At 66.3% G+C, this 57,268-nt stretch carries 49 protein-coding genes and 7 pseudogenes (2 of these 56 only partly in view); 45 read left to right on the forward strand and 11 right to left on the reverse strand.

Annotated elements, in window-relative coordinates; translation table 11 throughout:
- Nucleotides 1–245: the 5' end (the start) of a bifunctional diguanylate cyclase/phosphodiesterase gene (locus LRS12_RS15315; RefSeq protein ID WP_257845278.1), read on the reverse strand. The gene continues 1,393 nt to the left of window position 1, outside the view; the window shows 245 of its 1,638 coding nt (coding positions 1–245); it begins with the start codon at nt 243–245; its stop codon lies off the left edge, out of view.
- A 242-nt stretch (nt 246–487) separates the two neighbouring features.
- Between LRS12_RS15315 and ffh the strand changes: the two genes are divergently transcribed.
- From ffh to LRS12_RS15345, 6 genes and pseudogenes are all read left to right on the forward strand, one after another.
- The gene (ffh, locus tag LRS12_RS15320; protein ID WP_257845279.1) at nt 488–1,972 is read left to right on the forward strand and encodes a signal recognition particle protein; all 1,485 of its coding nucleotides are present in this window, start codon (nt 488–490) and stop codon (nt 1,970–1,972) included.
- Nucleotides 1,973–2,011: 39 nt separating this feature from the next.
- A complete protein-coding gene (gene rpsP / locus LRS12_RS15325) occupies nt 2,012–2,533 on the forward strand; it encodes a 30S ribosomal protein S16 (protein ID WP_257845280.1) in 522 nt (173 codons plus the stop codon).
- Between the two features lie 59 nt (nt 2,534–2,592).
- Nucleotides 2,593–3,110: pseudogene (rimM, locus tag LRS12_RS15330) on the forward strand (ribosome maturation factor RimM).
- 10 nt (nt 3,111–3,120) lie between these two features.
- On the forward strand, nt 3,121–3,843 hold the full coding sequence (locus LRS12_RS15335) for a metallophosphoesterase (RefSeq protein WP_257845281.1): 723 nt from the start codon (nt 3,121–3,123) through the stop codon (nt 3,841–3,843).
- 38 nt (nt 3,844–3,881) lie between these two features.
- Complete coding sequence (locus tag LRS12_RS15340; RefSeq protein ID WP_257845282.1) at nt 3,882–5,378, forward strand: serine hydrolase; 1,497 nt, start codon at nt 3,882–3,884, stop codon at nt 5,376–5,378.
- A 73-nt stretch (nt 5,379–5,451) separates the two neighbouring features.
- Nucleotides 5,452–5,979 (forward strand): DUF2059 domain-containing protein, encoded by a 528-nt coding sequence (locus LRS12_RS15345; RefSeq protein ID WP_257845283.1) that lies wholly within the window; start codon nt 5,452–5,454, stop codon nt 5,977–5,979.
- A gap of 210 nt (nt 5,980–6,189) precedes the next feature.
- On the opposite strand, the gene LRS12_RS15350 is transcribed toward LRS12_RS15345, so the two are convergent.
- On the reverse strand, nt 6,190–7,098 hold the full coding sequence (locus tag LRS12_RS15350) for an NAD(P)/FAD-dependent oxidoreductase (protein ID WP_257845284.1): 909 nt from the start codon (nt 7,096–7,098) through the stop codon (nt 6,190–6,192).
- 44 nt (nt 7,099–7,142) lie between these two features.
- On the opposite strand from LRS12_RS15350, the gene trmD reads away from it, so the two are divergent.
- The 4 genes from trmD to ybaL all read left to right on the forward strand — a co-directional run bounded on the left by trmD (nt 7,143) and on the right by ybaL (nt 10,600).
- On the forward strand, nt 7,143–7,871 hold the full coding sequence (gene trmD / locus LRS12_RS15355) for a tRNA (guanosine(37)-N1)-methyltransferase TrmD (RefSeq protein ID WP_257845285.1): 729 nt from the start codon (nt 7,143–7,145) through the stop codon (nt 7,869–7,871).
- Nucleotides 7,872–7,873: 2 nt separating this feature from the next.
- Nucleotides 7,874–8,266, forward strand: coding sequence for a 50S ribosomal protein L19 (gene rplS, locus LRS12_RS15360; protein ID WP_257845286.1), 393 nt, complete (start codon nt 7,874–7,876; stop codon nt 8,264–8,266).
- A 144-nt stretch (nt 8,267–8,410) separates the two neighbouring features.
- Entirely contained in the window at nt 8,411–8,746 is a 336-nt protein-coding gene (locus tag LRS12_RS15365; RefSeq protein WP_257845287.1) for a hypothetical protein, read from the forward strand.
- 213 nt (nt 8,747–8,959) lie between these two features.
- Nucleotides 8,960–10,600, forward strand: coding sequence for a YbaL family putative K(+) efflux transporter (gene ybaL, locus LRS12_RS15370; protein WP_257845288.1), 1,641 nt, complete (start codon nt 8,960–8,962; stop codon nt 10,598–10,600).
- A 36-nt stretch (nt 10,601–10,636) separates the two neighbouring features.
- On the opposite strand, the gene LRS12_RS15375 is transcribed toward ybaL, so the two are convergent.
- Nucleotides 10,637–11,011, reverse strand: a complete 375-nt coding sequence (locus LRS12_RS15375) for a VOC family protein (protein ID WP_257845289.1) — start codon at nt 11,009–11,011, stop codon at nt 10,637–10,639.
- Nucleotides 11,012–11,084: 73 nt separating this feature from the next.
- Between LRS12_RS15375 and soxR the strand changes: the two are divergent.
- The 9 genes and pseudogenes from soxR (at nt 11,085) to rplQ (ending at nt 19,284) form a co-directional block, all read left to right on the forward strand.
- Nucleotides 11,085–11,541 (forward strand): annotated as a pseudogene (gene soxR / locus LRS12_RS20420) (redox-sensitive transcriptional activator SoxR).
- Between the two features lie 134 nt (nt 11,542–11,675).
- Nucleotides 11,676–12,269: pseudogene (locus tag LRS12_RS20425) on the forward strand (polysaccharide deacetylase family protein); the annotation flags it as partial.
- An 87-nt stretch (nt 12,270–12,356) separates the two neighbouring features.
- A complete protein-coding gene (locus LRS12_RS15385; protein WP_257845530.1) occupies nt 12,357–14,543 on the forward strand; it encodes a S9 family peptidase in 2,187 nt (728 codons plus the stop codon).
- A 59-nt stretch (nt 14,544–14,602) separates the two neighbouring features.
- On the forward strand, nt 14,603–15,934 hold the full coding sequence (locus tag LRS12_RS15390; protein WP_257845291.1) for a DUF418 domain-containing protein: 1,332 nt from the start codon (nt 14,603–14,605) through the stop codon (nt 15,932–15,934).
- Nucleotides 15,931–16,443 (forward strand): SRPBCC domain-containing protein, encoded by a 513-nt coding sequence (locus LRS12_RS15395; RefSeq protein ID WP_257845292.1) that lies wholly within the window; start codon nt 15,931–15,933, stop codon nt 16,441–16,443. The genes LRS12_RS15390 and LRS12_RS15395 overlap by 4 nt, the downstream gene beginning before the upstream one ends.
- Before the next feature lie 255 nt (nt 16,444–16,698).
- Entirely contained in the window at nt 16,699–17,067 is a 369-nt protein-coding gene (gene rpsM / locus LRS12_RS15400) for a 30S ribosomal protein S13 (RefSeq protein ID WP_224920749.1), read from the forward strand.
- 58 nt (nt 17,068–17,125) lie between these two features.
- Nucleotides 17,126–17,515 (forward strand): 30S ribosomal protein S11, encoded by a 390-nt coding sequence (rpsK, locus tag LRS12_RS15405; protein ID WP_257845293.1) that lies wholly within the window; start codon nt 17,126–17,128, stop codon nt 17,513–17,515.
- Between the two features lie 107 nt (nt 17,516–17,622).
- Nucleotides 17,623–18,684, forward strand: a complete 1,062-nt coding sequence (locus LRS12_RS15410; protein ID WP_257845294.1) for a DNA-directed RNA polymerase subunit alpha — start codon at nt 17,623–17,625, stop codon at nt 18,682–18,684.
- A 177-nt stretch (nt 18,685–18,861) separates the two neighbouring features.
- Nucleotides 18,862–19,284 carry a 50S ribosomal protein L17 gene (gene rplQ, locus LRS12_RS15415; protein ID WP_257845295.1) on the forward strand — a complete coding sequence of 141 codons (423 nt, stop codon included), beginning with the start codon at nt 18,862–18,864 and terminating at the stop codon, nt 19,282–19,284.
- A gap of 152 nt (nt 19,285–19,436) precedes the next feature.
- On the opposite strand, the gene LRS12_RS15420 is transcribed toward rplQ, so the two are convergent.
- Nucleotides 19,437–19,796, reverse strand: a complete 360-nt coding sequence (locus LRS12_RS15420) for a hypothetical protein (RefSeq protein WP_257845296.1) — start codon at nt 19,794–19,796, stop codon at nt 19,437–19,439.
- A 582-nt stretch (nt 19,797–20,378) separates the two neighbouring features.
- Here LRS12_RS15420 and LRS12_RS15425 point away from each other — a divergent pair.
- Both LRS12_RS15425 and LRS12_RS15430 read left to right on the forward strand, forming a co-directional pair.
- Nucleotides 20,379–22,529, forward strand: coding sequence for a prolyl oligopeptidase family protein (locus tag LRS12_RS15425; RefSeq protein ID WP_257845297.1), 2,151 nt, complete (start codon nt 20,379–20,381; stop codon nt 22,527–22,529).
- A 135-nt stretch (nt 22,530–22,664) separates the two neighbouring features.
- Nucleotides 22,665–22,823: a hypothetical protein gene (locus tag LRS12_RS15430; protein ID WP_257845298.1), complete on the forward strand. Its 159-nt coding sequence runs from the start codon at nt 22,665–22,667 to the stop codon at nt 22,821–22,823.
- Here LRS12_RS15430 and LRS12_RS15435 read toward each other — a convergent pair.
- A complete protein-coding gene (locus tag LRS12_RS15435) occupies nt 22,820–23,455 on the reverse strand; it encodes a peptidylprolyl isomerase (protein WP_257845299.1) in 636 nt (211 codons plus the stop codon). The two genes, LRS12_RS15430 and LRS12_RS15435, sit on opposite strands and share 4 nt — an antisense overlap.
- Nucleotides 23,456–23,619: 164 nt before the next feature.
- Between LRS12_RS15435 and trxB the strand changes: the two genes are divergently transcribed.
- On the forward strand, nt 23,620–24,591 hold the full coding sequence (gene trxB, locus LRS12_RS15440; protein ID WP_257845300.1) for a thioredoxin-disulfide reductase: 972 nt from the start codon (nt 23,620–23,622) through the stop codon (nt 24,589–24,591).
- Nucleotides 24,592–24,895: 304 nt separating this feature from the next.
- Here the strand turns inward: trxB and LRS12_RS15445 are convergent, their stop codons facing one another.
- The 4 genes from LRS12_RS15445 to LRS12_RS15460 form a co-directional block, all read right to left on the reverse strand.
- Entirely contained in the window at nt 24,896–25,924 is a 1,029-nt protein-coding gene (locus tag LRS12_RS15445; RefSeq protein WP_257845301.1) for a sensor histidine kinase, read from the reverse strand.
- A 164-nt stretch (nt 25,925–26,088) separates the two neighbouring features.
- Entirely contained in the window at nt 26,089–26,862 is a 774-nt protein-coding gene (locus LRS12_RS15450) for a hypothetical protein (RefSeq protein WP_308223027.1), read from the reverse strand.
- Entirely contained in the window at nt 26,850–27,506 is a 657-nt protein-coding gene (locus tag LRS12_RS15455; protein ID WP_257845302.1) for a hypothetical protein, read from the reverse strand. The genes LRS12_RS15450 and LRS12_RS15455 overlap by 13 nt, the downstream gene beginning before the upstream one ends.
- Nucleotides 27,507–27,547: 41 nt before the next feature.
- Nucleotides 27,548–27,820, reverse strand: coding sequence for an acyl carrier protein (locus tag LRS12_RS15460; RefSeq protein WP_257845303.1), 273 nt, complete (start codon nt 27,818–27,820; stop codon nt 27,548–27,550).
- A 110-nt stretch (nt 27,821–27,930) separates the two neighbouring features.
- Between LRS12_RS15460 and LRS12_RS15465 the strand changes: the two genes are divergently transcribed.
- The 12 genes and pseudogenes from LRS12_RS15465 to LRS12_RS15520 all read left to right on the forward strand — a co-directional run bounded on the left by LRS12_RS15465 (nt 27,931) and on the right by LRS12_RS15520 (nt 43,357).
- Complete coding sequence (locus LRS12_RS15465; protein WP_257845304.1) at nt 27,931–29,442, forward strand: acyl-CoA ligase (AMP-forming), exosortase A system-associated; 1,512 nt, start codon at nt 27,931–27,933, stop codon at nt 29,440–29,442.
- Nucleotides 29,439–30,641: a pyridoxal-dependent decarboxylase, exosortase A system-associated gene (locus LRS12_RS15470; RefSeq protein WP_257845305.1), complete on the forward strand. Its 1,203-nt coding sequence runs from the start codon at nt 29,439–29,441 to the stop codon at nt 30,639–30,641. Before LRS12_RS15465 ends, LRS12_RS15470 begins: the two co-directional genes overlap by 4 nt.
- Nucleotides 30,642–30,814: 173 nt before the next feature.
- Complete coding sequence (locus tag LRS12_RS15475; RefSeq protein ID WP_374581310.1) at nt 30,815–31,417, forward strand: XrtA/PEP-CTERM system exopolysaccharide export protein; 603 nt, start codon at nt 30,815–30,817, stop codon at nt 31,415–31,417.
- A gap of 26 nt (nt 31,418–31,443) precedes the next feature.
- A pseudogene (locus LRS12_RS15480) lies at nt 31,444–32,957 on the forward strand (XrtA system polysaccharide chain length determinant).
- A 10-nt stretch (nt 32,958–32,967) separates the two neighbouring features.
- Nucleotides 32,968–33,951, forward strand: coding sequence for an AAA family ATPase (locus LRS12_RS15485; protein ID WP_257845307.1), 984 nt, complete (start codon nt 32,968–32,970; stop codon nt 33,949–33,951).
- A 35-nt stretch (nt 33,952–33,986) separates the two neighbouring features.
- Entirely contained in the window at nt 33,987–35,543 is a 1,557-nt protein-coding gene (locus tag LRS12_RS15490) for a hypothetical protein (RefSeq protein WP_257845308.1), read from the forward strand.
- Nucleotides 35,544–35,568: 25 nt separating this feature from the next.
- Nucleotides 35,569–36,686: pseudogene (locus tag LRS12_RS15495) on the forward strand (AAA family ATPase).
- Between the two features lie 2 nt (nt 36,687–36,688).
- Nucleotides 36,689–37,559: pseudogene (locus tag LRS12_RS15500) on the forward strand (XrtA system polysaccharide deacetylase).
- Nucleotides 37,556–38,629, forward strand: a complete 1,074-nt coding sequence (locus LRS12_RS15505) for a FemAB family XrtA/PEP-CTERM system-associated protein (RefSeq protein ID WP_257845309.1) — start codon at nt 37,556–37,558, stop codon at nt 38,627–38,629. The pseudogene LRS12_RS15500 and the gene LRS12_RS15505 overlap by 4 nt, the downstream one beginning before the upstream one ends.
- Nucleotides 38,629–39,849: a TIGR03087 family PEP-CTERM/XrtA system glycosyltransferase gene (locus tag LRS12_RS15510; protein WP_257845310.1), complete on the forward strand. Its 1,221-nt coding sequence runs from the start codon at nt 38,629–38,631 to the stop codon at nt 39,847–39,849. The genes LRS12_RS15505 and LRS12_RS15510 overlap by 1 nt, the downstream gene beginning before the upstream one ends.
- A gap of 17 nt (nt 39,850–39,866) precedes the next feature.
- On the forward strand, nt 39,867–41,381 hold the full coding sequence (gene xrtA / locus LRS12_RS15515; protein WP_257845531.1) for an exosortase A: 1,515 nt from the start codon (nt 39,867–39,869) through the stop codon (nt 41,379–41,381).
- 85 nt (nt 41,382–41,466) lie between these two features.
- Nucleotides 41,467–43,357: pseudogene (locus LRS12_RS15520) on the forward strand (XrtA/PEP-CTERM system amidotransferase).
- Between the two features lie 93 nt (nt 43,358–43,450).
- Here the strand turns inward: LRS12_RS15520 and LRS12_RS15525 are convergent.
- Both LRS12_RS15525 and LRS12_RS15530 read right to left on the reverse strand, forming a co-directional pair.
- Nucleotides 43,451–43,891, reverse strand: a complete 441-nt coding sequence (locus LRS12_RS15525; RefSeq protein WP_257845311.1) for an MAPEG family protein — start codon at nt 43,889–43,891, stop codon at nt 43,451–43,453.
- Nucleotides 43,892–43,973: 82 nt separating this feature from the next.
- On the reverse strand, nt 43,974–44,966 hold the full coding sequence (locus LRS12_RS15530) for an alpha/beta hydrolase (protein ID WP_257845312.1): 993 nt from the start codon (nt 44,964–44,966) through the stop codon (nt 43,974–43,976).
- Between the two features lie 120 nt (nt 44,967–45,086).
- Here LRS12_RS15530 and LRS12_RS15535 point away from each other — a divergent pair, with 120 nt between their 5' ends.
- From LRS12_RS15535 to LRS12_RS15585, 11 genes are all read left to right on the forward strand, one after another.
- Complete coding sequence (locus tag LRS12_RS15535; RefSeq protein WP_257845313.1) at nt 45,087–46,292, forward strand: saccharopine dehydrogenase family protein; 1,206 nt, start codon at nt 45,087–45,089, stop codon at nt 46,290–46,292.
- A gap of 194 nt (nt 46,293–46,486) precedes the next feature.
- A complete protein-coding gene (locus LRS12_RS15540) occupies nt 46,487–47,656 on the forward strand; it encodes a carboxynorspermidine decarboxylase (RefSeq protein ID WP_257845532.1) in 1,170 nt (389 codons plus the stop codon).
- 28 nt (nt 47,657–47,684) lie between these two features.
- On the forward strand, nt 47,685–49,553 hold the full coding sequence (locus tag LRS12_RS15545) for an ABC-F family ATP-binding cassette domain-containing protein (protein ID WP_257845314.1): 1,869 nt from the start codon (nt 47,685–47,687) through the stop codon (nt 49,551–49,553).
- Complete coding sequence (locus LRS12_RS15550; RefSeq protein ID WP_257845315.1) at nt 49,550–50,467, forward strand: histone deacetylase; 918 nt, start codon at nt 49,550–49,552, stop codon at nt 50,465–50,467. Before LRS12_RS15545 ends, LRS12_RS15550 begins: the two co-directional genes overlap by 4 nt.
- Before the next feature lie 92 nt (nt 50,468–50,559).
- The gene (locus LRS12_RS15555; protein WP_257845316.1) at nt 50,560–52,437 is read left to right on the forward strand and encodes a 2-oxoacid:acceptor oxidoreductase subunit alpha; all 1,878 of its coding nucleotides are present in this window, start codon (nt 50,560–50,562) and stop codon (nt 52,435–52,437) included.
- Nucleotides 52,438–52,519: 82 nt separating this feature from the next.
- On the forward strand, nt 52,520–52,894 hold the full coding sequence (locus LRS12_RS15560; RefSeq protein WP_257845317.1) for a hypothetical protein: 375 nt from the start codon (nt 52,520–52,522) through the stop codon (nt 52,892–52,894).
- On the forward strand, nt 52,891–53,916 hold the full coding sequence (locus LRS12_RS15565; RefSeq protein WP_257845318.1) for a 2-oxoacid:ferredoxin oxidoreductase subunit beta: 1,026 nt from the start codon (nt 52,891–52,893) through the stop codon (nt 53,914–53,916). The genes LRS12_RS15560 and LRS12_RS15565 overlap by 4 nt, the downstream gene beginning before the upstream one ends.
- Nucleotides 53,917–53,934: 18 nt before the next feature.
- Complete coding sequence (locus LRS12_RS15570) at nt 53,935–54,426, forward strand: metal-dependent hydrolase (RefSeq protein ID WP_257845319.1); 492 nt, start codon at nt 53,935–53,937, stop codon at nt 54,424–54,426.
- Between the two features lie 28 nt (nt 54,427–54,454).
- Nucleotides 54,455–54,901, forward strand: a complete 447-nt coding sequence (locus LRS12_RS15575) for a hypothetical protein (RefSeq protein WP_257845320.1) — start codon at nt 54,455–54,457, stop codon at nt 54,899–54,901.
- Nucleotides 54,898–56,265, forward strand: a complete 1,368-nt coding sequence (locus tag LRS12_RS15580) for a deoxyribodipyrimidine photo-lyase (RefSeq protein ID WP_257845321.1) — start codon at nt 54,898–54,900, stop codon at nt 56,263–56,265. The genes LRS12_RS15575 and LRS12_RS15580 overlap by 4 nt, the downstream gene beginning before the upstream one ends.
- Before the next feature lie 51 nt (nt 56,266–56,316).
- Nucleotides 56,317–57,268: the 5' portion of a class I SAM-dependent methyltransferase gene (locus LRS12_RS15585; RefSeq protein WP_374581177.1), read on the forward strand. 305 nt of this gene lie beyond the right edge of the window; only the first 952 of its 1,257 coding nucleotides appear in the window; its start codon is at nt 56,317–56,319; the stop codon falls past the right edge of the window.

Here is a 57,268-nt window from a genome sequence, read left to right on the forward strand (position 1 = left end):
TCGTTGCTAAGCCCCTGATGGCGGCGCCAGCCGAACAGGATCAATGCGACGTTCAGCAGCAGCGCGATCACCAGCGTGCGATCGGCCGGGGCCGCGCCCTCCAGATAATGGCGCAGCGTCTTGGACAGCACCGAGCTGCCGGTGCCCACGAACATCAGGATCGCGGCGACGCTGATCGCGCCGGTGATCAGGTCGGACCCGTTGCTGCTGCGCGCAGGCTGATCGTCTTCAAGATCCAGCGACATGCCGGAGTGGCTCCCCATAATGCTTGGGGCAAATATCCCATGCGGACTGTGTAGAAGGGGTTAAAGCCGCGGCACGCCGGGATGAAACCCGGGACAGTTGCACTTATCTGCGAATGCAGCTAAGCGCCCGTCCGACCGTTCCCAGGAACGCGACGACATATGCCTCCGGGCAACGCTGGCTGACGAGGTTTCGTCCGCCGGCGTTTTATGCGTTTCGGACCTGAGAACTAGAGGAGAATGGCGTGTTTGACAGTCTGAGCGAACGGCTTGGCGGCGTATTCGACCGTCTCAAGGGCCGTGGCGCGCTGACCGAAGCGGATGTGCGGACCGCGATGCGCGAAGTGCGGATCGCGCTGCTCGAGGCCGACGTCGCGCTGCCCGTCGCGCGCCAGTTCGTCGAGTCGGTCACCGAACAGGCGGTCGGCCATCAGGTGCTGCGCTCGGTCACCCCGGGGCAGCAGGTCGTCAAGATCGTCAACGACGCGCTCGTCGCGATGCTCGGCCCGGACACCGCTGAACTCCATCTCGACGTTACCCCGCCCGCCGTGGTGATGATGGTCGGCCTTCAGGGCTCGGGTAAGACCACCACCACTGCCAAGCTGTCCAAGCTGCTGAAAAAGCAGGGCAAGAAGGTGATGATGGCGTCGCTCGACGTCAATCGCCCGGCCGCGCAGGAACAGCTTGCGGTGCTCGGCACCCAGATCGAGGTCGCGACCCTGCCGATCGTGGCGGGGCAGCAGCCGGTCGACATCGCCCGGCGCGCGATGCAGGCCGCGAAGCTGCAGGGCTTCGACGTGCTGATGCTCGACACGGCGGGCCGCCTGCACGTCGACCAGCAGCTGATGGACGAGATGAAGGCGGTTGCCGACATCTCGAAGCCTCAGGAAATTCTGCTCGTCGTCGACTCGCTGACCGGTCAGGACGCGGTCAACGTCGCGCAGAATTTCAGCGACCAGGTGCCGCTCACCGGTGTCGTGCTGACCCGCATGGACGGCGATGCGCGCGGCGGCGCGGCGCTGTCGATGCGCGCGGTCACCGGCAAGCCGATCAAGTTCGCGGGCGTCGGTGAAAAGCTCGACGCGATCGAGCCGTTCCACCCGTCGCGCGTCGCGGGCCGCATCCTCGGCATGGGCGACGTCGTCTCGCTGGTCGAAAAGGCCGCGCAGGCGATCGAGCAGGAAGACGCCGAGAAGATGGCGGCGCGGCTCGCCAAGGGTCAGTTCGACATGAACGACCTGCGCGGCCAGCTCGCCCAGATGCGCCGCATGGGCGGTCTCGGCGCGCTCGCCGGCATGATCCCGGGCATGAAGAAGGCGCAGGGCGCGGTCGAACAGGCCGGCGGCGACAAGATCCTGCTGCGCATGGACGCGATCATCACCTCGATGACGCCGAAGGAGCGCGCCAAGCCCGAGCTGATCAACGCCAAGCGCAAGATCCGCATCGCCAAGGGTAGCGGCACGACCGTTCAGGACGTGAACAAGCTGCTCAAGATGCACCAGGAAATGTCCACCGCGATGAAGCGGCTCAAGAAGATGGGCGGCCTCAAGGGGATGCTGGGCATGCTCGGCAAGGGCGGCATGGGCGGCCTCGGCAACGCGCTGGGCGGCCCGGCGATGGGCGACATGATGGGCAAGCTCGGCGGTCCCGGTGGCGGGCTTCCCGGCCTGCCCGGCGGGGGCGGCGACATCCCGCCCGAGCTCGCGAAGTTTTTGAACAAGAAGAAGTAATCGTTTCAACCGTTTGAATTTTAAGAAGGAAGTACGAAAATGGCACTCAGCATGCGTCTGTCGCGTGGCGGTTCGAAGAAGCGCCCTTATTACCGCATCGTCGTTGCCGATGCGCGCAGCCCGCGTGACGGCAAGTTCATCGAGAAGATCGGCACCTACAACCCGCTGCTCGCCAAGGACGACGAGAAGCGCATCGTGCTCGACACCGATCGCGCGAAGCACTGGCTGAGCGTCGGCGCGCAGCCGACCGACCGCGTCGCCCGTTTCCTCGACGTCACCGGCGTCAAGGAGCGCACCGCGAAGAACAACCCGAACAAGGGCAAGCCGGGCGAAAAGGCCGTCGAGCGCGCCGAGGAGAAGGCCGAGAAGCTGAAGGCCGCCGAGGAAGCCGCCGCCGAAGCCAAGGCCGCTGCCGAAGCCGCCGCCGCTGCCCCGGCCGAAGAGCCCGCCGCTGAAGAAGCTGCTGCCGAGGAAGCCCCGGCCGCCGAGGAAGCTGCTGCCGAAGCACCCGCCGAGGAAGCTCCGGCTGCCGACGCTGGCGAAGAAAAGGCCGAGGGCTGATCCATCAAGTCCCCCTCCCGCTTGCGGGAGGGGGCTAGGGGAGGGCATGTCCACTAGCGATGCCGCCTGAGACAAGCCCTTCGCCGACCCCTCCCGCAAGCGGGAGGGGAGACCTGCCCGTCACGCTCGCCGTCATTATCGGCGCGCACGGCGTGACGGGGGAGGTCCGCCTCAAGGTCTTTGCCGAAGACCTGTCGGTACACCGCCGCTTCAATGGCGGCGCGCTGACGCTCAAATCGGTACGCCCCGGCAATAACGGCGCGATCGCCCGCTTTGCCGAGGTGACCGACCGCAACGCCGCCGAAGCGCTGCGCGGCACCGAACTCACCGTCGCGCGCGACGAACTCCCCCGCTGGGCGAGGGCGAATATTACCACGCCGACCTGCTCGGGCTGTCCGCCGTGTCCGAGAGCGGCGCACCGATCGGCACCGTTGCGACAGTCGAGAATTTCGGCGCGGGCGATCTCATCGAAATCGAAAAGCCCGACGGCAAGCGCTTCATGGTCCCGATGCGCGCGCAAGCCGTGCCCGCCTGGGACGCGACCACGCTGACCATCGCCGACGGCTGGGCGGAGTGAGCGCGGCGACATGATCGCCGTCCTGTCCGACATCCATGGCAATCTCCCCGCGCTCGAAGCGGTCATCGCCGATGCGCAGGCCGCCGGCGCGACCCGCTTCGTCAATCTCGGCGACAGCTTGTCCGGCCCGCTCTGGCCCGCCGAGACCGCTGCGCTGCTGATGCGGCTCGACTGGCCGACGATCGCGGGCAATCATGAGCGCCAACTGCTGGCCGATCCGCCAGAGCGGATGAACGGGTCCGACCGCTTCGCCCGCGCCGCGCTCGACGATGCGCAACTGGCGTGGCTCGCCGCCCAGCCCGCGACGCTGAGCATCGACGGCATTCATCTGGTCCACGGCACCGCGCGCAGCGATGTCGAGCAACTGCTCGAAACCGTCGAGCCAGCCGGCCTGCGTCCTGCCACCGATGCCGAGATCGCGGAGCGGCTGGGCAACCACCCGGCGTCGCTCACGCTGTGCGGCCACTCGCATCTCCCGGGTATCCGGACCCTGGCCGACGGCCGCACCGCCGCCAATCCGGGCAGCGTGGGGCTCCAGGCCTATCGCGATGACCTACCCTTTCCCCATGCCGCGCAAACCGGCGATCCGCACGCGCGCTACGCCCTGGTCAGCGGCGCTACGGTTGACCTCCGCTCGGTCGCCTATGATCACGCAAGTGCCGCGGCCAAGGCCGAGCGGGAAGGGCGGGGCGATTGGGCGCTGGCACTGCGCACCGGGCTTGCGCCAGATTAGGCTTTCCATTGCCGCGCATCTCTGATTGCTTGGCGCGCATGAAACTCAGCCTTGCCGCCGCCCTCGCGCTCGCCCCGCTGCCCGCACTCGCCCAGACCCCTGCCGGGCAGATCCCGCCCGCTCAGGTGACGGAGATCGGTGACCATTTCGCCAAGTATCGCGACCAGAATCCGACCCCCGGCATGGTCTATATGGTCATCAAGGACGGCAAGCCTGCGCTCTCCTCCATGGTCGGCACCCAGACTCCCGGCGGCGCGCCGGTCACGCTGGACACCCGCTTCCGCATCGCGTCGATGAGCAAGGCGTTCACCGCGCTCGCCATCCTGAAATTGCGCGATGAGGGCAGGCTGGTCCTCGACGACCTCGCCGAAAAGCACATCCCCGAAATGCGCGGCTGGAAATACCCCACGACCGACAGCCCGCGCATCCGCATCCGCGACCTGCTCGCCCATGTCGGCGGCATGGTCACCGACGATCCCTGGGGCGACCGGCAGCAGGTGCTGAGCGAGGCGCAGTTCAGCGCGATGATCGCGCAGGGCGTGCCGTGGAGCCGCACCGGCGGCATGGCGCACGAATATTCCAACTATGGCTATGCGCTGCTCGGCCGCATCATCACCAACGCCTCGGGCGAGCCCTATCAGGCCTATATCGGCCGCACGATCCTCAAGCCGCTCGGCATGACCGCGACCACCTACGACATCGCACAGGTACCGCGCGACAAGTTCGCGCTCGGCTATCGCTGGGAGGACGAAAAGTGGGTCGCCGAGCCGGAAATGCGCGACGGTGCGTTCGGGGCGATGGGCGGAATGATCACCACCGCCAACGACTATGCGAAGTGGGTCGGCTTCCTCCTCGCCGCCTGGCCCCCGCGCGACGGTGCCGAGGCCGGCCCGGTCAAGCGCGCGACGGTGCGGGAAATGGTGCAGGGCCTCAACTTCGTCCGCGTCGGCCCGCGTCGCGGCGCTCCCGAGGGCGACAGCTGCCGCCACGCCACCGCCTACGGCATGGGGCTGCGCATCACCAGCGACTGCGATCTCGGTGTCGCGCTGGAGCATGGCGGCGGCTATCCCGGCTATGGCAGTTATGTCGTGCTGGCGCCTGAGCGCGGCATCGCCGCCTTCGCCTTCACCAACCGCACCTATACCGCGCCCGCCGTGGCCGTGTGGCAGTCGCTATGGTCGCTGGCACGGGCAGGGGCCGCCAGCCCGCGCGCGACTGCCCTCAATCCATTGCTCGCCCAGATGCAGGACGCCGCCCGCGCGGCCTATGCGGCGGGCGATCTCAAGCCGCTCGACGGCAAGCTGGCGATGAACTTCCTGCTAGACCGCGACGCCGCGCACTGGCGGACCGAATTCGCGCGGATCAAGGGCGTGGTCGGCGACTGCCCCACCGCCGAACCGCTGGCCCCGACCGGAAACCTCTCCACCGCCTTCCGCTGGAACTGCACCAAGGGCAAACTCGACGGCCAGATCCTGCTCGCCCCGACCAACCCGCCGACCATTCAGGCGCTACGGTTCGCGCCGCGACCGGATTGAGTGCCGGCGACAAGAGGACTGTCGGCTAACGACCCCATTGCGGACGTTTCCGGTTCCAGTCCACAGTCCCGGAATGAGCGCACTTCTTTTCGGCTTGGCATCCCTATTGAGCATAGCAGCGACTGACGAACCGGGGCGGCAGTCGGCTCCTTCGCAAACGGCTCCTGCCGTACAAATCGAAACTCCCCCAAGCGCGACCAAGCTCGCCCTGATCAAGCGGTTTCTGAAGGCCATAGGTCGCCAACACCAACTCGATAGCGGGAGCTTTCTTGAGCGTTACGCCATACCGGGCGGAGTGATGTGGCCCGTGAAGGCAGGTGCCCTGCCAGCAGAAGACTTACTGGGTGGCTTTGAGCGCCGAATGTCAGCGCTCAAGAAAGCCTATGAAAGGCATCGTTCGACCTATCAAAAGGCCTACGAGGACCATGTGAACTGGGAGTTTACAGAGGACGAGTTAGTCAAGATCGTTGACTTCTTGGAAAGCCCGGTCGGGCAACATTACCTTGACGGTCGTTGGCGGATGGAAGCGTATACGGACACAAATACCGAGGACCTTGAGCAAGAGATTGTAGCAGAAGCCCAAGCCAGCTTGGCAAATTAGCGATGGCAGCTTCCCACCCATTTCTCGCCCTAACACCGGCTCGGTCGGTTTCCACAATAGCGCTTTCCTACAAGTCCCGATCCGGCATATCTAAACGGTCCGATGCCGAATCTGGACACTTCTCCCAGCTTTCAGTCCCGCCGCGCCACCCCGCCCAAAGCTGACAGAATCGCGCGCGTTGCCCGTAACTTTGTCAGCTTTCGCCGCGCGCTACCGCCAAATCGCCCGCTGTTCACTCAGCATATTCCGGATCGTCGTCGACGCGACCCCGGCCTGACCCATCGCGTTGCTGATCTGGTCCAGCCCCTTCACCACATCGCCCGCCGCGAACAGGCCGGGGATGCTGGTGCGCTGGTGGTCGTCCACCTCGAGGCATCCGTCCTCGGTCGCTGCCGCGCCCGCCGCGACGGCAAGGTCGGAGCGGATGCGCGATCCCAGCGCAGGGTAAATGCTGTCGAACGTCATACGCCCCGCCGCCGTATCGAGTGCGATCCGCTCACCCTCGATCGCATAGCCGCCGCACGGACCGTCGATCCGGCCGATCCCTGCCTCCTCCAGCGCCGCGACACACGGATCGTCCAGCCGATGCTCCACATCCGGCGCGATCAGCGTGACGTCGCGGGTAAAGCCGCGCAGGAACAGCGCCTCGCGCATCCCATGGTCCCCGGTACCGATCACGCCCACGCGCTTGTCGGTCACCTCGTAACCGTCGCACACCGGGCAATAGCGCAGCAGCCCGCGCGCCAGCGCCGGATCATGCACCGCATCCGCCATCCCCTCTGGCCGGTGATTGACCACCCCGGTCGCCAGCAGCACCGACCGCGCCTCGAACCGCCGTTGGCCCGCATGAACGACAAAGCCGTCCGCGACGGGCTCGACCCGCGTCACCTTGGCCGGCTCGCGCACCGCGCCGAACCGCTCGGCCTGCGCCAGCATCGCCCGCAACAGCTCGACCCCCTCGATCCCCTCGGGGTAGCCGGCATGGTTGTGCGTGCGCGGGATCAGCGCTGCGCGGCTCGACCCGCAATCGAACAGCCGGATCGACAGGTGATAGCGCGCCAGATAGATCGCGGCCGTCAGTCCGGCCGGCCCCGCGCCGACGATGATGCAATCTTCCATGCCCGCTCCCTTGCCAATTGGCGTTCAAGCGGCGAACAGGCGCGATGACCTTTGCCGCTACCGTCCTAACGCTTTACCCGGATATGTTTCCCGGCCCGCTCGGTGCGTCGATCGCCGGACGCGCGCTGAACGAGGGGAAGTGGAGCCTCGACACTGTCCAGATCCGCGACTTCGCGACCGACAAGCACCGCACGGTGGACGATACGCCGGCCGGGGGCGGGGCGGGGATGGTGCTCAAGCCCGATATCCTCGCCGCAGCATGTGACAGCGTCGGTTACGACCGCCCGATGCTGGCGATGACCCCGCGCGGCGCGCCGCTGACGCAGGACCGCGTGCGCGCGCTCGCTGCTGGTCCCGGCGTGTCGATCCTGTGCGGACGGTTCGAGGGGTTCGACGAGCGGCTGTTCGACGCGCGCCCGATCGAGCAGGTGTCGATCGGCGACTATGTGCTGTCGGGCGGAGAGATGGGCGCGCTGGTCCTTCTCGATGCTTGCATTCGGCTGCTTCCCGGCGTAATGGGCGCGCCTTCCAGCGGAGTCGAGGAAAGCTTCGAAAGCGGCCTCCTCGAATATCCGCAATTTACCCGACCCGTCGAATGGGAAGGGCGCACGATCCCGCAAGTGCTGCGATCGGGGGATCATGCGCGGATCAACGCCTGGCGAAAGCAACAGGCCGAGACCGATACACGGCTAAGGAGGCCGGATCTTTGGGAGCGCCATGAGGGCGCTCGGGTCCATCCTCCCTCTGGCGCGCGGCAACAGAAGGACGAATGAGCATGAACCTCATCCAGCAGATCGAGGCCGAGAACGTCGCGAAGTTCCTGGCCGACAAGAAGATCCCCGAATTCCGTCCCGGCGACACGCTGAAGGTCGGCGTGAAGGTCGTCGAAGGCGAGCGCACCCGCGTTCAGAACTATGAAGGCGTCTGCATCGCCCGCGCCAACAAGGGCATGGGCAGCAACTTCACCGTTCGCAAGATTTCGTTCGGTGAGGGCGTCGAGCGCGTTTTCCCGCTCTATTCGCCGAATATCGACAGCATCGAAGTCGTCCGTCGCGGCGTGGTGCGTCGTGCGAAGCTCTATTATCTGCGCGGCCGCACCGGCAAGTCGGCGCGTATCGCCGAGCGCCGCGACCCGCGTCCGTCGAAGGACGTTGCCGCCGCCGAGTAATCGGCTTCCGGCAGGAACAAGCGCGGGGCGCGGAGGCAAAAGCTTCCGCGCCCCGTTTGATTCTGCGGCACGCCACACTAAGTTGAAGCTGTGACAGCCCGCATGATCCCCCTCGGCTCCCATGACGCCCGACCGGTTCGGGCCATGGCGCTGTGGATCGCGCTGCTCGTCGCGCTGGCCTCCTCGCTGCTCAGCAGCGGTCTGCCCCGCACCATTGCTTACGGCTCGGCCTTCAACCCCGCGACGACCTCGGTCGCGCTCAAACCGATCCGCCCCGCGTCGCGTATCATGGCGGAGACGCCGCGCCGCGACGATGGACCCGCCGCCGGGGCGAGCGATCTTGCAACCCCCGCGCTGGCGACCGCACCGATCCCGCCGATCAAGACCGATCGCGCGCCGATCGTCACCGTGCTTGCCACGCTTTCGCTTCACCCGCACCCCGTCCTCGACGGTAGCCCGCGCGGCCCCCCACAGGTCTGACACGCCACCCTTTCGCCGGCCACGGCGTCATCGGGAGTTTTGTCATGGACCAGAAGAAGAAGCGGCCACCCTGGTGGTTCGCGCCGGTCGTCTGGGGTGGAGTCGCGGCGAGTGCCGCCGCCGCCGCCCTGGTGATCGGCGGGACACAGGGATAGCCGCACCGCCCGGACCGCTCGCTGCGGTCCGGGTAATAACAGGGACGACCGCCAGCCTATGCACCACACCCCCCTCATCGCCACGATCGTCGCGGGCCTCGTCATTGCCTTCATCATGGGGTCGATCGCCCACAAGCTGAAGGTTTCGCCGATCGCGGGCTATCTGCTCGCCGGGATCATGGTCGGGCCTTTTACGCCCGGCTTCGTCGCCGATGGAAACCTCGCCGCCGAACTCGCCGAGATCGGCGTCATCCTGCTGATGTTCGGCGTCGGGTTGCACTTCTCGCTGCGTGACTTGCTCGCTGTGCGCAAGATCGCGGTTCCGGGAGCGATCGTGCAGATCGCTTCGGCGGTGCTGATGGGGATGGGCCTTGCCTGGGCATTGGGCTGGGACCCGCTGGCGGGTTTCGTGTTCGGCCTGGCGCTGTCCGTCGCCAGCACCGTGGTGCTGCTGCGCGGGCTTCAGGGGTTCGGCATCGTCGACACCGAACGCGGGCGGATCGCCGTCGGCTGGCTGATCGTGGAGGATCTGGTGATGGTCCTCGCGCTCGTCCTGCTCCCTGTGCTGGCGGAGATCATGAAGAGCGACGGTCCGATGACGTGGAGTTCGGTGCTCGTCCCGCTCGCGCAGATCTCGTTCAAGGTGACCGGCTTCCTCGTCGTCATGCTGCTCGTCGCGCGCCGCCTCATCCCGATGGCGCTGCACTGGGTGGTGCATACCGGGTCGCGGGAGCTGTTCCGCCTTGCCGTGCTGGCGATCGCGCTGGGTGTCGCGTTCGGCGCGGCGGTAGTGTTCGACGTGTCGTTTGCGCTGGGCGCCTTTTTCGCGGGCATGATCCTGGGCGAAACTCCGCTCAGCCGACAGGCGACCGAAGAGACGCTGCCGCTGCGCGATGCGTTCGCGGTGCTGTTCTTCGTCTCTGTCGGCATGTTGTTCAACCCGGCGGTGATCGTCGAGCAGCCGCTGCCGCTGATCGCCACCGTGCTGATCATCGTGATCGGCAAGTCGCTCGCCGCATATGGCATCGTCCGTATGCTCGGCCGATCGCACCGCATCGCGATCACTGCGGCGGCCAGCCTGGCGCAGATCGGCGAATTCTCGTTCATCCTCGCCAGTCTCGGCACCAATCTTGAAATCCTGCCGCCCGCTGGCCGCGACCTGATCCTGGCCGGGGCGCTGCTCTCGATCCTCGCCAATCCGTTCATCTTCAACTGGTTCGTGCCGCGTCGGCAGGAAAAGACCGACCCGATCGAGCCGCCCGCAGACACCGGCGACCGCACCGACCATGTCGTGCTGGTCGGCTATGGCCGGGTGGGCAAGCTGATCGCGCGCGACCTGCTGGCGAAGCGGCGCCCGTTCATCCTGATCGAGGATCAGGCCGACATGGCCAATGCGGCGAAGGAGGCTGGACTGGACGTGGTGCGCGGCAACGCGGTCGATCCGGAAGCGCTGAAGGCCGCAGGCGTCGATCGCGCGAACGCGCTGCTGATCGCGATTCCCGAGGGGTTCGAGGGGGGCGCCGTGGTCGAAGCGGTGCTCGCCCTCAATCCGACCATCGCCATCGTCGCCCGCGCCCATTCGGATGCGGAACTCGCGCATCTCGAAGCCAAGGGCGCGGGTGACGTGGTGGTCGGCGAGCGCGAGATCGCCACCCGCATGCTGAGCCTGTGCGCGCGGCCGCTGAAGCGCCCGGCATAGGCAACCGATCCTCCTCCTTCCGGGTGGGAGAATCGGTCAGCCATAGGAGACGATCTCGAACTCGATTCCGTCGAAATCGAGGAAGTAGAAGCGCCGCCCCGGATCATAGTCGTCGTGCCCGAACGGCTTGAGTCCGGCGGCGGCGACCTTGGTCTCTACCGCGTCCAGGTCGTCGACTACGAAGCCGACATGGTTGAGCGGTTGGCCCTTGGGGTAGCGGCGCTCGGCATCGACCGGCGGTGCGTAGAGCGCAAGGTAGAAGCGGTCGTCGCCGACATGGATCGACGTGCCGCCGTCGCGTGCGGCGCCCTGCCAGCGGATGTGCCAGCCGAACAGATGCTGGATCAGCTTCGCAGTGCGCTGCGGGCTGGTGACGGTGAGGTTGGCGTGTTCGATAAAGGTCGTGGGCATCGCGATTCCTTTGCGGTTTGCGTGAGTGCCCGACCCCGCTACAACCTCAACTTAAGTTGAGGTCAAACGGAAAATGCGCGGCAACGAACTGCTCACCATCGGCGAACTGGCAACCCGCACCGGGCTCAGTGTCTCCGCCATCCGCTTCTATGAGGCAAAGGGGCTGGTCGCGCCGATCCGCACCAGCGGCAATCAGCGCCGCTTCCTCCGCTCCGACATCCGCCGCCTGTCCTTCGCGTTGATCGCCCAGAGACTGGGGCTGACGATTGAGGAGATCGGCGCGGAACTCAGCCGCCTTCCGCATGGCCGCACCCCGACGCTCGCCGACTGGAACCGCATCAGCCGTCATTTCCGCGCCGAGATCGACCGCCGCATCGCGCTGCTCGAACGGACGCGCGACAAGCTCGATACGTGCATCGGCTGCGGCTGCCTGTCGCTGCGCAAATGCGGGCTGTACAACCCCGCCGACAAGGCGGGGGGCGGAGGGGGCGGGGCCGCGCTATGTACTGAGCGGGGAGGCCGTGGAATGAAGCGTCGAAGGCTGATCATCGCAGGCGCGACCGTCGCGCTGCTGCTCGTCGCCGCCTGGGGGCTCAGGGCGGCGATGCAGGCGCGGTGCTGGGCGTTCGGCGCACCGGTCACCTGTCGCGTCGCCACGCAGGACAAGATCGTCGCGCTCAGCTTTGACGACGGGCCGACCCGCGCTGGGCTCGATGCGGTCCTCCCGGTGCTCGCCGCGCACGGCGCACGCGCGACCTTCTTCGTCATCGGTGCGGAAGCGGAAGCCTATCCCGAGGGGCTGCGGCGGATCGCGGCGGCGGGGCATGAGATCGGCAACCACAGCCTGCATCACCGCCGCATGATCTCGCCTTTTTCCGCCACCTATCGCGACGAGATCGCCCGCACCGACCGCGTGGTGGAGTCCGCCGGGGCGCCGCGCCCGAAGCTGTTCCGCCCGCCCTATGGCGTCAAGTTCACCGGTCTGGCCGGAGCGCTCGACGGCAAGACGATCGCGATGTGGGATTTCGAGGAGCCGGTCGCGCGTCCCGGTGGCGCGCGCGCCTATGCCGATGCGGTGATCGCGGCGGCGCGGCCGGGGTCGATCATCCTGATCCACCCGATGTATGCCAGCCGCAGCGTCGAGCGCGAAGCGCTCCCGCTGGTGCTGGCCGGGCTCAAGGCACGCGGCTTCCGCATCGTCGGCGTGAGCGAACTGGTTGCGCGCGACACTTTACCTGCCCGCACGGAAGCCCGATAGGCGTGCGGACAATCGAAACAATGGACGGGTTGCAGGATGTGGAAAGCGGCGTTGGGTGCGATGGCATTGTTGTCGGCGGGGGTGGCTATGCCCGTTGAGGCGCAGCACGTGGCGAGCGGCGACCTGACGCTCGAACGGGTCTTCGCCAGCCCCGATCTCGCCGGTACGACGCCGCGCGCGCTGCGCCTCTCGCCCGACGGCACGCTGGTGACCGTGCTGCGCAACCGCCCCGACGACAATCAGCGCTTCGACCTGTGGGCGATGGACACCGCGACCGGCGAATGGCGGATGCTGGTCGACAGCCTCAAGCTCGGCACCGGCGCGGAACTGTCCGAAGCCGAAAAGATGCAGCGCGAACGCGCGCGGATCGGCGGGAGCAAGGGCATCGTCGCCTATGACTGGGCGCCCGATGGCAAGGCGATCCTCGTGCCCCTCGACGGCGACCTCTATCTCGCCACGCTCGACGGCAATGTTCGCCGCCTGACCGCGACCGAGGGCGGCGAACTGAACCCGGTGATCAGCCCGCGCGGTGGCTTTGCGAGCTTCGTCCGCGACCAGAACCTCGTCGTCCTCGACCTCGCGACCGGCAAGGAGGCCAAGGCGACCACCGAGGGGAAGGGGACCGTCTATTTCGGCGAGGCCGAGTTCGTCGCGCAGGAGGAAATGGGCCGCCGCACCGGTTACTGGTGGTCGCCAGACGACAGGCGCATCGCGGTCCAGCGCTTCGACGAAAGCCCGGTCGGCATCGTCAGCCGCGCCGCGATCGGTGCGGAGGGCACCAAGATCTACGACCAGCGCTACCCCAAGGCGGGCACCGCGAATGTGCTGGTCGACCTCTATGTCATGAACCCTAACGGCTCCGGCCGGGTCAAGGTCGATCTCGGCACCGAAACCGACATCTACCTCGCCCGCGTCGACTGGACGCCCGATGGCAAGACGTTGCTGGTCCAGCGCCAGAACCGCGCCCAGACCGTGCTCGACATGCTCGCGGTCGATCCCGCCACCGGCGCGTCGCGCGTGCTGTTCAGCGAGAAGTCGGGCGAACGCAGCTGGGTCAACCTTTCCGACGCCTATCACCCGATGAAGGACGGCAGCCTGATCTGGTGGTCCGAACGCGACGGCCACGGCCATCTCTACCGCTTCAAATCAGGCAAGTGGACGCAGCTGACCAAAGGCGATTGGGAAGTCGCCGATATCGTCGGGATCGACGAGAAGAGCGGGCGCATCACCTTCACCGGCAACAAGGACGGCGTGCTCGAACGCCACCTTTACACGGTGAACCTGAACAAGCCTGGCACGGTCACCCGCATCACCGAACCCGGCTGGTGGCATGGTGCCAGCGCCGATGGCAGCGCCAGCCGGATCATCCTCACCCGTTCCAAGAGCGACCAGCCCGCGCAGGTGATGCTGACCGACGCTGCGGGCAAGCGCCTCGCCTGGGTCAACGAGAACAAGGTCGCCGGGGATCACCCCTACGCCCCCTATCTCGCCAGCCATCAGCAAAAGCAGTTCGGCACGATCAAGGCGGCGGACGGCACCGTCCTGCACTGGGAAATGATCACGCCGAAGCTGGAGCCGGGCAAGAAATACCCCGTCTTCTTCCATCACTATGGCGGCCCGCATTCGCAACAGGTGAGCCGCGCCTGGGGCGGCGCGCTCCAGCAGTATCTCGTCGATCGCGGCTATATCTGGTTCGTCCTCGACAATCGCGGCGCGGCCAATCGCGGCAAGGCGTTCGAGGATCACCTGTTCCAGGCGATGGGCGGGGTCGAGGTCGAGGACCAGCTTGCCGGCGCGGCCTATCTCAGGGGCCTCGATTTCGTCGATGCCAACCGCATAGCCACCTATGGCTGGTCCTATGGCGGATACATGACGCTCAAGATGCTCCAGGCCGCGCCCGGCACCTTCGCCGCAGGCATCTCCGGCGCCCCGGTCAGCAAATGGGAGCTGTACGACACCCATTATACCGAGCGCTACATGGGCGATCCGCGTCAGGTTCAGGCCGCCTATGACAAGGCCAACACCGTCGCCGACGCCACGAAGATCACCGATCCCCTGCTGCTGATTCACGGCATGGCCGACGACAATGTCGTGCTGGAGCATTCGACGGTGATGATGGCGAAGATGCAGGGCGCGGCGGTGCCGTTCGAAACGATGCTCTATCCCGGCCAGACCCACCGCGTCGCCGGTCCCGGCATCAGCGTGCATCTGTGGACCACCATCCTCAACTTCCTCGACCGCCACATGGGCAAGGATGCGCCGCCCGCGAAATGATTTGACCGGCCATCGCCCCCGCATCACCCTCGCGCCTCGACGGGGAGCGGGGGCGAGTCGTGTCGGATAATGCAACGGTAGCACCGGTCGCGGGCCGCGCGCGGATCGAGATTCTCGACGTGCTGCGCGGGCTCGCGATCCTGCTGATCTTCTACATGAACATCAGTTTTCAGGCGTCGTCGGTCAGCGCGCTGTTCGGGGACTTCCGCACGATTGGCTGGACCCCCGCCGATCGCACCACCTGGATCGGCCTCCAGACCTTTCTGGAGGGAACGCAGCGCGGCGTGCTCGAACTGTTGTTCGGCGCGGGGTTCATGGTGCTGACGGCCAAGGCGATGACCCCGGACGGACCGGTCGCGGTCGCCGACCTGTTCATGCGCCGCACCCTGTGGCTGCTGGTGTTCGGCCTGCTCAACATCTTCGTCGTGCTGTGGGTGGGGGACATACTCCTGACCTATGCGCTCGCCTCGCTGTTCCTCTTCCCCTTCCGCCTGCTCGGCCCCCGGCTGCTGCTCGCGCTCGGCTGCCTGTTCGCGCTGTTCACTGCAGTGACGGGCGCAATCGAGTATAGCGGGCGCACCTCGCTGGTCGCACGGGTCGAGGCGGCACAGGCGCAACAGGCAACCGGTGCGCAGCTGTCCGCCGACCACAAGGCCGCGCTTGGCGAGTGGCAGAAGAAGCTCGACCGCTTCAAGCCGACGGCCGAGACGAAGAAGGAGCTGGAGAAGGAGCGGACCGCCTATTCGGGCGGCTGGCTGCCCTATGCTCAATATATGTGGAACAGCTGGACCAGCTTCTTCATCGGCAAGGGGCTGCTCTACGTCATGGTGGTCGAGGCGTTCTGCGTGATGCTGATCGGCATCGCGCTGTGGAAATGGGGGGTGATCCAGGGGCAGCGGAGCACCCGCTTCTACGCGGTCCTGCTCGCGCTCACTTACAGCTTCGGCCTCACCGCGCGCTATGTCGGCGCGCTCGAAATCAGCAGCTTCGCGCCCTATCCCAAGACGATCTGGATCACGACGGAGTTCGCCCGGATCGCGACCAGCATCGGCCATGTCGCGTTGATCAACCTGCTGTTCAAAACAGGCATCGGCCAGCGCATCCTGTCGCCGTTCAAGGCGTGCGGACGCACGGCCTTTTCGCTCTACTTCCTGCAACAGATCATCGGGCTGCACATCCTGTTCGCGCCCTATGGCCTTGGCCTATGGGGCAAGTACGGCTGGGCGACGCAATTCTGGATCGCGACCGGGGTGATCGCCTTGTGCGTAGTGGTCGCCAATCTATGGGTGCTGCGCTTCGCCAACGGCCCGCTCGAATGGGCGTGGCGCAGCCTGGCTTATGTGAAACGGCAGCCGTTCCTGCGGCGGCCGGATGAAGGAGTGGTGGCATGAAACCGATCATTGCGGCAGCGCTGATGCTGGGTGCGGCCCCGGCCGTGGCAGAGGTGACCAAGACCGACCCCGCCGGCTTCGTCTCGACCCACAAGCTCGTCATCGCCGCCCCGCCAGAAAAAGTGTGGGACACGATCGCCAAACCGTCGCTGTGGTGGAGCAAGGACCACAGCTACACCGGCGACGCCGCCAATTTGTCGATCGACCCCCGGCCCGGCGGCTGTTGGTGCGAAAGGATGCCGGGCGGCGCGGTCGAGCATGCCCGCACCCTCTATGCCGATCGCGGCAAGGTGTTCCGTTTCTCCGGCGCGTTCGGCCCGTTGCAATCGGGCGCGGTCAACGCGACGATGACCTTTGCGCTCAAGGCGGAGGGGCAGGGGACGGCGCTGACCGTCACCTATGTCGCGGGCGGCTATCACCCCAATGGGATCGAGAGTTTCGCGAAGGTGGTCGATCAGGTGATCGGCGCGCAGATGCCGGGGCTGAAGGCTGCGGCCGAGCGCAACTGACCGGTCCGACAATGAGACGGTCGGGGGATGCGCGCGCTTGGCCGGGTCGCGAAATTGGTGTATGCCATTCCAACCAGAAATTCCCCGGACCCGGCGCTTGACAGTGCGGGCTGCGGTGAATATGTCGCGCATCTTCCGAAACACCGGTGAACGGCAGCGTGCTTGCATGTCTGTCGCGCGCTTGCGTTCCGGGTCAACGCTACGAGATGGGGCATGCTGCCATGCACGCCCTGTGGAGCTGGGAGAACCTATTTCATGGCACGTATTGCGGGCGTTAACTTGCCCACCAACAAGCGCGTTCTGATCGCGCTTCAGTATATCCACGGCATCGGCCCGGCAAAGGCGAAGCAGATCACCGAAAAGCTCGGCATCACGCTTGAGCGCCGCGTGCAGGACCTGACCGATCAGGAAGTGCTGCAGATCCGCGAAACCATCGACGCCGACCACACGGTCGAGGGTGACCTGCGTCGCGAAACCGCGATGAACATCAAGCGCCTGATGGACCTTGCCTGCTATCGCGGCCTGCGTCATCGCAAGGGGCTGCCGGTTCGCGGCCAGCGCACGCACACCAACGCCCGCACCCGCAAGGGCAAGGCGAAGCCGATCGCTGGCAAGAAGAAGTAAGCCGCTGGGCCGCCTCACCGCGGCCCGCCTGCTTCGATTTTCGAAGGATTACTGAATAATGGCACAAGCACCGCAGCGTCTTCGCCGTCGCGAACGCAAGAACATCACCGCCGGCGTCGCCCATGTGAACGCCAGCTTCAACAACACCATGATCACGATCACGGACGCCCAGGGCAACGCGATCAGCTGGTCGTCGGCCGGCATGATGGGCTTCAAGGGCTCGCGCAAGTCGACGCCTTACGCCGCGCAGGTCGCTGCCGAGGACGCGGGCCGCAAGGCCGCCGAGCACGGCGTCCGCACGCTCGAGGTCGAGGTGAAGGGTCCGGGTTCGGGCCGCGAGAGCGCCCTTCGCGCCCTTCAGTCGGTTGGTTTCCAGATCACGTCGATCCGCGACGTGACCTCGATCCCGCATAACGGCGTTCGCCCCAGCAAGCGCCGCCGCGTCTGATTTACCTTTCCGCTTCGCCTGCGGGTCCGGGGTGCCGGATCCGGGGCGGGGCGGCTCTCTCTACTGGCAGGATGCACCCCCCATCCTGCCCAACCTTGGGGAAGCCTGTGTCTGTCAATGCAAAGAACTGGCAGGAACTTAAGAAGCCGAACGGCCTTGAGAAAAAGGGCGGTGACGGCAAGCGGAAGGCGACCTTCGTCGCCGAACCGCTGGAGCGCGGCTTCGGCCTGACGCTCGGCAACGCGCTGCGCCGCGTGCTGCTCTCGTCGCTCCAGGGCGCTGCGGTGACCTCGATCAAGATCGAGAATGTTCTGCACGAGTTCAGCTCGCTCGCCGGCGTGCGTGAGGACGTGACCGATCTCGTTCTCAACGTGAAGCAGATCGCGCTGCGCATGCAGGGCGAAGGTGCCAAGCGCCTTCAGCTGAGCGCCACCGGCCCGGCCGAAGTCAAGGCTGGCGACATCGCCGTGTCGGGCGACATCGAAGTGATGAACCCCGAACTGGTGCTGTGCCATCTCGACGACGGCGCGACGCTGAACATGGAACTGATCGCCGACACCGGTAAGGGCTATGTTCCCGCCAGTGCCAACCGCCCGGCGGATGCGCCGATCGGTCTGATCCCGGTCGACGCGCTCTACTCGCCCGTCCGTCAGGTCAGCTACAAGGTCGAGAACACCCGCGTCGGCCAGGAACTCGACTATGACAAGCTGAGCCTGTCGATCGAGACCGACGGCACCGTGACCCCGGAAGACGCGCTCGCCTATGCCGCGCGCATCCTTCAGGACCAGCTGGCGCTGTTCGTCCACTTCGACGATTCGGCCATCACCCGCAGCGCACCGGTCGGCGTCGCCGCACAGTCGTCTGCGTCGGAAAGCGGCAGCGACACCGCGACGATCAACCGCTACCTGCTCAAGAAGGTGGACGAGCTCGAGCTGTCGGTCCGTTCGGCCAACTGCCTCAAGAACGACAACATCATCTATATCGGCGATCTGGTCCAGAAGACCGAAGCCGAGATGCTGCGCACCCCGAATTTCGGCCGCAAGTCGCTGAACGAAATCAAGGAAGTGCTGTCGTCCATGGGCCTGCGCCTCGGCATGGAAATCCCGGGCTGGCCGCCTGAGAATATCGAAGAGATGGCCAAGAAGCTCGAGCAGGAGATCATGGGGTAAGGAGCTTCGGCTCCTCACCCAGCCGTCACCCCGGCGAAAGCCGGGGTCTCGTGCGGCAGGGGACAACCTCATGGAGATCCCGGCTTTCGCCGGGATGACGGATTGATTGGTGGCTCACCGTCCCACCGGGTCCGGGGTACCTGATACGGCCCCCGAACGAACCGAAAGGAAATACCCATGCGCCATAAGTACGGCGGTCGTAAGCTTCAGCGTACCTCGGCTCATCGTCTTGCGCTGTTCCGCAACATGTCGGCTGCGCTGATCAAGCACGAGCAGATCACCACCACCGTCGCCAAGGCGAAGGAACTGCGTCCCTACGTCGAAAAGCTGGTCACGCTGGCGAAGAAGGGTGGTCTTTCGAACCGCCGTCTCGCCCATGCCCGTCTGCTCGACGATGCGCAGCTGGTGAAGCTGTTCGACGTGCTCGCGTCGCGCTACGCCGACCGCAACGGCGGCTACACCCGCATCATCAAGACCGGCCCGCGCGCTTCGGACGCGGCGCCGATGGCGATCATCGAATTCGTCGACCGCGACGTCTCGGCCAAGGGCCAGGACTCGGGTCCGGTGATGACCGACGAGGATTACGAAGACGCCGCCTGATCGGCGTTTTTCGTCAAGAGCTGGGGCGGTCGCACGACGGTGCGGCCGCCCCTTCTCTTTGTTAGCGCCTGCCTTCTTCTTAGCCCCTCCCGCTTGCGGGAGGGGTTGGGGAGGGTCTTCTTCTTCTTCTTCTTCTTGCACGTTGCCGAGGGCTACCGACACGTCCCCCGCAGCCCCCGCCCGTGAAAATACCGCACATCGCGCGGCAGAAACTGCGGAAACCGGCACGCGAACATGTGCAACCGCCGCGCCCCGGCAAAGATCGCGGGCGCGCTGCCCAGGGCCTTCACATCATAGCTGCCGACCTGTCCCTTGGCGCAGTCGAAATAGGTCGCGCGCTCCCGCGATGGCGGCCCGGTCACGCACATGAACACCACCAGCCGGTCGGTGCAGCGATTTTCGAGCGTTCCGATCGTCCCGCTGGCGGGCGGGACCGCGTGGATACACGCGCTGGCATCGGCGGCAGGATCGGCTTGCGGCGTCGTCGCGAGGATCAGGGCAGATAGGATCATCCCCGCCATCCTGCCATGCTCCGCCGCCCCAAGCTAATGTTGCGCCACCGTAAGAATCACTGAACTTTGGCGTGGCGTCCGACTTCCCATCTACCGCTTAACGGCAGAACCGACGGAAATCCGCCGATCGCCGGATTGGCACGCGCCCTGCAAACAATGTGGCGCAGGAGGTTCAGATGAAACGGACGAGCGGACATGGAGCAAGCAGCGCGGTGGCGATCGCCTTCGCGACCATCCCGCTGATGGTGATGAGCTGGGTCAGCTATGAAAGCGCGCTGATCGCCTTTGCCTGACGCGCGGGCTTCAAATGTTGGATTTCTTCTGATCTACGCTGGTCGATGATCCGATTCCCCACCTGGTCCGCTCTGTAAGGTTGTCGCGTAACTGTCGCGTCTTCGTCGCGCGACTGTCGCCCCAGTGTCGCGTCCGCGTTGTCAGTCTGGCGCGTCACGGTCGCAAACCCGTCGCGTCGCGGTGCAGTTGGTCGAAAACCCCCTCTTTTATGTCAGCATCGTCGGAACGCCCGCTTGACCCGGCACGGTGTAGCAATAGGGTAAGGCGCTTCCGTTTCAGGAGATACCAATGCGCCGCGCGTCGATTCTCGCCCTGCCGCTGTTGTTCGTTACCCCCATCGCCGCCGCCAGCCCGGAGTCCGCGCCGACCATGACCGCCCCGATCGCCTATCCCGACACCCGCCGCGTCGATGTCGTCGACGAGAGCTTCGGGGAGAAGGTCGCCGACCCATATCGCTGGCTCGAAAACGACGTCCGCAACGACAAGGAAGTGGCGGATTGGGTCGCGGCACAGAATAAGGTGACCGACGCCTATCTCGACACCTTGCCCGGCCGCGATGTGTTCAAGGCGCGGATCAAGCAGCTGTTCGATTACGAACGCTTCGGCGTCCCGACCCGCAAGGGCAATCGCTATTTCTACAGCCACAATAGCGGGCTTCAGAACCAGTCGGTGCTGTGGGTCCGCGATAGCCTCGACGCTCCGGGCCGCGTGCTGATCGACCCCAATGGCTGGGCCAAGGACGGCGCGACGGCGCTGTCCGAATGGGTGCCGTCGGAGGATGGCAAGCTGCTGGTCTATGGCATTCAGGACGGTGGGTCGGACTGGCGCACCGTCAAGGTGCTCGACGTCGCCACCGGCAAGACGCTGGACGACGAGGTCAAGTGGATCAAGTTCAGCAACCTTGCCTGGGCAAAGGACAATAGCGGCTTCTATTATTCGCGCTTCCCGGCGGTGAAGGAGGGCGAGACCTTCCAGGCGCTGAACGAGAATCAGGCGGTCTATTTCCACAAGCTCGGTACGTCGCAGGACGCCGACAAGCTGATCTACGCGACCCCCGAAACGCCCAAGCGCGGCCATTTCGCGCAGGTTACCGATGACGGCGGCTGGCTGGTCATCACCACGACCGAGGGGACCGACAACCGCTACGAGATCACGATCCTGAACCTCAAGGACCCTGCCGCCAGGCCGCGGACGATCGTCAAGGGGCTGGAGAATGAGTGGAGCCTCGCCGGCAATATCGGCAGCAAGTTCTTCTGGACCACCGACAAGGGCGCGTCGCGCAAGAAGGTGGTGACGATGGACGTCGCCGCGGCCAATCCGGTCGCGACCGACCTGATCCCCGAGGATGCGGCGACGATGGAGGGAGCCGGGATCGTCGGCGGCCAGCTGTTCGTCAGCTATCTGGTCGATGCCAAGGACGAGATGCGCCGCTATTCGCTCGACGGGAAATTGCTGGGCAAGGTCGCGACGCCCGGCATCGGCAGCGTCGCGGGCTTCACCGGCGATCCGGACGAGAACGAAGCCTTCTACGCCTTCACCAGCTTCAACATGCCGACCACCGTCTATCGCTACGACGTCAAGACCGGCAAGGCGACCGAATGGGCCAAGCCCAAGGTCGCGTTCGACCCGAGCAAATATGGCGTCGAGCAGCGCTTCTTCACCTCGAAGGACGGGACCAAGGTCCCGATGTTCGTGGTCAAGCGCAAGGACGTGACCGGTCCCGCACCGACGCTGCTCTGGGCCTATGGCGGGTTCAACATCAGTTATGGCCCGGCGTTCAGCGCCGCGCGGCTGGCGTGGATGGAGCAGGGCGGGGTGTTCGTCCTCGCCAACATCCGTGGCGGCGGCGAATATGGTAAGGCGTGGCACGACGGCGGGCGCCTCAAGAACAAGCAGAATGTGTTCGACGACTTCATCGCGGCGGGCGAGTATCTGATCGCTCAGGGGATCACCAAGAAGGACGGCCTTGCAATTCAGGGCGGATCGAACGGCGGCCTTCTGGTCGGCGCGGTGGTCAATCAGCGCCCGGATCTGTTCGCGGCGGCGATGCCGGCGGTCGGCGTGATGGACATGCTCCGCTTCGACCGCTGGACTGCCGGGCGGTACTGGGTCGACGACTATGGCTATCCGTCGAAGGAAGCCGACTGGAAGATCCTGCGCAGCTATTCTCCCTATCACAACATCGCGTCGGGCAAGACCTATCCCGCGATCCTCGCCACCACCGCCGATACCGACGACCGCGTGGTGCCGGGGCACACCTTCAAATACACCGCCGCGCTGCAGGCGGCGGATATCGGCCCCAAGCCGCACCTCGTCCGCATCGAGACCCGCGCCGGCCACGGTTCGGGCAAGCCGACCGACAAGGTGATCGAGGAAACCTCCGACCTCTGGGCCTTTGCGGCCAAGTGGACTGGGCTTGAGGTCAAGCCGGCCCAGTGATCGGGCACCCCGAAGCGCGGCCCAGGTCGCGCTTCGGGGTTAATGCCGACCCCCGTAGAATCCCCATCGCACTTTCCCGATATGGCCGCTGCGGTCCCAACAAGGCAGTGTGGCAACATCCAGTGGAGAGTTGCCATGCCCTCTTATCGCGAGATCGCCGCCGCGGATGACCGCGAACTGATCGGGGTCGATCAAGTGGACGACGCCATGCCCGCCGGCGCGGGCTTCCTGATGGTCGTGTGCGGTTCACTCCTCTTCTGGCTGTTCGTCCTGATCCTGTTCAGCGCGTTCTAAGGCACGCGCGACACCTTCAAAATCTTGATCCTGGGGCTGAGCATCTGCCCCTTCATCACGCCTTCGCCCGCAGTGGGTGAGGTCGGGGCGTCGAGAATCTTCCACACCACATCCATCCCCTCGACCACCTTGCCGAACGCGGCATAGCCGAGATTGTCGCCGGGTTTCGACGGATCGGCATCGAGCGAGGGCTGATCCCCGACGCTGATCGTGAACTCGCCCCGCGCGGTGCCGGGAGCGAGGCGGGCGGTGCTGATCGCGCCATTTACGTGCTTCACCCCGGTCACCGTGGTCGGCTCATGCTTGATCGGCGGCAGTATGCGCTTGGGATCGTTGTCGATCCCGAACTGAATGAACCCGAATTTGTCGGCGACCTTGACCGTCCGATAAAAGGCGATGCCGTCGAGCCGCTTCTGATCGGCATAGCGCAGGAAATTGCGGGCGGTGATCGGCGCACGCTCGGTCTCCAGTTCCAGCACGATGCGCCCGAAGCTGGTGTCCAGCGCCACTTTCTGCGTTGCCGGTTTCGGCGCGGGCGTCGGTGTGGGAGTCGGTGCAGGCGCGGCGGTCTGCGCCAGTGCGGGGAACGGGAGCAGCAGGGCTGCGGCGAGCAGGGTGCGGCGGAGTGTCATGCCGCCAGTCTGCCCAGCCCGACGCGCGGCTTCAACCGGCTTTCGTCCACAACAGAATCGCTTTGCTGGCGGCGCGGCGTACACCACCCATGTTGCCATCGGCGGTGCCGACCCCCTAGATGCGGCACCGCCACCCCGTTCAGGGGCTGCAACAGGATTTGAGAATGACCGCCACCCACTCGACCCGCATGCTGATCCTCGGTTCCGGCCCCGCCGGCCTGTCCGCCGCCATCTATGGCGCGCGCGCCGGCCTTGCGCCGATCGTGGTGCAGGGCATCCAGCCCGGCGGACAGCTGATGACCACCACCGATGTCGAGAATTATCCCGGCTTTCGCGAGGTGATCCAGGGGCCGTGGCTGATGCAGGAGATGCAGGCCCAGGCCGAGCATGTCGGCGCGCAGATGATGTACGACACGATCGTCGAGGTCGATCTGACCAGCCGTCCGTTCCGCCTGATCGGCGACGGCGGCACCGTCTATTCGGGCGATACGTTGGTGATCGCGACGGGCGCGCAGGCCAAGTGGCTGGGCCTCGACAGCGAAGAGGCGATGAAGGGCAAGGGCGCGTCGGCCTGTGCGACCTGCGACGGATTTTTCTATCGCGGCAAGAAGGTCGCGGTGATCGGCGGCGGCAATACTGCGGTCGAAGAGGCGCTGTACCTGACCAACCACAGCCATGACGTCACGCTGATCCACCGCCGCGACACGCTGCGCGCCGAGAAGATCCTGCAGGAGCGGTTGTTCGCCAACCCCAAGGTCAAGACACTGTGGAACAAGGAAGTGGTGGAGTTCGTCGGCGGCGGCGACCCCGAGGGGCTGGTGGCGCTGAAGCTGCGCGACACCGTCACCGGCGAAGAGTCGAGCATAGATGTCGAGGGCGGCTTTGTCGCGATCGGCCATCACCCGGCGACCGAGCTGTTCCGTGGGCATCTGGAGCTGGACGCCGACAGCTATATCACCGTCGAAACGGGGACGACGCGCACCAGCGTGCCCGGCGTGTTCGCGTGCGGCGACGTGATGGACAAGGTCTATCGCCAGGCGATCACCGCGGCGGGCACCGGTTGTATGGCGGCGCTGGATGCTGAGCGCTTTCTGGCCGAGGCGGACTTCGAGGCGGTTGCGCACGTCGCGGCGTGACCCGGGGAAACTGACGAAGTTCAGGGCAACGCGGGCGATTCTGTCAGCATTGGGTGACGAAGCTGACAGAATAGGCGGGTTGTCACGCGCGAGCGCGCGCCTTCCTCGGCGATCCATGCAGGCTAGGGCGAGTCGGTGGCGCATCGATCAGTCTATGCGCGTTTCGACATGTTGTAGGAAAGCCCCACCATTCACCTCGTCGCCCCGGGCCTGACCTGGGGCCGGGCTGTCTCGTGCGGTTCACTGGGAAGCCCAGCTCCGGCTCAAGGCCGGGGCGACGATCGAGTTGGGGCAGCCTGCGCGGCTAGACCTTCCCCAGATGCGTGATCGCCACCCGCGTGCCGGGGGCGGTGTCCGTCACGATGACGGTGGCGTCGAGCTGGTTTGACAGCGCGTCGACGATGCCGGTGCCAAGGCCCGATTTCTTTGCTTCGCTGCCGGTGGGCATGCCGATGCCGTCGTCGGACACGGTGAGTTTCCACCCCGTCGGGCGACTCCAATATTCGACGGTGATGCAGCCGGGTGTGGTGCGGTCTGGGAAGGCGTGTTTGAGCGCGTTGATGACCAGTTCGGTGACGATCAGGCCGAGGCTGACCGATATGTCGGCGCTGGTGCTGCTGTCATCGACGATGACGTCGATTCGCGTCAGATTGTGGTCGAAGATCATCGATGCGCCGATGCTCTCGCACAGATCGTTGAGATAGGATCGCAGCTTGACGTCGCCCGGTGTGCCCACCGCCAACTGGCGCTGGAGTGTGGCGATCGACATGACGCGGTGGTGGGCGTCGTGGAGGTGCAGCCGCGCCTCGTCAGACTGGACGCGCCGGGCGCTCTGCATCAGCACGCTGGCGATGATCTGGAGGCTGTTCGCGACGCGGTGCTGTAACTCGCGGAGCAAGATGTCCTTTTCGCGCTCGGCATCCGCCTTTGCCTTCTTCGCCTGACGGATCGCGGTGACATCGAGCACCGCCAGCGCCATCTGGCGTTTGTCAGCACCATCATGTTCGAGCAGGTGTGCGTTCAGGATCAGGCATAAGGTCGGTCGGCCGATGCGGACCAGATCCATCTCATAGGCGTCGATCGCGGCACTGCCGGTCATCGTCGCACAGAGCAGCGAGCGAAGCTGTGGCGCGGCCCATTCACCATGGCCGAGCGCGGACAATTCCAGGCCCACGACCTGTGCCGGGTCGAGTTCGAAGGCGCTGCAGAAGGATCGGCTCGCGGCCTCGACGACCAAATCCTTGCCCAGCAAGAGCAGCGGCGTGGCGGACGAGATGACCAGCGCGATCCCCAGGCTGTTGGGGGTCGATGACGGTGACGGCGCGGAATCCATTGGCATGGCCCAAAAAGGCCGGAGGTTCGCGGTGAGCGATCCATCCCCGGGTAGCGACGTCCAGGCAATTGAAGAATGGGTAAAAGCTGCCCGCTGGCAGCATAGCACCCTTGGGAGAGGCACCCTAACTTATTCGGGCCGGAGTGCGGCGCGTACCTGATCGGTCAGCCATGCCTTGTCCTGCGGTCGCGCGAAGCTGTGGCTGTCGGTGGGGCAGGTGGTGAGGGTGTGGCGGGCGCGGGCGGGGGTGAAGGCTGCGCTCTTCCAGTGATCGGCGAAGGCGAGGGCGGTGTTGTCGCGTTCGGCGAGGAGGATCGTGACCGGGGCTTTTGCGACCGCCAGCGATGCCGCGAGGCGCGCGGGGAGGCTGGTCGGCGGCTGAGACTGTTTGGCGGATGCCTTGGCCAAGCCACTGAAAAGTTTACGGATATTGACGCCTCCGGTGAGCAGGCGAAGCAGTTCGCGGGGGTTTTTGAGCTTTTCGATATAGCGTGATCGGATTGCGGCGGCGGGGGGAGGTCGTTGCCGTCCGCGCCGGGTTCGATCGTCCAGGGGTTGGTGAGGATCAGCGCGTCGATGGGTGCACCGGCGTGGAAGAGGATCAGCGCGCTGGCGGCGTCGCAATTGCCGAAGGCGACGATGCGGGTGAGCTGGGGCACTTCACGTCGGAAGGCGGCGGCGGCTTCACAAATATCCTGCGCGGTGGATTCGAAGCTGTTGTTTTCGCCGGATGAATCGCCGATCCCGCGACGGTCGTAGCGGAATACCGGATGCCCCGATGCGGCGATGATGGCACCGAGTTCGGCCATGCCGCGATGTGCGCCGATGCGGATTTCATTGCCGCCCGAGACGATCAGCAGGCCGGTGGTGCCCGCGGCTTCGTCGAGCGTGGCGGCGAGGGTTTCGCCGGCGCATTGGAAGTGTGTCAGGCGACGCATGTGGCGATCCACTCTGCGATGTCGTCGGCGACGGCTTTCGCGAAGGCGGGGTCGTTATCGGGCTCGGCGCGGCGCCAGAGCGGGCTGCCGGGGAGCTTGGCGTCGGCGGGCTTGGCTTCGGTGGCGAGGCGGACCGTGCGGGTTTGCTCGAGTGACGGCGTGGCGTTGGTGAGCTGGGCGAGCAGCGCGGGATTGATGAGGTTGCCCGCGAGTTCGACCGGGTCGGTTGCGGTGTCGAGGCTGGTCGGGTCGAAGTTCTCGCCGGATTCGCGGGCCGAGGCCTGGCGGGCGCGGACGAGTTCGCGGCGCAGGTCTGCGCCGGTCATCGGGGAGAGGTGGTAGCGGGAGGTAACCTGCGCGTCGGCGTCGAGCAGGGCGCCGCTGCGGATGGCGAGGGTGAAGATGGGCGTGGCGAGGCTGGCGACTGCGGCGGCGAAGCCTGCGCCCAATTTGGCGAGATCGGTTTGGTGCGTTGGCGTCAGGCTCTCGCCTTGCCCTGGCAAGTCGGGCAGCGCCCCGGCAATGCCGCGCTCCGCCAGCGCGCGCAGGATGCTCACCGCAAAGGCGCGGGTGCGGTTGGCTTCTTCGAACAGGGGGAGCGCGACGACGACGACCGGGCCGGTGTCGGGGCCGAAGCGGAGCATCGCTTCGCGGCCCCCGGCCCAATCGTAGCTGGTCGCGCGGATCAGGTCAGCGCCTTGGACGCGGCGAACTGGACCAGCGCGCCGAAGGTTTCGAGCATGTCGCCATCGACTTCGTCGTCGTCGATGATGATGCCGAGGCGGTCTTCGATCTCGGTCAGCACGCCGGCGACCGCCATCGAATCGAGTTCGGGGAGCGCGCCGAACAAGGGCGTCGCCTCCGTAAAGGTCGCGGCGCGGGCGGCGTCGATGCCCAGCACGTCGCGCAATACGCCGCGCACAGCTTCTTCGACCTCATGATATCCGTCAGGCTGCACGGCCCCAAATCCCCGGTTGTTTTCGCGCCCGTTACCGGCTGGACGCCGCTATGCCAAGTAGGGTGGGAATAGACACTGTATCGTTAACCGATGCGGGATATGCAGACGCGATGGTTGAACTGGACCCGACGCCCTATCCGATCGACGCGCTGACGACGCGCGGTGCTCCCGACGCGGTTGCGCTGGAGGATCGCGCGGGGACGTTGAGCTATGCAGAGCTCGAGGCTGCTGTGGCGGCGCTGGCGCTGTGGTTACGGGCGCGGGGGCTGAACGCCGGGGATCGCGTCGCGACCTGGCTGCCCAAGACGCGCCATGCGTGCGTGATGCCGCTGGCGGCGGCGCGGGCGGGACTGGTGCATGTGCCGGTCAATCCGGTGCTCAAGCGCGCGCAGGTGGCGCATATCCTGGCCGATAGCGGGGCGCGGCTGTTGCTGACGCAAAGCGCGCGGGCGGGGACGCTGGAGGACGGCGATGTGCCCGAGGGGTGCCGCGTCGTGTTCGACGCCGATGCGCCGCTGGCGGGCGCGGGGCTGGACTACTCGAAGCGTGATCCGAATGCCTTGGCGGCGATCCTGTATACGTCGGGATCGACGGGGCGGCCCAAGGGGGTGATGCTGAGCCATGCGAACATGTGGCTCGGTGCGATCACCGTGGCGCATTATCTGAAGGTGACGCCTGAGGATCGCGTGCTGGGCGTGCTGCCGCTGAGCTTCGATTATGGGCAGAACCAGCTGCTGTCGACCTGGGCCGCGGGGGGGCGGGTGATCCCGCTCGATTATCTGACCGCGCGCGACGTGATCAAGGCGGTGGACCGGCATGACGCCACCACGATTGCAGGGGTGCCGCCGCTGTGGACGCAGTTGCTGGAGGCGGAGTGGCCGGAGGCGGTGGCGGCGAAGCTGAAGCGGCTGACCAATTCGGGCGGGGCGCTGACCATTGGCATGGTGCGCGGGTTGCGGGCGCGGTTTCCTGGGGCAGCGCTGTTCCCGATGTATGGGCTGACCGAGGCGTTTCGGTCGACTTATCTCGACCCTTCGTTGGTCGATGCGCACCCGGAGTCGATGGGGCGGGCAATTCCGTTCGCGGAGATTCTGGTGGTGCGCCCCGATGGGACGCGCGCGGCACCGGGCGAGGCGGGGGAGCTAGTCCATGCCGGACCGCTGGTCGCTCAAGGCTATTGGCAGGATGCGGAGCGGACTGCGTTGCGGTTCAAGCCTGCGCCGGCGGGGTCCAGTTATGGCGGGATGGCGGTCTTTTCGGGGGATACGGTGGTCGAGGGCGCAGACGGGCTGCTGCGCTTTGTCGGGCGCGATGACGAGATGATCAAATCCTCGGGTAACCGGATCAGCCCGACCGAGGTCGAAGAGGCGGTGCTGGCCGGGGGCGAGGCGCGGGAGGCGGTAGCTTTGGGCGTTCCTGACGCGCGGCTGGGGCAGGCGGTGGTGGTGATCGCGGTGGCGCGGGGCGAGGCGGACGCGGCGGAGGCGGCGTTGCGCGAGCGGTTGCGGCGTGAATTGCCCGCCTTCATGCAGCCCACGCGCTATGTGTGGCGCGACGAACTGCCGCGCAATGCGAATGGGAAGCTCGACCGGAGCGGGTTGAAGGCGGAGATGCTGGCATGAAGCCGATGGGACCGATCCCGCCCTATTTTGCGGGGCAGAGCGGGGAGTTGCGGATCGCTGGGCGGTCGGCGGGCGACTGGGTGGCGCAGGCGGGGACGCCGCTGTTCGTCTATGACGCGTCAATCGTGCGCGAGCGGGTCGGGCAGCTGCGGGCGGCGTTGCCGGGTGCGGTCGAAATTCATTTTGCGATCAAGGCCAATCCGTTACCAGCGTTTCTGCAAGCAGTTTCTCCGCTGGTCGGCGGGCTGGATGTAGCGTCGGGAGGCGAGCTGGCCAAGGCGCTGGCGGTCAAGGATGCGAGTCACATCAGCTTCGCCGGACCGGGCAAGCGCGATGCGGAGCTGGAGGCTGCGATCGTTGCTGGGGCGACGCTGAACCTTGAGTCCGAGGGCGAGGCGGATCGCGCGCTGGCGATAGGTGACCGGTTGGGTGTGACGCCCAAGCTGGCGGTGCGGGTCAATCCGTCGTTCGAGCTCAAGGGTTCGGGCATGAAGATGGGCGGGCGACCGTCGCCGTTCGGGATCGACGCAGACCGCGTGCCGACGCTGGTGAAGCGATTGATCGCGGCGGGCGCGGACTGGCGCGGGTTCCATATCTTTGCCGGGTCGCAGGCGCTGGACAGCGACGCGATCTGCGAGACGCAGGCGGCGACGGCGGGGCTGGCGCGGGAACTGGCGGAGGCGGCGGGAGCGAAAGCACCGTTGGTCAATCTCGGCGGCGGGTTCGGCATCCCATATTTTTCGGGCGATACTGCCGTCGATATCGCGCTGGTCGGCGAACGGCTGGCGGATGTGCTGGAGCCGGATCAAGCCTATGCGATCGAGCTGGGGCGGTGGATCGCGGGCGAGTGCGGCGTGTATCTGACCCGGATAGTCGACCGAAAGGTCAGCGGGGACGAGATTTTCCTGATCTGTGACGGCGGACTCAATCACCAGCTCGCGGCGTCGGGGAATTTCGGCACAGTAGTGCGGCGCAATTACCCGATTGCGATTGCAGGGCGGATGGGCGCGGAGACAACCGAAACGGTTTCGGTGGTTGGCCCGCTCTGCACCCCGCTCGATCGACTTGGGGACAAGGTGGCGCTGCCGCCGGCGCAAGTGGGGGATGTGGTCGCGCTGTTCCTGGCCGGGGCCTATGGCGCGAGCGCCAGTCCCTCAGGGTTCCTGGGGCACGGCCCGGCGGCGGAAATCGTCGCCTGACGGTGACGCCACGCCGCCAGCGGCGTCGTTCCTAACAATATCTTTACCTCCCGCCGCCATAGCAAAGCGGTTGTTCGTGCACGTTGTCCCGGGACGCCGGGGCTGCACGGGCGTCAGGAGGTTCGAGAGTGATGCGTTTGGGGAACTCCGGAAAGAGCGTGGCGCTTCCGCTGATGATGGCGGCGGCGCTTTCGGGCTGTATGGGCGGTGGGAACCGTCCGGAGCTGCCCACGACAACCTTCGTCGCCAGCCGTGAGGGTCCGGGCGAGGAATATGTCATTGGCCCGCTCGATACGCTGCAGATCTTCGTGTGGCGCAACCAGGAATTGTCGGCTGAGGTGCAGGTCCGCCCGGATGGCCGCATCACCACGCCACTGGTGAGCGACATGCCGGCGGTCGGCAAGACCCCGGCGATGCTGGCCGACGACCTCAAATATGCGCTGGGCGAATATATCAAGGATCCGATCGTGTCGGTCGTGGTCAAGAGTTTCTCGGGCACGTTCAGCCAGCAGATCCGAATCGTGGGTGCGACCGAAAAGCCCGCGTCGCTGCCCTACCGCGCCAACATGACCCTGCTCGACGCGATGATCGCGGTCGGAGGGCTCAGCGAATTCGCCGCAGGCAATCGTGCGCGGCTGGTCCGTTACGACAAGGCAAGCGGGCGTCAGCGCGAATACAAGGTGCGCCTGTCCGACCTTCTCAAGAATGGCGACACCAGCGCGAATGTCCGGCTGGAGCCGGGCGACGTGATCATCATTCCCGAGAGCATGTTCTAACCAGACGGAGACCGCCCGGTGGGGGATTGTGGGACGAGATCAGGACGGCACTTCACGGCGTGTGGCAACGCCGCTGGATTGCCATGGCCGTCGCCTGGGCAGTCTGCCTGGCGGGCTGGCTCGTCGTGTCGCAGATCCCGAACCAGTATGAGAGCCGCGCGCGCGTCTTCGTTCAGCTGCGTTCGATCCTGCCCGGTGAGGGCATCGCAACCCAGCAGGAACAGCAGAAGGATATCGACCGCGTCCGCACCACGCTGGCGAGTGCGACCAATCTGGAAAAGGTCGTGCGCGGCACCGACCTCGCCAACACCGTCGCAACCGACCGCGATGTCGCGGACCGGGTCGCGGGTTTGCAGAAGAAGATCAAGATTACTGCGCAGCAGGATAATCTGTTCGAGATCACCGCGACGGCGGACAGCGGCAAGTTGTCGCGCACGATCGTCCAGAAGCTGATCGACATCTTTGTCGAGGACAATCTGGGCACGATCCGCGACGAGGCGAGCCAGTCGCTCCAGTTTCTCGACCAACAGCTCGCCCAGCGTCAGAAGGCATTGCAGGAGGCGGAGGCCAAGAAGGCGGATTTCCAGACCCGCTATCTTGGCTCGCTGCCCGGGACCGGCACGCTTGCCGAGCGGCTGGCGGCGGCGCGTGCGCAACTGGCGCAGGTCAATCAGGAACTGGCGGCGGCGCAGAGCGGTCTAGCAGCAGTCAACGGTCAGATGGCGGGCACGTCAGCGACGGTCGCGGGCGTTGGCGGCGGCGGTGCCGTGGCCGGGCCGGCGCGGGCGCGGCTGTCTGCGATCCAGGGGCAGCTCGCCGAAGCGCGCGCGCGCGGCTTTACCGACAATCACCCCGACGTCATCGCGCTCAAGAGCCAGTTGTCGGCGGCGCAGAGCGCGGCGCGACGCGAGCCGGTCTATTCGGGCGGCGGCGGGGGGCGAGCGCCAACCCGCTCTACCTGAGCCTGCGCGCGATGCAGGCCGACAAGTCGGCGCAGGTTGCCGCGCTGACCAATCGCAAGGCGCAGATCGAGGCGGACATGGCCGCGATCGACCAAAAGATCGCTGGCGACCCCGCCGCAGCGCAAGAACAGGCCGAGATCGACCGCAACTATCAGGTGATGAAGGCCGCCTATGACAAGCTGCTCGCCGATCGCGAGCAGGTGAAATTGCGCAGCCAGGCTGCAGGCCAGGCCGATGCGGTCAAGTTCAACGTGATCGATCCGCCGACTGCGCCGCGTTCGCCGACCGCGCCCAACCGGCCGCTGTTGCTGACCGGCGTGCTGATCGTCGGACTAGGCGCCGGCGTTGCCGTCGCGTTCGGCCTCAGCCAGTTGGCGGGCACGTTCCCGACCACCGCGCGGCTCGAGAAGATGAGCGGGATGCCGGTGATCGGTTCGATCGGCGAAGTCGTGACCGGGGCGCAGACCGCATTGCGCCGGAAGCGATTCCAGATGTTTGCAGCGGCGTCCGCAGGATTGGTCGTCGCATGGGTAGCGCTGCTGGGGCTTGAAATGCTCCAGCGCGGCATGAGCGCGTGAGGGGCAGGCCATGAACGACCAGACCCCAAAACGCCTTGGCGGATCGCTGGTGGAACGGGCCGCGGCGCACCAGGCGCACGTCCAGCGCCAGGCGGCGCAGCAGGTCGCTCCTGTGCATGCGCCCGCGACGAAGCCGCGCCACGACATTCCCGTATTCGGTGCGGTCGAGGCGCCGCGTGCGCCGCTGGTGCGTCCTGCGGTGGCACCCGTCGCTCAGCCCGATCAGCAGGCTGGCGCGCGGCGTCGCGTCGCGATCGACCGGCGGAAGTTGGCCGACCACGGGATGCTGGTGCCGGGTGCGACGGTGACCGCGCTGGCCGAGGAATTCCGGCTGGCGAAGCGCCAGTTGCTGACCACCGCGCGCCAGATCCGTGCGACGGGCGGCGAGGGTGCCGACGACCGGTCGCGGATGATCCTGGTCTGCTCGGCCAAGCCGAACGACGGCAAGACGTTTTGCGCGATCAACCTGGCGCTTTCGATGGCCGCAGAGAAGGATGTCGAAATCCTGCTGGTCGATGCGGATTTCGCCAAGCCCGACGTGCTCCAGCGACTCGGCGCACCCGACGGCCCCGGCCTGCTCGACGCGCTGTCAGGTGCGGTGTCGAACGTCGAGGACTGCATCATCGACACCGATGTGCCGCAGCTGTCGGTGCTACCGGCCGGTACGCGCAGCGTCGCCGATACCGAATTGCTCGCCAGTGCGCGGGCGCATGCAATCCTCGACGGGCTGGCGGCGGCCAATCCGCGCCGGATCGTGATCTTCGATTCGCCCCCGATTCTTGCCGCATCGCCGGCCAGCGCGCTCGCCAGCCATGTCGGGCAGGTGATGCTGGTGGTCCGCGCCGACCGCACGCGCGAGAGCGAGCTGCGCGACGCGGTCGGGCTGCTCGACGGGTGCGACCATATCCAGTTGTTGCTCAACAGTGTTTCCATCCAGCCCAATGGCCGCCGCTTCGGGAGTTACGGCGCCTATTACGGGGAAGCCGACCAATGAGGTTGTTCGCTGCGGCCATTGCCGTCACCGCCCTGATGTCCGCGCCCGCAATGGCGAAGGACAAGCGCAAGCAGATCACCCCCTATGTCGATGCGGGGCAGGTGCTGGTCGCTGACCTGTCGGGCGGGGGCGAGGTGCTGACCTATTCCACCATCGGCGCGGGGGTCGATGCGTCGATCCAGACTCGCCGGGTCGAGGTGCAGCTTTCGTACAAATATGAGCGCCGCTTAGATTACCAGAAGAATCTTGCGGATCAGGACACCCATAGCGGCCTTGCGCGCGCCGCGGTGAAGGTCGCGCCGGGCTTTACCGTTGAGGGCGGTGCGCTGGCGACGCGCGCGCGCAGCGACATGCGCGGCGATGCGCCGACCAATCTGGCGGGCAATGTCCGCAACACGGCCCAGGTCTATTCGGTCTATGGGGGGCCGACGTTCCACACCGGCAACGGCCCGGCGAGCCTCAGCGCTGCCTATCGTTTCGGCTATACCAAGGTCGAGGCGCCCTCGATCTCGTCGATCGATCCCGCCGCGCCGCCGGTCGACGTGTTCGACAGCGCCACCAACCATCTGGCGCAGGTGCGCGCCGGGGTGAAGGCGGGGACGATCCTGCCCGTGGGCCTGAGCGTTGCCGGCGCGTGGCAGCGCGAGGGGATGAGCCAACTCGACCAGAAGTTCGACGGCAAATATGGCCGCGCCGACGCGGTGCTGCCGATCGGTCGGGGACTCGCGGTCGTCGGTGGCGTCGGTTACGAGAAAATCGAGATCACCCAGAAGGACGCGCTGCGCGACGGGACCGGCGCGATCGTGCGCGACGGCGCAGGGCGATTCGTCACCGATCCGGCATCGCCGCCGCGCATCGCTTATGAGATCGAAGGGATCTTCTGGGACGCGGGCGTGATCTACAAGCCCAACGCCCGGCTGATGCTGGAGGCGCGGGCGGGCCGTCGGTACGATTCGATGAGCTATACCGGATCGCTCCAGTGGCAAATTTCGCGGCGCTCCGGGTTGCAGGTCGGCGTGTATGATTCGGTCCAGAGCTTTGGCCGCCAGCTGGCGAGCGACCTTGCGGCGCTGCCGACCAGCTTCAACATTCCGACCGACGCGTTCGGCGACCAGTTTGACGGCTGCATCTTTGGCGACAGCGGCACCGCGGCGGGCGGATGCCTGACCAACACGCTCGGCTCGGTCGCCAGCGCCAACTATCGCGCACGCGGCGTGACGGGCGTGCTGGCGATGAACGCCGGTCGCACGACGCTGGGCTTCGGCGCGGGCTATGCCAACCGGACCTATCTGGTCCCTGCGGGTAGTTCGGTGCTGGCCGGCAGCAGCGACGACACCTATTATGCCCAGCTGTTCGCCGCACGCGCGTTGAGCGCCAGGTCCGGGGTCAACGGCAACATGTTCATCAACTATTACAAGAGCGGCATCGCCGGCGCGCCGGGCGTGATGGGCGGAGGCGCGGCCGGCTCCTACTATCATAATTTCGGCCCGCTGAGCGCGGTCGCCTCGCTCGGGATCTCCACCTTCGAAGTCGAAGGGGAGGGAAGCAACACCCAGGCGCAGGCGCAGCTCGGCCTTCGCTACGGTTTCTGAAGGTTTTTGGTCCAGGGATGGCATGATGTACGACGACCATTATGGACTGAGCGGGAGGCCGTTCCAGCTGACGCCGGATCCGGCCTTCTGGTTCGATACCGTCACGCATAAAAAGGCGATGGCCTATCTCGGCTATGGCCTGAGCCAGGGCGAAGGATTCATCGTCATCACCGGTGCGCCCGGTGCAGGCAAGACGACGTTGGTCGGTCACCTGATGGAGACGATCGACCCCGAGCGGCTGCACGTCATCAAGATCGTCACGACCCAGATCGAGGCCGAAGACCTGTTGCAGATGGTTGCGGCAGGGCTGAACATCGATGCGACCCACCTGACCAAGGCGCAGATGCTCGCGGGAATCGAGAAGCAGCTTCACGCCGTGGCGCGGCAGGGGCGGCGGACGCTGCTGATCGTCGACGAGGCACAGGCGCTGCCGCTGGAGAGCCTGGAAGAGCTGCGCATGCTCTCCAATTTCAGGCGGGCGGCTATCCGCTGCTGCAGATCTTCCTGCTCGGCCAGCCCGAGTTTCGCGGGCGACTGTCGGATCCGCGGCTCGACCAGCTGCGCCAGCGCGTGATCGCGATGCACCAGCTCGACCCGATGGGCGCGGACGAGCTCGAGCCCTATCTGATCCACCGCCTGTCCTGCGTCGGGTGGCGGGGCAAGCCGCGCTTCACCAACGATGCGGTCGCGGCGATGTATCGCTGGTCGGGCGGGATTCCGCGCAAGGTCAATCTGCTCGCAGGCCGGGTGCTGCTGCTCGGCGCGATCGAGGAAATTACCAGCTTTACCGGCGCCGATGTCGAGGCGGTGATCGCCGATCTGGAGGGCGATCTGTCCGGGGCGCTGCCACCTTCGGCTCCGGCGCGCCCGGCACCGCCACCGGCACCCGCTCCGGTTCCGGCACCGCCCGAAGCCGCACAGGCCGCGCGGGAGGCGTTGCGGCGCGAGGTTTCCGCTCCGGCGGCTCCTGCGGCTGCACCGGCGTCAGCTCCTGTGGTCGACCCCGAGATGGCGGCGCAGCTCGCGCGGCTCGAGGCACGGCTTGAGGAACAGGATGCGGCGCTGCGTCGCGTGCTGACGCTGATGGTCGATTTCATCGAGGTCGAGGATGCTCGACCGACGCGGCGGGGAGCCGCTGCCTGACGATGGTCGCCAACGCCCTTTCGGTCGATGTCGAGGACTGGTTCCAGGTCGGCGCGTTCGAGACGGTGATCGCGCGCGACGACTGGGCGTCGCTGGAGCATCGTGTCGAGGCGAATACCGACAAGGTGTTGGCGCTGTTCGGCGAGGGCGGGGTCAAGGCGACATTCTTTACGCTCGGCTGGGTGGCCGAGCGCTATCCCGCGCTGATGCGGCGGATCGCCGATGCGGGGCATGAGGTCGCCAGCCATGGCTGGGACCATCAACGCGTCTTCACCATGGGGCCGGAACAGTTTCGCGCCGATATCAACCGCGCGCGCGCGGTGCTGGAGGATGCGACCGGACAGAAGGTGAGCGGATATCGCGCGCCGAGCTTCTCTATCGATGTCCGCACCCCCTGGGCGCATCAGGTGCTGGCAGAGGAAGGCTATGCCTATTCGTCGAGCGTCGCGCCGATCGGCCATGACCATTATGGCTGGGCCGATGCGCCGCGCCGGGCATATCGTCCGGTGGCGGGGAGCGAGCTGGTCGAGCTGCCGGTGACCACCGCGCGGTTCTTGGGGCGGGAGGTGACGACCGGGGGCGGGTTTTTTCCGACTGTTGCCCAGCAGCGTCGTGCAGGGCGCGATCCGCGCGATGAATGCGCAGGGGCAGCCGGCGATCTTCTACTTCCATCCCTGGGAGGTCGATCCGGGCCAGCCGCGTGTGGAGAACGCGCCGCTCAAGTCGAAGCTGCGGCACTACAGCCGGCTGGGGGCGATGGCGGGGAAATTGCAGGCGCTGTTCGCGGCGCATCGCTGGGACCGCACCGATCGGGTGGCGGCGGCGGAGGCGGCATTGCTGGATAGCGTGCCGGTGCTGGAGGCGGCGGCGTGAACGCGCCGATCCAGCTGCGCCCGCTGACGCTGCGCGTTGCCGACCTGAGCGACACGATCGATCGTGCGCGGATCGGTGCCTATGTCCATGAGCATCCCGATGCGACGCCCTTTCACCTGCCCGCATGGAGCGCGGCGGTGGCCAAGGGGTGCGGGCAGCGCAACCATTATCTGATTGCCGAGCGCGGCGAGTTCGGGATCGTCGGGGTAATGCCGCTGACCGAGCTCCATTCACCCTTGTTCGGGCGAGTGCTGGCGTCGGCGGGATTCGGCGTGGGCGGGGGTATCCTTGCCGACAAGCCTGCAGTTGCGGAGGCGCTGGCGGGCGAATGCTGGGCGTTGGCGCAGCAGTTGAGCTGCCCGAGCGTCGAGGTCCGCGGCGGGCCGCGGCCTGGGCCGGAATGGACCGTCGACGACAGCCACTATCTGGGGTTCGTCCGCCCGCTCGCCGAGGATGACGATGCCGAACTGCTCGCCATCCCGCGCAAGCAGCGCGCCGAGGTGCGCAAGGCACTCGACACCGAGCTCGACGTCACGATCGGCAGCAATCCCGTCGATGTAGCCGCGCACTATGCAGTCTATGCCGAAAGCGTGCGCAATCTGGGTACCCCCGTTTTTCCGCGTGCGCTGTTCACGGAAGTGTTGCAGGAATTTGGTAGCGCCGCCGACGTGCTGGTGGTGCGGCGTGGGGGTAAGGCAGTGTCCGCTGTGTTGAGTCTATACTGGCGGCGGACGGTGTTTCCCTATTGGGGCGGCGGCACGGCGGAGGCGCGTCGGTTGCGCGCCAATGATCGCATGTATTTCGAGCTGATGCGCCATGCGCGTGAGCGCGGTTGTACCCGGTTCGATTTCGGCCGGTCGAAGGTCGGCACGGGCGCGGCGGCGTTCAAGAAGAATTGGGGATTCGAGCCGCAGCCGCTGACCTATTATGACCGCGTGGCGGAGGGTGCGGTGATCCGCGACGCCAATCCGCTGAATCCCAAATACCGGCTGCAGGTCGCAGTCTGGAGCAAGCTGCCGCTCGCCATCGCCAACCGCGTCGGGCCGTGGATTTCGCGGGGGCTCGGCTGATGGGCGATATTCTGTTCCTGGCGCATCGCGTGCCGTTCCCGCCCGACCGCGGCGACAAGATTCGCGCGTTCAACATCATCCGCTATCTGAGCGAGCGCAAGCGCGTGCATCTGGTGGCGTTCGCCGATGACCCTGCGGACCTCAAGCGCAAGTCGGGCCTCGCCAAGCTTACGGGCAACCGCCAGATCGTGTGGCGCAGCAAGCCGCAGGCGCTGGCGGGGATGCAGTCGCTGCTCTCGCACCGCCCGGTATCGCTGACCGCGTTCGACAATGCGGAGGTGCATCGCGCGGTGGAGTCGATGCTCGCGCGGCACGCGATCGACACGATCTACGTCTTCTCCAGCCAGATGGCGCAATATGTCCCGCTGCGTCCGCGCCAGAAGGTCATCATGGATTTCGTCGACATGGATTCGGCGAAGTTCGCAAGTTACGGCGAGACCAGCCGCGGCTTTACCGGATGGATGATGCGGCGCGAGGCGCGGCTGCTCGGCGCGCATGAACGGGCAATTGCCGCGCGCGCCGACGCCAGTCTGTTCGTCAGCGCCGAAGAAGCACAATTGTTCGAGCAACGCACGGGTGCCGACCGTGTCCATGCGGTGGGCAACGGCATCGACACCGGCATTTTCGACCCCGGCGCGCAGTTCAAGCGCATCGACACGATGGGCGAGCTGATCGTGTTTACCGGCCAGATGGATTACCGCCCGAATATCGAAGGCGTGACCTGGTTCGTCGAGACGATCCTGCCGCATATCCGTCTGCGCCACCCCAATGCGCGTTTTGCCATTGTCGGGCGCAAGCCGACCGATGCGGTCAAGGCGCTGACCAAGCACAAGGGCGTGATGGTGACCGGCGAGGTCGCCGATGTCCGCCCCTGGCTACACGCGGCATCGGTGGTGGTCGCGCCGCTCAAGCTGGCGCGCGGCATCCAGAACAAGGTGCTGGAGGCGATGGCGATGGCGCGGCCGGTGGTCGCTTCGGGTGCCGCCGCGACCGGCATCGACCATGGCGGCACGATCGAGGTCGGTGAGACGGTGGGCGAGATCGCCGACGCGGTGACCCGCATCCTGTCCGATCCGGCGACGGGCACGGCATTCGGCGCGCTCGCGCGGCAGCGGGTGATCGACCATTATAGCTGGGACGCGCGGCTGGCGGTGCTCGACGAGATCATGGGGCTGCGCGGCCGCAATGACAGGCGGCTGGAACGCCCGGCGGCGGCGTGACCGTGGCGAGCGCGGCGATGTCAGTGGCGGCGACGCACCTGTTGGATGCCCGTTGGCAGCGTCATGGCGCGATGCTGGCGGGCGTCTGGGCGGTGCTGCTGCTGCTGTTCCGGGGCGATGTCAGTGACCTGACTGCGATCTACTGGACCAACACGACGTTCGGTCATTGCCTGTTCGTCGCGCCAGTCGTGGCGTGGCTGGTGTGGCAGCGGCGGGTCGATCTGACCAAGGTGCCGCCTGTAGCCTGGTGGCCGGGGCTGGTTGTCGTCGCTGGTGGCGCGGGCGCGTGGCTGCTGGGCGATGCGGCGGGAGTCGCGCTGTTCCGGCATCTCGGGCTGGTGGCGATGATGCAGGGCGCGGTGGTCGCGTTGCTTGGCCCGAATGTGGTGCGCGCGCTGGCGTTTCCGCTGGCATATATGATTTTTCTGGTGCCGTTCGGCGAGGGGCTGGAAAAGCCGCTCCAGGATCTGACCGTTGCGATCCTGGTGCCGCTGCTCGACCTGTTCGGTGTGCCGGCGCATGTCGATGGTGTGCTGATTACCACCCCCAATGGCTATTTCGAGGTGGCCGAGGCGTGTTCGGGCGCGAAGTTCGTGATCGCGATGATCGCGTACGGGGCGCTGGTGGCGAATGTTTGCTACACGCGCTGGACCCGGCGCGTGGCGTTCATGGCCGTGGCCCTGATCGTGCCGATCATCGCCAACGGATTTCGCGCGTTCGGAACGGTCTATGCCGCCTATCTGACGTCGGTCGAGGCGGCGACGGGGTTCGACCACATCCTCTATGGCTGGGTGTTCTTCGGCGCGGTGATGGCCGGCGTGCTGGCGATCGGGTGGAAATGGTTCGACCGCGACCCCGATGCGCCGTGGTTCGATCCCGCCAAGTTGCAGGCGCGCTGGCCGGGGACGGCGCAGATGCCGGCGGTGGTGGCGCTGGTGGCGCTCACAGTGGTGAGCCTGTTCATGGCGTGGGCGGCGGTGATCGCGGCGCGGGCCGATACGCTGCCTGCCAAGGTTGCCGCCCCACAGGTCGCAGGGTGGACGCAAGTACCGCTGAGCAGCCGCGCGGTGTGGAAGCCCAATTTCCCCGGCGCCGATCATTTCGTGATGACGCGCTATTCGGACGGGATGGGCGCGCAGGTCGATCTGGTGCTGGCGGTCTATGCCAGCCAGCGCGAGGGGAAGGAACTGGTCGGATTTGGCCAGGGCGCAATCCGCGAGAATGACAGCTGGGTGCGGATCGAGGATCTGCCGACGCTGGAGGGTGGGAGCGCGCTGCGGATGACCGCACCCGGGCCGGTCGAGCGTGAGGTCGTGACCTGGTATCGCGTCGGCGATGCTGTGACAGGCAGCCCGTCGCGGGTGAAGGCCGAGACGCTGAAGGCCAAGCTGCTCGGCGGGCGGCACCGTGCGGTCGCGGTGATGGTGTCGGCGGAGAAGGGCGAACTGCCGACACGCGCGGCGATCAAGCGGTTTCTGGGCGCGATGCCGCCGGTGGACGTGCTGGCGGATCGGGCGGCGGGAGTCGATTGAGCGGCGAATTGCGCGCGTGAGGCTTGCGCCCCATCGTCATCCCCGCGAAAGCCGTGCAACAAATCGGGCGGGGAACGACTGACTGATGTGCGGCATAGCTGGCCTTTATTATCCGGGAACCCCGAAGCCGGTGGAGCCCGCGCGGGTGCGGGCAATGACCGATGCGCTGGTGCATCGCGGGCCGGACGGCGCAGGGGTGTGGACGGCGCCGGGCGTCGGGCTGGGACATCGGCGACTGTCGATCATCGACCTGTCGGGTGGCGGACAGCCGATGGCGACGCCCGAGGGTGACGTGATCGTCAGCTTCAACGGCGAAATCTACAATTTTCAGGAAGTCCGGGCCGATCTGGAGGCGAAGGGAGCGGCGTTCGTCAGCCAGAGCGATACCGAAGTGCTGCTGCACGGCTGGCGCGCATGGGGCGTGGGGCTGCTGGACAAGCTCAACGGCATGTTCGCCTTTGCGCTCTATGACGCGCGCAAGCAATCGCTGCTGCTCGCCCGCGATCGGATGGGGGTGAAGCCGCTCCACTATGCCGAATTGTCGGACGGGGCGGTGGCGTTTGCGTCGGAGATCAAGGGTCTGCTCGCCCATCCGCTGTTCCGCCGCGCGCCCGACTTTACGGCGGTCGAGGATTTTCTGGGGCTGGGCTACGTCCCCGACGATGCGAGCGTGCTGGCGGGGGGTGAAGAAGCTGCCCGCCGGCCATTATCTGCTGCTCGAACGCGGCAAGCCCGTGCCTGCGCCGGTCAAATGGTGGGACATCGACTTTTCGCAGCGGGCCAAGGGATCGGCGCGCGATCTGGAGGCGGAGCTGATCCACCATCTGCGCAGCGCGGTGCGGTCGCGGATGATCGCCGATGTGCCGCTGGGCGCGTTCCTGTCGGGCGGGGTGGATTCGAGCGCGGTGGTCGCGCTGATGGCCGAGGCGAGCCGTGCGGCGGTCAAGACCTGCACCATCGGCTTCGACGAGGCAGGCTATGACGAGACAGCGCACGCCGCGCTGATCGCCGAGCGCTTCGCGACGCAGCACCGGGTGAAGACTGTCGCGGCGGATGATTTCAGCCTGATCGACACGCTGGTACATCATTTCGACGAGCCGTTCGCGGATGCCTCAGCGCTGGCGACGTACCGGGTGTGCGAGCTGGCGCGCGAGAGCGTGACGGTGGCGCTGTCGGGGGACGGGGCGGATGAGGCGCTCGCGGGCTATCGGCGGTACAAGTTCCACGCGGCGGAGGAGCGGGTGCGCTCGGTGCTGCCGTCTTCCGTGCGCGGCGTGTTCGGGGCGCTGGGGCGGGTCTACCCCAAGGCGGACTGGGCCCCGCGACCGCTGCGCGCGAAGACGACGCTGCTGGCGTTGGCCGACGAGGGCGGGGCGGCCTATGCCACGGCGGTGGGGGTGACGACGCCGGGGGTGCGGTTCGGACTCTATACCGACGCGGCGCGCGCGACGCTGGGGGAGCATCGCGCCGAACAGCGTTACGTCGACACGATGCGCGCGGCCCCTGCGCGCGACGGGCTGGACCGCGCGCAATATGCCGATTTCAAGCACTGGTTGCCCGGCGACATCCTGACCAAGATGGACCGGACCAGCATGGCGGTGAGCCTGGAGGCGCGCGAGCCGTTGCTGGACTATCGCTTCGTCGAGTTCGCCGCGACCTTGCCGGCGTCGATGCGGATCCGGGGCGGGCAGGGCAAATGGCTGATGAAGAAGGCGCTGGAGCCGTATCTGCCGAAGGACATATTGTACCGCCCGAAAATGGGGTTCGTGACCCCGGTGTCGGCGTGGTTCCGCAAGGCGCTGGCGGATGATGCAGCGGGGCTGGCGCGCTCGCGGGTGCTGGCCGGGAGCGGGTGGTTCGAGCCCAAGGCGATCGCGCGGCTGGCGGAGGAGCATCGGTCAGGGCGCGCCGAGCATGGGCGGACCTTGTGGCAGCTGATGATGCTGGAGCGGAGTCTCGCCCGCCTGTTTCCCTAACCCGTCGCCCCGGCCTTGAGCGGGGGCTGGGCTGCCATTGTCCGCGATGAAAGAGAAGCCCTGTCCCGGGTCAAGCCCGGGACGACCATAGGGTTAGTGGAAACTCACGCCCCAAAACGCCATCGCCGCGTGGACCGTCAGCATCAGCAGCGCGATCGTGGCCAGCGAGAATAGCGAGAAGCGCACAATGACGCGGTTCGTCGTCACCTGAACGAGACTATGGGCGATGCGCAGGGCGACATAGGCCCAGGCGATCGTCGCGTTGAGGTTGTCGCCCTGATCCATCAACGCGAGGACGATCGCGACCGCGTAGAACAGCACCGGCTGTTCGAGCAGATGGTTGTAATTGTCGGCGGGCCATTGCGCCTTGGTTTCGATCTTTGCGCGCAGGTCCGCGCCGGTGCCGCCGGTGAGGTTCGCGACGTCGATCCTGGCACGCTTCATCGCCGGGATGCGGGTCGCGTACATCCAGAGCCACATGATGAGGGTCCAGCCGATCAGTGCGATGACCGGGCCGAAAATGGCGCTGTGCATGGTGTGTCCTCCCCCTGGTTGGGTGGGAGGGTGGCGGATTTGTTGCGGGGGTGCAACCGATCCTCCCCGTGCCGGGGAGGATTTACTTGGTGTGCATTGCCGTCCACACCGCGAACCAGTCGAGCCATTTGTGGCCGGGGTTGGTCGGCGGCAGCGACAACGCGCCGAAGCCGTGGCCACCGCGTTCCAGCAGATGCGCCTCGACCGGCACCTTGTGGCGGCGGGCGGCTTCGAGCAGCGCGATGCTCTGGCCGACCGCGACGGTGCCGTCGTCGACCGCGTGGCACAGGAACAGTGGCGGCATCGCGGGACTGGCGCGGGTGAGGACGTCGAAGCGGGCGGAGGCGGCACCGGCGGGCGGCGGGCCGCCGAACAGGTTCGGGCCGGAGCGGCTGTTGGGGCCGGCGCTGGCAAACTGGGTGACGGGGTAGATCAGGCCGGAAAAGGCCGGGCGCGCGGACAGGCTGTCGGCGGTGTCGCGCGGCTTGTACACCGGGTCGGCATGGCCGACGGTCACCGTGCCGCCGAGATGACCGCCCGCGGAAAAGCCGAGAATTCCGAGCTTTGCCGGATCGATGCGGTAATGGGCGGCATTGGCGCGGATCAGGCGCATCGCGCGCTGAGCATCCTGCAGCGGTACGTCGGTACGGTTGAACCAGCCTTCTCCAGGCAGGCGATAGGCCAGCACGAAGACGGTGATGCCGAGCGGATTCAGCACGCGCGCGACGTTCACGCCTTCGTTGATCAGGCTGACGAATACATACCCACCTCCAGGCATCACCAGCACCGCGCGCCCGTCAGGCCGCTGCGGGCGGAACACGCCGAGATAGGGGTGGCGAATGCCCTTTTCCCAGCGTTGTGGCGTGCCGAGCGGCAGGGGGACCGGCTCCTTCGACGGCGCGATGCCGGGGGGCGTTCCGGGGGGCAGGCTGGGCCACAGCATCATCGTCTCGCGCGGGGGCCAGGGCGGGGCGGGGGTGAAGACCTTCTGCGTCGATTGCGCGGCGGCCTGTCCCGCGAACCCCAGCGCCGCCGCGCCGCCGATGAATGTCCTGCGTCCGATCGTCATGCTCATGTCGCAGTCATAGGGGAATTCAGAGGCTTGGGGCCAGCCCGCGCTTCGCCCTTTGCATCCGGGGCGTTGGTCCCATATGGGGGCCGCATTCCCCCGGGACATATGAGGAAGGACAAAGGCGTGAAGGACGTTCTCGTAATCGGCGCAGGCGGCGTTTCGTCGGTCGCGGTGCACAAGATGGCGAAGAATCCCGAGCTGTTCGGCAAGATCACGCTCGCCAGCCGCCGTCAGTTCAAGTGCGACGCGATCGCCGAATCGGTCAAGGAGCGTTTCGGCGTGACGATCGACACCGCGCAGGTCGATGCCGATGACGTCGCCGCGACCAGCGCGCTGATCGAGAAGGTGAAGCCGAACCTGCTGGTCAACCTGGCGCTGCCCTATCAGGACCTGAACCTGATGGACGCGTGCCTCAACACCGGCACCGACTATCTCGACACCGCGAACTATGAGCCGCGCGACGAGGCGCGGTTCCACTATGGCTGGCAGTGGGATTATCAGGATCGCTTCAAGAATGCGGGGCTGATGGCGCTGCTCGGTTCGGGCTTCGATCCGGGCGTGACTAGCGTGTTCGCGATGTACATAAAGAAGCACCTGCTCGACACGATCCGCACGCTCGACATTCTCGACTGCAATGGCGGCGATCACGGCCAGCATTTCGCGACCAACTTCAATCCCGAGATCAACATCCGCGAGATCACCGCGCCCGCGCGGCACTGGGAGAATGGCCAGTGGGTCGAGACCCCGGCGCTTTCGACCCGGCAGGTGTTCGAGTTCGATCAGGTCGGCGCGAAGAACATGTACCTCATGTACCATGAGGAGCTGGAGAGCCTGGCCAAGTTCATCCCGGAGATGGAGCGTGCGCGCTTCTGGATGACGTTCGGCGAACAGTATCTGACGCATCTGCGCGTGCTGCAGAATGTCGGCCTGACCTCGATCGAGCCGATCATGTACGAAGGCCGCGAGATCGTGCCGCTGCAGTTCCTGAAGGCGGTGCTGCCCGAGCCCTCGACGCTGGGCACCACGACCAAGGGCAAGACCAATATCGGCGACATCGCGACGGGCATGAAGGACGGGGTGGAAAAGACCTTCTACGTCTATAATGTCTGCGATCACGAGGATGCGTTCGAGGAGACGGGCAACCAGGCGGTGAGCTATACCACCGGCGTTCCGGCCATGATCGGCGCGGCGTTGATGCTGAACGGCGTTTGGCGCGGCGAGGGCGTGTTCAACATGGAGCAGTTCGATCCCGATCCCTTCATGGACATGCTGAACAAGCATGGCCTGCCGTGGCAGGTGAAGGAACTGGCCGAGCCGCTCAAATTCTGACGTAACGCGCGCGGCGCGTCCCAAATCCTCCCCGGAACGGGGAGGGGGACCGCCGCCGAAGGCGGGGGTGGAGGGGGCCCGAGGCACCCGATCCGCTTGCCTCGGGCCCCCTCCACCAGCTTCGCTGGTCCCCCTCCCCGTGCCGGGGAGGAATTTTGGAGTCGTTTATGGAAACCCGCGCCGCGTCGCCCGTGATGTCCACCAAGGCCGGTGATCCGGGCGCATTTGCCGGATTCGACCTGTCGCGCGTGCCGTCGCCCTGCTTCGTCGTCGATGCGGCGGCGGTGGAGCGCAACCTCCAGACCATCGCCGATGTGCGGGATCGCGCAGGGGTGAAGATCCTGCTGGCGCTCAAGGCGTTTTCGATGTGGTCGCTGGGCGATCTGGTCGGGAAATATCTCGACGGCGTCGCGACGTCGGGCCTGTGGGAGGCGAAGCTCGCCAAGGACCATTATCACGGCGAGATCGCGACCTATTGCTCGGGCTACAAGCAGTCCGACATGGCCGAGATCTGCGCGATTTCCGATCATGTGATCTTCAACACGCCGTTCCAGCATGCCGCGATGAAGAGCGAGCTGGCGGCGGCGCGGGCGCGCGGCGAGCATTTCGAGGTCGGGCTGCGCCTGAACCCGATGCACAGCGAGGGCGAGGTCCAGAAATACGACCCCGCGCAACCGCACTCGCGCCTGGGCTTCCCCGCCGACCAGCTCCATGCCGAGCATCTCGACGGCGTCGACGGCATCCATGTCCATTCGCTGTGCGAGCAGGACTTCCCGCCGCTGCGCCGGACCTGGGAAGCATTGAAACCGCGCCTCGCGCCCTATTTCGGGCAGCTGAAATGGCTCAATTTCGGCGGTGGGCATCACATCACGCGCGCCGATTATCAGCGCGACGATCTGGTCGAGTTTCTGCGTCAGGTGCGCGAGGAGGCGGGACTCGAGGTGATCCTTGAGCCGGGCGAGGCGATCGCGCTCGATACCGGTATCCTAGTCGGCGAGTTCGTCGATGTGTTCACCAACGGCATGCCGATCGGCGTGGTCGACATCTCCGCCACCTGCCACATGCCCGATGTGATCGAGGCGCCCTACCGGCCCGCGATGCTGGGCGAGGAGGGGGATGTGCTGGTGCGGCTGGGCGGGCCTTCATGTCTGGCAGGCGATATCCTCGGCGATTTCCGTTTTCCGGAATGGCCGGTGCCGGGGCAGCGCTTCGCGTTCCTTGATCAGGCGCATTATTCGATGGTCAAGACGACGACGTTCAACGGCGTCCCGCTGCCCAGCATCGCGCTGTGGGACAGCCGGACCGACGATCTGCGGATCGTGAAGTCGTTCGGCTATTCGGATTTCGAGGGGCGGCTTTCCTGAACCGGGCGGGGGTGCTAGGCGCGCCGCCATGCTGAACATTTCCGCCATCACCGTCCGCCTTGGCGGGCGCACGATCATCGACCGCGCCAGTGCCGCATTGCCGCCGCGTGGACGGATCGGGCTGGTCGGGCGCAACGGCGCGGGCAAGTCCACGCTGGTCAAGGTGATCGCGGGGCAGATCGACCCCGATGAGGGCAGCGCCGACATGCCGCGCGGCGCGCGGATCGGCTATGTCGCGCAGGAGGCTCCCGCCGGGAAGACCACCCCGTTCGAGACGGTGCTGGCCGCCGATACCGAGCGCGCGGCGCTCATGGCCGAGGCCGAGGGGCTGGAGGATCCGCACCGGCTGGGCGAGATTCACGAGCGGCTGGGGGCGATCGACGCCTATTCGGCGCCGTCGCGGGCGGCGCGGATTCTGGTGGGGCTGGGGTTCGACGAGGAGGCGCAGCACCGCCCGCTCGACAGTTTTTCCGGCGGATGGCGGATGCGCGTTGCGCTCGCGGCGTTGCTGTTCAGCCAGCCGGACCTGCTGCTGCTCGACGAGCCGTCGAACCACCTCGATCTGGAAGCGGTGCTGTGGCTGGAGGATTTCCTGATCTCCTACCCGGCGACGATCGTGATCGTCAGTCACGAGCGCGATTTCCTCAACAATGTCGTCGACCACATCCTGCACCTCGATAAGGGCAAGCTGACGCTCTATCCGGGCGGGTACGACCAGTTCGAGCGGCAAAAGGCCGAGCGGCAGGCGCAGCAGGCGGCGGCGCGCGAGAAGCAGCTGGCCGAGCGCGAGAAGCTGCAGGACTATGTCGCGCGCAACTCGGCGCGTGCATCGACCGCGAAGCAGGCCCAGTCGCGCGCGAAGGCGCTGGCGCGGATGCAGCCGATCGCGGCGGTAGTAGACGATCCGACTTTGGCGTTCGGCTTTCCCGATCCCGAGCAGCTGCGCCCGCCGCTGATCACGCTCGACCATGCCAGTGTCGGCTATGACGGGACGCCGATCCTATCGCGGCTCAACCTGCGGATCGACCCGGACGACCGCATCGCGCTGCTGGGTCGCAACGGCAATGGCAAGACGACGCTGGCGCGGCTGCTGGCGGCGCAGCTGACCCCGATCGACGGCGAAAAGGCCGCGTCGGCGAAGATGCGGGTGGGATATTTCACCCAGTATCAGGTCGAGGAACTGCACAGCGACGAGACGCCGTTCGACCATATGCAGCGGTTGATGGATGGCGAGAAGCCGAGCTTCGTTCGCGCGCAGCTCGGGCGGTTCGGCTTTGCCGGCGAAAAGGCGATGACCAAGGTCGGCAAGCTGTCGGGCGGCGAGCGCGCGCGGCTGGCGCTGGCGCTGATCACCCGCGACGCGCCGCACATGCTGATCCTCGACGAACCGACCAACCACCTCGACGTCGATTCGCGTGAGGCGCTGATCCAGGCGCTGACCGCCTATCAGGGCTGCGTCGTGATCGTCAGCCATGACCGGCACATGATCGAGATGACCGCCGACCGGCTGGTGCTGGTCGATGGCGGCACTGCGAAGCCGTTCGACGGGAGCATCGAGGATTACATCGCCTTCGTCCTCGCCAAGGAGCCCAAGGCGGAGGGCGCGAAGGGCGGCGTCAACCGCAAGGATGCGCGGCGCGAGGCGGCCGAGGCGCGCGAAAGGGGCAATGCGATGCGCAAGGCCGCCAAGGCGGCGGAGGCGGAGCTGGCGAAGCTTCAGGAAAAGCTGAGCGCGATCGACCGCGCGATGTTCGATCCGTCGAGCGCTGCGCCCGAGTTCACCAAGCTGACGATGACCGAGCTGATGAAGCAGCGCGGCGCGGTGGTGAAGTCGATCGAGGCGGCGGAAGTGACGTGGATAGAGGCGCAGGAGGCGCTGGAGACGCTGGCGGCGTGAGTGGCCGGGCGACCATCCCCGTCGTCCACCATCCGCTTTACGTCGCGCCAGCCCCGGCGCGCAGCCAGTATCAGTGGAACAAGAACGGCCTCGTCCGCGATCTGTTGCGCGATCTGGGGGATGCGCTGGATTGGCATGAGCCCGAGCCGATGCCGCGCGGCTGGATCGAGGCGGTGCATGATCCCGACTATGTCGCCGAGGTGATTGAGAGCCGCGTGCCGCGCGAAAAGGAGCGGCGGATCGGCTTTCCGGTGACGCCGGAGGTCGCGGCGCGGGCGTTCGCGGTGCCGGGCGGCACCTATACGGCGGCGAAGATCGCGCAGGAGCGGGGCTTTGCCGCGAATACCGCCGGGGGCAGCCACCATGCGCTGCACGCGACGGGGGCGGGGTTCTGCGTGTTCAATGACCTCGCCATAGCCGCGCACCGGCTGGCGGAGGAGGGGGAGCGGGTGCTGATCGTCGATTGCGACGTGCACCAGGGCGACGGCACCGCGGCGCTGACGGTGGGGCGAACCGATATCGCGACCTATTCGATCCATGCCGAAAAGAATTTCCCGGTGCGCAAGGCGCGATCTACGCTGGATGTCGGCCTGCCCGATGGGGTGGACGATGCGGGCTATATGGAAGCGCTGACCGCAAGCCTGCCGGGGATGGTCGACGCATTTGATCCGACGATCCTGCTCTATCAGGCCGGGGTCGATCCGTGGGAGGGCGACCGGTTGGGTCGGTTAAAGCTCAGCCATGACGGGTTGGCCCAGCGCGACGCGTGGATTGCGACCCTGGCCGCGCGGCACGGTCTCCCGCTCGCGAGTGCATTAGGCGGTGGCTATGGATTGGACGCGATGGAGGTATCGGCGCGGCATGTCGCGTCGATCCTGACGCTCGGCGGGACGTACCAACGCCACGGCGCATGAAAGAACCGGTTGCAACCGCCCGGCATCGTTCTACCTTCTGTCCAACCACCCCGCGCTGTAGAGGGTGGAACGACATTGCAGGAAGAGACTGAATGGCCACTGCCGCCCATCAGGTCACGCCCGAAGAGGCTTCCGCCAATCCGCCGCCCGAAGCGGTCGTCGTCCGATTTGCCGGGGACTCCGGCGACGGGATGCAGCTGACCGGGGGGCAATTCACCCTGTCGACCGCGCTGGCGGGTAATGATCTCGCCACCTTCCCCGACTTCCCCGCCGAAATCCGCGCGCCGCAGGGGACGTTGTTCGGGGTCTCCGCCTTCCAGATCAATTTCGGGTCGGCGGCGATCGAGACGGCGGGCGATGCGCCCGATGTGCTGGTCGCGATGAACCCGGCGGCGCTCAAGACCAATGTCGGCGATTTGAAGCCCGGCGGGCTGATCATCGCGGACGAGGGCGAGTTCAACAAGCGCAACCTGGACAAGGCGAAATACACAGCGAACCCGCTGGAGGACGACACCCTCGCCAAATGGCAGCTGCTCAAGCTCAATATCTCGCAGCTGACGCTGGATGCCGTGAAGCCGTTTGGCCTCGGCAACAAGGAAGCGCTGCGCTGCAAGAATATGTGGACGCTCGGCCTGGCGCTGTGGATGTTCGACCGTGAGCGCGGGCCGCTGATCGACTGGCTGAAGACCAAATTCGCCAAGGCGCCGGAGCTGGCCGAGGCGAATATCGCCGCGCTCAATGCTGGGCATGCCTATGGCGAGACGGCGGAGCTGGGTGCGCTGGGCATTGCGCAGGTCCATGTTCCCGCAGCGCCGGTCGAGCCGGGGCTGTACCGCACGGTGACGGGGGCCGAGGCGATTTCGATGGGGCTGGTCGCGGGCGCGCAGCTCGCTGGGCTGCCGATGTTTTTCGGCGGCTATCCGATCACGCCGGCGTCGGCGATCCTGCACTATCTCAGCCGATTGAAGGAGTTCGGGGTCACCACCTTCCAGGCGGAGGACGAGATTGCGGCGATCGCATCGGCGCTGGGCGCGTCCTATGCCGGGCAGCTTGGGGTCACGTCATCGTCGGGGCCGGGCATCGCGCTGAAGGGCGAGGCGATGGGCCTCGCGATCATGACCGAGCTGCCGCTGATCATCGTCAATTCGCAACGCGGTGGGCCTTCGACGGGCTTGCCGACCAAGACCGAGCAGTCGGACCTGTATCAGGCGGTCTATGGCCGCAATGGCGATGCGCCGATGCCGGTGATCGCGACGCGCTCCGCCGCCGATTGCTTCGACGTGGCGATCGAGGCGGTGCGGATCGCGACGCAATATATGACCCCGGTAATGATCCTGACCGACGGCTATATCGCCAACGCCGCCGAGCCTTGGAAAGTGCCGGACATGGGCGGCTACACGCCGTTCCCGGTGACGTTCAAGACCGATGCGCCGGGCGAGGGCGAGAAGTTCATGCCCTATGCTCGCGACGAAAAGCTGGCGCGGCCATGGGTCAAGCCGGGGACGCCGGGCCTGCTCCACCGCATTGGCGGGATTGAGAAGCAGGTCGGCACCGGCAACCTCGATTATTCGGCCGACAATCATCAGGCGATGACCAATATCCGCCGCGACAAGGTGGCGGGGATTTCGGTGCCGGACCAGATCGTCGAGCAGGGCGCGCCGGGCGGGAAGCTGGTCGTGGTCGGCTGGGGCTCGACCTATGGCCCGATCACTCAGGCGGTGCGGCGGGCGCGGCGCAAGGGGCTGGACGTCAGCCACATCCATATCCGCCATATCTGGCCGATGCCGGGGAATTTGGGTGATTTGCTCAAGGGTTACGAAAAGGTGCTCGTGCCCGAGATGAACACCGGGCAGCTCAAGACGGTGCTGCGCGATCAGTTTCTGGTGGATGCGCGACCTTTGAACAAGGTCTCAGGGCAGCCTTTTCGGATCCACGAGATTGAGGCGGCGATCGAAGGGACTTTGGGATGAGCGTTAGAGCTGTTCGCTCCGAGGCTCGATGATGTCGGGGCCTGATAATTCAGCAGAGGGAACGCCTCTTCTGTGGCCATTTGTGGCAGTTATCGTCGGTGGCGTGTTCAGCTATCTGGTGCTGGAACGGGACGACGTCTCCACTCTTTTGGGGTTCGCTATCGGTGCCGTTGCGGTCCGCGCGAACATTCCGAATTTTCAGGCGAAGTGGACGCTTTCGTCACGCCACAAAGCGCCTTTCATGCTCGTCATCAAGGCACTGGTCGCTGTGGCAGGTTGCGCGCTGGTGGCCATGGCGCAACTCGCGCCCGATCTGATCGCTGCGCGTTGGTCGCCTATCAGCGGCTGGCGCACTTTGAGCGGCGGCGCAAATTCGCATATTCTAGTGACCTATTTGGGAGGCGTCGCGCTGGGCATTGCGCTGGCGCTTCCGATCCGCGTGAAGGCAAAAGCATGAACGAGATCACCACCATCCGCCCGTCGACGCCCAAGGATTGGGAGACCGATCAGGAGGTCCGCTGGTGCCCTGGCTGTGGCGACTATGCGATCCTGAAGGCGGTCCAGCGGACGATGCCGGAGATCGGGGCGACACCCGAAAACACCGTGTTCGTCAGCGGCATCGGCTGCTCGTCGCGCTTCCCCTATTATATGGAAACCTATGGCTTCCACACCATCCATGGCCGCGCGCCGGCGGTGGCGACGGGGGTGAAGCTGGCCAATCCTGACCTCGACGTCTGGATTATTACCGGGGATGGCGACGGCCTGAGCATCGGCGGCAACCACACGATGCACTTGCTGCGCCGTAACCTCGATTGCCAGATCCTGTTGTTCAACAACGAGATTTACGGCCTGACCAAGGGCCAGTACTCGCCGACGAGCCGGGAGGGGACGCGGTCGCCCTCGACCCCGTTCGGGTCGGTCGATCATCCGGCCAAGCCGTGTGCGTTCGCGCTGGGCAGCGGCGCGCGGTTCATCGCGCGCGGGATCGACGTCCACAAGAATTTGCCGAGCGTGCTCAAGGCGGCGCACGCGCACAAGGGCGCGGCATTCGTCGAGATTTTCCAGAACTGCATCGTCTACAACGCCGATGTCTTCGCGCCCTTCACCGAAAAGGCGAATGCCGGGCACCAGCTGTGGCTGGAGGATGGCAAGCCGATGGTCTTCGCGGGCGGGACCAAGGGGATCGCGCTGGATGTCGAGCGGCTGGCGCTGAAGGTCGTGGACGTGGTGGATGGCGACACCTCGGGCGTGATCGTCCACAACGTCGCCAACCGCGCGATTGCGCACATGCTGGTCGAGATGGAGTTCGGACCCTTCCCGATGGCGCTGGGCGTGCTGTACGACGATCCCGCCCCGACCTTCGAGAGCGCGGTCGTCGCGCAGAATGCGGCGGTCAGCGAGGGCAAGGTCGCTGACTTGCAAAAGCTGGTCAGCAAGGGCCAGACCTGGCAGGTCGAAAAGGAGCCGCGCGAGGCTTAACCGTAGGGCGGCTCTTCCATGGATAATCTGACGCACAGCCTGATCGGGGCTGCGCTGGGCCAGACGGGGCTGAAAAAGCTGTCGGGCCTGGGTATGCCGACGCTGATCATCGCGGCCAACATCCCCGATATCGACGCGGCGTGCAGCGTCTATGGCATTCAGTCGCTCGAGATGCGGCGCGGGCTGACGCATGGGCCGATCGCGATGCTCGTTCTGCCGGTGCTGTTGACCGGCCTGATGATCGCGTTCGACCGGTGGCAGGCGCGACGGGGCAAGCGGCCCGAGGCGCGCGCGCCGGTGCGGCCGTGGCAGCTCTTGCTGCTCGCGGTGATCGGCACGCTCAGTCACCCGGCGTTCGATTGGCTCAACAGCTATGGCATCCGGCTGCTCGAACCCTTTTCGTCGCACTGGTTCTATGGCGACAGCATCTTTATCATCGATGTCTGGATGTGGGCGATGCTGATCGGTGGCATTTTCTGGTCACGGAGGGCGGAGCGGCGCGGGGGGTGATTGGCGACGGCGCGGCGGGATCGTGGTGGTGGCCGTCAGCGCCTATATCCTCGGCAATGGCGTGCTCACGGGACTGGCCGAGGCGCGGACGGCAGAACGGGTGTGGACGGAACATGGCATCGCGCCAGAACTGGTCGTCGCCAACCCGGTGCCGATCGCATTCTGGCAACGTGAGACGATGTGGCGCGGCGAGGGGCAGCGTGGTCGGCGCGTGATCAATCTGGCCGAGGGCATGTTGCCATCGATCTTTGCGCTGGAGGTCGAAGCCCCCGCGCCGATCGGGATGGACGATCCGCGCATCGCTGTGGCGGCGGAGCGCGATCCTGACGTCCGGGCATTCCTGTTCTGGTCGCGCATGCCCTTTGCCGAGCGTCAGCCTGATGGCAGCATCATGGTCTGGGACCAGAGATTCGGCCATGACGTGGCGCGCGGCCAGTTCAGTGTGCGGATCCCGCCGGACGGTGCCGTCGAGTGACCAGCATCCTGTGGTTTCGCCGCGACCTGCGCCTGTCGGATCAGGCGGCTCTGATCGCCGCGGCGGGAGAGGGGCCGATCGTACCGGTCTATATCCTCGACGACGAGACGCCGAAGCATCGCGCGATGGGCGGGGCATCGCGCTGGTGGCTGCACCACAGCCTTGCCAGCCTCGACGCGGCGCTGCGTGAGAAGGGATCGCGGCTGATCCTGCGTCGGGGCCAGTGCGACGAGGTGCTGGCGGAAATTGCAGAGGCGATGGGGACCAGGCGGGTCCATTGCCTGCGCCACTACGAACCCTGGTGGCGCAATGCCGAGCGGGCGGTGGCGAAGCGGCTCGAGCTGGTATGCCATGACGGCAATTATCTCGCGCCGCCCGGGTCGGTGACGACCGGGGCGGGCGAGCCGTACAAGATCTACACGCCGTTCTGGCGCGCGTTACAGCTTCGCATGCCCCCGCCTGCGCCAGCCAATCGACCGCGCGACATCCCGGCGCCGTCGCACTGGCCCAAGTCCGACCGGCTGAAGGATTGGGGATTGTTGCCGACCAAGCCCGACTGGGCGACGGGCTTTGCCGATTGGGAGCCGGGCGAGGCGGGTGCGCGCAAGCGGGTCAATGCCTTTGTCGACAAGGCGCGGGATTACGACCGCACGCGCAACCTGCCGTCGATCGAGGGGAGTTCGCGGCTCAGCCCGCATCTGCATTTCGGGGAGGTGTCGCCTGCCTATGTCTGGCACCGCGTCGCCGATGCGGGCGGATCGGTCGATGTGTTCCTGAGCGAGATCGGGTGGCGCGATTATGCGCAGAATGTGATTCTGCAATTCCCCGATTATGGTTCGCGTAATGCGCGGGAGAAGTTCGACGCAATCCCGTGGCGCGATGTCCGGTCGGCTGCGGTGCGTGCCGAGTTCGATGCCTGGACGAAGGGGCGGACGGGCTATCCGATCGTCGATGCCGGGATGCGCCAGCTCTGGGCGACCGGGTGGATGCACAATCGCGTGCGGATGATCGCGGCGAGTTTCCTGATCAAGCATCTGCTGATCGACTGGCGCGAGGGCGAGCGCTGGTTCTGGGATACGCTGGTCGATGCCGATTACGCGAGCAACGCGGTCAACTGGCAATGGGTGTCGGGGACCGGCATCGATTCGAACATGTTCGTGCGGATCATGGCGCCGCTGTCGCAGTCGGAGAAGTTCGACGCGAGCGCCTATATCCGTGAATGGGTGCCGGAGCTGGCGCGGCTGAATGACGCTGTGATCCACGATCCCGAGGAGCATGGACGGCCACCCTCAGACTATCCGCGCAAGATCATCGGCCACCGCGAAGCGCGCGAACGCGCGCTGGCGGCGGTGCGGGGGATTTGAGCCGGATTTTTGCACCTTGCCCGACTCGCGTTCGCCATGGTTGTTGCGCGCGTGAACCAGACCAGCACTCGTAATCGCGGCCGTCGTGACGGATCGAACCTGCGTGGCGCGGCAGGCGCGTTGATTGCGCGCGCCGCTGAGCCGTGGCTGCATCGCCTGCTCGACCGGATCGATGCGGGGCTTGCGCAGGGTGCGATCCAGGCGACCTTGCCGGGCGGTGTGCGGCGTCGGCTGGGCGGGCGGTCACCGGGCCCGGATGCAGTGGTGGTGATACGCCACTGGCGCGCGCTGTGGCGGCTCGCGACCGGCGGATCGGCGGGATGGTATGAGGCGTGGGCGGCGGGCGAGTGGACCAGCCCCGATCCGGTGCCGCTGTTCGACCTGTTCATGCGCAACCGCGCGACACTGGGCGAGGCGGGGCGGGCGAGCGGATTCGTCCGCATGGCGAAGCGCGTGTGGCACTGGTTCCAGCGCAACTCACGTACCGGATCGCGGCGCAATATCTCCTATCACTACGACCTTGGAAACGACTTCTACGCGCCCTGGCTCGACGCCAGCATGACCTACTCGAGCGCGCTGTTCGCGCCCGGTGAAACGTCGCTGCTCGCGGGACAGGGGGCAAAGCTGGCGGCGGTGCTGGAGCGGACAGGAACGGCCCCGGGCGACCGCATCCTCGAGATCGGGTGCGGCTGGGGTTCGTTCGCCGAGCTTGCCGCGCGCGAGGGGCGTCGCGTGCATGGCATCACCCTGTCGGCGGAGCAAAAGGCCTATGTCGAGGTGCGGATGGCACGGGCGGGGCTGGATGGCGTCAGCGTGGGGCTGACCGATTATCGCGATGTCGAAGGCGTGTATGACGCGGTCGCGAGCATCGAGATGGTCGAGGCAGTCGGGCAGGATTACTGGCCCGCCTATCTCGAGACGATCGCGCGGGTGCTGAAGCCCGGCGGACGCGCGGCGATCCAGTATATCGCGATCGATGACGCGATCTTCGATGCCTATGCGC

Source organism: Sphingomonas sp. J344 (assembly GCF_024700005.1).
GTDB lineage: Bacteria > Pseudomonadota > Alphaproteobacteria > Sphingomonadales > Sphingomonadaceae > Sphingomonas.

Bases quoted from the DNA above. Each gene is read 5' to 3' on its own strand.
- rpsP (WP_257845280.1), top strand. From the start codon at position 2,012: ATGGCACTCAGCATGCGTCTGTCGCGTGGCGGTTCGAAGAAGCGCCCT.
- LRS12_RS15540 (WP_257845532.1), top strand. From the start codon at position 46,487: ATGTCCACCAAGGCCGGTGATCCGGGCGCATTTGCCGGATTCGACCTG.
- trmD (WP_257845285.1), top strand. From the start codon at position 7,143: ATGACCTTTGCCGCTACCGTCCTAACGCTTTACCCGGATATGTTTCCC.
- LRS12_RS15435 (WP_257845299.1), bottom strand. From the start codon at position 23,455: ATGACACTCCGCCGCACCCTGCTCGCCGCAGCCCTGCTGCTCCCGTTC.
- LRS12_RS15525 (WP_257845311.1), bottom strand. From the start codon at position 43,891: ATGCACAGCGCCATTTTCGGCCCGGTCATCGCACTGATCGGCTGGACC.
- LRS12_RS15530 (WP_257845312.1), bottom strand. From the start codon at position 44,966: ATGAGCATGACGATCGGACGCAGGACATTCATCGGCGGCGCGGCGGCG.
- rplQ (WP_257845295.1), top strand. From the start codon at position 18,862: ATGCGCCATAAGTACGGCGGTCGTAAGCTTCAGCGTACCTCGGCTCAT.
- LRS12_RS15455 (WP_257845302.1), bottom strand. From the start codon at position 27,506: ATGCTCCGCTTCGGCCCCGACACCGGCCCGGTCGTCGTCGTCGCGCTC.
- LRS12_RS15450 (WP_308223027.1), bottom strand. From the start codon at position 26,862: ATGCGTCGCCTGACACACTTCCAATGCGCCGGCGAAACCCTCGCCGCC.
- LRS12_RS15445 (WP_257845301.1), bottom strand. From the start codon at position 25,924: ATGGATTCCGCGCCGTCACCGTCATCGACCCCCAACAGCCTGGGGATC.
- LRS12_RS15375 (WP_257845289.1), bottom strand. From the start codon at position 11,011: ATGCCCACGACCTTTATCGAACACGCCAACCTCACCGTCACCAGCCCG.
- LRS12_RS15385 (WP_257845530.1), top strand. From the start codon at position 12,357: ATGCCCGTTGAGGCGCAGCACGTGGCGAGCGGCGACCTGACGCTCGAA.
- LRS12_RS15490 (WP_257845308.1), top strand. From the start codon at position 33,987: ATGTCCGCGCCCGCAATGGCGAAGGACAAGCGCAAGCAGATCACCCCC.
- LRS12_RS15430 (WP_257845298.1), top strand. From the start codon at position 22,665: ATGCCCTCTTATCGCGAGATCGCCGCCGCGGATGACCGCGAACTGATC.
- LRS12_RS15395 (WP_257845292.1), top strand. From the start codon at position 15,931: ATGAAACCGATCATTGCGGCAGCGCTGATGCTGGGTGCGGCCCCGGCC.
- LRS12_RS15485 (WP_257845307.1), top strand. From the start codon at position 32,968: ATGAACGACCAGACCCCAAAACGCCTTGGCGGATCGCTGGTGGAACGG.
- LRS12_RS15565 (WP_257845318.1), top strand. From the start codon at position 52,891: ATGAACGAGATCACCACCATCCGCCCGTCGACGCCCAAGGATTGGGAG.
- LRS12_RS15475 (WP_374581310.1), top strand. From the start codon at position 30,815: ATGATGGCGGCGGCGCTTTCGGGCTGTATGGGCGGTGGGAACCGTCCG.
- trxB (WP_257845300.1), top strand. From the start codon at position 23,620: ATGACCGCCACCCACTCGACCCGCATGCTGATCCTCGGTTCCGGCCCC.
- LRS12_RS15555 (WP_257845316.1), top strand. From the start codon at position 50,560: ATGGCCACTGCCGCCCATCAGGTCACGCCCGAAGAGGCTTCCGCCAAT.
- xrtA (WP_257845531.1), top strand. From the start codon at position 39,867: ATGTCAGTGGCGGCGACGCACCTGTTGGATGCCCGTTGGCAGCGTCAT.
- rplS (WP_257845286.1), top strand. From the start codon at position 7,874: ATGAACCTCATCCAGCAGATCGAGGCCGAGAACGTCGCGAAGTTCCTG.
- LRS12_RS15365 (WP_257845287.1), top strand. From the start codon at position 8,411: ATGGCGCTGTGGATCGCGCTGCTCGTCGCGCTGGCCTCCTCGCTGCTC.
- LRS12_RS15350 (WP_257845284.1), bottom strand. From the start codon at position 7,098: ATGGAAGATTGCATCATCGTCGGCGCGGGGCCGGCCGGACTGACGGCC.
- LRS12_RS15345 (WP_257845283.1), top strand. From the start codon at position 5,452: ATGAGCGCACTTCTTTTCGGCTTGGCATCCCTATTGAGCATAGCAGCG.
- LRS12_RS15335 (WP_257845281.1), top strand. From the start codon at position 3,121: ATGATCGCCGTCCTGTCCGACATCCATGGCAATCTCCCCGCGCTCGAA.
- LRS12_RS15340 (WP_257845282.1), top strand. From the start codon at position 3,882: ATGAAACTCAGCCTTGCCGCCGCCCTCGCGCTCGCCCCGCTGCCCGCA.
- rpsM (WP_224920749.1), top strand. From the start codon at position 16,699: ATGGCACGTATTGCGGGCGTTAACTTGCCCACCAACAAGCGCGTTCTG.
- LRS12_RS15425 (WP_257845297.1), top strand. From the start codon at position 20,379: ATGCGCCGCGCGTCGATTCTCGCCCTGCCGCTGTTGTTCGTTACCCCC.
- LRS12_RS15510 (WP_257845310.1), top strand. From the start codon at position 38,629: ATGGGCGATATTCTGTTCCTGGCGCATCGCGTGCCGTTCCCGCCCGAC.
- rpsK (WP_257845293.1), top strand. From the start codon at position 17,126: ATGGCACAAGCACCGCAGCGTCTTCGCCGTCGCGAACGCAAGAACATC.
- LRS12_RS15545 (WP_257845314.1), top strand. From the start codon at position 47,685: ATGCTGAACATTTCCGCCATCACCGTCCGCCTTGGCGGGCGCACGATC.
- LRS12_RS15570 (WP_257845319.1), top strand. From the start codon at position 53,935: ATGGATAATCTGACGCACAGCCTGATCGGGGCTGCGCTGGGCCAGACG.
- LRS12_RS15420 (WP_257845296.1), bottom strand. From the start codon at position 19,796: ATGATCCTATCTGCCCTGATCCTCGCGACGACGCCGCAAGCCGATCCT.
- LRS12_RS15470 (WP_257845305.1), top strand. From the start codon at position 29,439: ATGAAGCCGATGGGACCGATCCCGCCCTATTTTGCGGGGCAGAGCGGG.
- ybaL (WP_257845288.1), top strand. From the start codon at position 8,960: ATGCACCACACCCCCCTCATCGCCACGATCGTCGCGGGCCTCGTCATT.
- LRS12_RS15465 (WP_257845304.1), top strand. From the start codon at position 27,931: ATGGTTGAACTGGACCCGACGCCCTATCCGATCGACGCGCTGACGACG.